At 55.5% G+C, this 54,918-nt stretch carries 69 protein-coding genes and 1 pseudogene (1 of these 70 only partly in view); 3 read left to right on the top strand and 67 right to left on the bottom strand.

The features are described from left to right. Positions 1-486: the 3' portion of an STAS domain-containing protein gene (locus QWT68_RS00345; RefSeq protein ID WP_290148980.1), read on the top strand. It extends 303 nt beyond the left edge of the window; the window shows 486 of its 789 coding nt (coding positions 304-789); its start codon lies beyond the left edge, outside the window; it ends in the stop codon at positions 484-486. 67 nt (positions 487-553) lie between these two features. On the opposite strand, the gene QWT68_RS00340 is transcribed toward QWT68_RS00345, so the two are convergent. After that, positions 554-1,486, bottom strand: a complete 933-nt coding sequence (locus tag QWT68_RS00340; protein ID WP_290148978.1) for a polysaccharide deacetylase family protein — start codon at positions 1,484-1,486, stop codon at positions 554-556. Between the two features lie 295 nt (positions 1,487-1,781). Here QWT68_RS00340 and QWT68_RS00335 point away from each other — a divergent pair, with 295 nt between their 5' ends. Beyond that, a complete protein-coding gene (locus tag QWT68_RS00335; RefSeq protein WP_290148976.1) occupies positions 1,782-2,738 on the top strand; it encodes a calcium/sodium antiporter in 957 nt (318 codons plus the stop codon). A gap of 71 nt (positions 2,739-2,809) precedes the next feature. Here QWT68_RS00335 and QWT68_RS00330 read toward each other — a convergent pair whose 3' ends face one another. The 5 genes from QWT68_RS00330 to QWT68_RS00310 form a co-directional block, all read right to left on the bottom strand. Next, entirely contained in the window at positions 2,810-3,469 is a 660-nt protein-coding gene (locus QWT68_RS00330) for a hypothetical protein (RefSeq protein ID WP_290148974.1), read from the bottom strand. Then, the gene (locus tag QWT68_RS00325; protein ID WP_290148973.1) at positions 3,466-4,983 is read right to left on the bottom strand and encodes a BCCT family transporter; all 1,518 of its coding nucleotides are present in this window, start codon (positions 4,981-4,983) and stop codon (positions 3,466-3,468) included. The genes QWT68_RS00330 and QWT68_RS00325 overlap by 4 nt, the downstream gene beginning before the upstream one ends. A gap of 363 nt (positions 4,984-5,346) precedes the next feature. Next, on the bottom strand, positions 5,347-6,372 hold the full coding sequence (locus QWT68_RS00320; RefSeq protein WP_290148972.1) for a DNA/RNA non-specific endonuclease: 1,026 nt from the start codon (positions 6,370-6,372) through the stop codon (positions 5,347-5,349). A gap of 160 nt (positions 6,373-6,532) precedes the next feature. Then, the gene (locus QWT68_RS00315; protein ID WP_290148970.1) at positions 6,533-8,803 is read right to left on the bottom strand and encodes an ATP-binding cassette domain-containing protein; all 2,271 of its coding nucleotides are present in this window, start codon (positions 8,801-8,803) and stop codon (positions 6,533-6,535) included. Positions 8,804-9,361: 558 nt separating this feature from the next. After that, the gene (locus QWT68_RS00310; RefSeq protein ID WP_290148969.1) at positions 9,362-10,222 is read right to left on the bottom strand and encodes a ParM/StbA family protein; all 861 of its coding nucleotides are present in this window, start codon (positions 10,220-10,222) and stop codon (positions 9,362-9,364) included. Positions 10,223-10,544: 322 nt separating this feature from the next. Between QWT68_RS00310 and QWT68_RS00305 the strand changes: the two genes are divergently transcribed. After that, positions 10,545-11,165: a hypothetical protein gene (locus QWT68_RS00305; protein ID WP_290148968.1), complete on the top strand. Its 621-nt coding sequence runs from the start codon at positions 10,545-10,547 to the stop codon at positions 11,163-11,165. Between the two features lie 46 nt (positions 11,166-11,211). On the opposite strand, the gene QWT68_RS00300 is transcribed toward QWT68_RS00305, so the two are convergent. From QWT68_RS00300 to QWT68_RS00005, 61 genes and pseudogenes are all read right to left on the bottom strand, one after another. Further along, the gene (locus QWT68_RS00300; RefSeq protein ID WP_290148967.1) at positions 11,212-12,132 is read right to left on the bottom strand and encodes a peptidoglycan recognition protein family protein; all 921 of its coding nucleotides are present in this window, start codon (positions 12,130-12,132) and stop codon (positions 11,212-11,214) included. Between the two features lies 1 nt (position 12,133). After that, positions 12,134-12,385, bottom strand: coding sequence for a phage holin (locus QWT68_RS00295; protein WP_290148966.1), 252 nt, complete (start codon positions 12,383-12,385; stop codon positions 12,134-12,136). A gap of 396 nt (positions 12,386-12,781) precedes the next feature. Next, entirely contained in the window at positions 12,782-13,216 is a 435-nt protein-coding gene (locus QWT68_RS00290; protein WP_290148965.1) for a hypothetical protein, read from the bottom strand. A gap of 4 nt (positions 13,217-13,220) precedes the next feature. Next, the gene (locus tag QWT68_RS00285) at positions 13,221-13,481 is read right to left on the bottom strand and encodes a hemolysin XhlA family protein (protein ID WP_290148963.1); all 261 of its coding nucleotides are present in this window, start codon (positions 13,479-13,481) and stop codon (positions 13,221-13,223) included. 63 nt (positions 13,482-13,544) lie between these two features. Further along, positions 13,545-13,697 (bottom strand): XkdX family protein, encoded by a 153-nt coding sequence (locus QWT68_RS00280; protein WP_290148961.1) that lies wholly within the window; start codon positions 13,695-13,697, stop codon positions 13,545-13,547. A 1-nt stretch (position 13,698) separates the two neighbouring features. Next, complete coding sequence (locus QWT68_RS00275; RefSeq protein WP_290148960.1) at positions 13,699-13,926, bottom strand: hypothetical protein; 228 nt, start codon at positions 13,924-13,926, stop codon at positions 13,699-13,701. A gap of 15 nt (positions 13,927-13,941) precedes the next feature. Further along, complete coding sequence (locus tag QWT68_RS00270) at positions 13,942-15,711, bottom strand: DUF6273 domain-containing protein (protein ID WP_290148958.1); 1,770 nt, start codon at positions 15,709-15,711, stop codon at positions 13,942-13,944. Next, positions 15,614-16,585, bottom strand: coding sequence for a reverse transcriptase/maturase family protein (locus QWT68_RS00265; RefSeq protein WP_290148956.1), 972 nt, complete (start codon positions 16,583-16,585; stop codon positions 15,614-15,616). Before QWT68_RS00265 ends, QWT68_RS00270 begins: the two co-directional genes overlap by 98 nt. A 286-nt stretch (positions 16,586-16,871) precedes the next feature. After that, the gene (locus tag QWT68_RS15635; protein ID WP_488803641.1) at positions 16,872-17,057 is read right to left on the bottom strand and encodes a DUF6273 domain-containing protein; all 186 of its coding nucleotides are present in this window, start codon (positions 17,055-17,057) and stop codon (positions 16,872-16,874) included. Beyond that, positions 17,029-17,442, bottom strand: coding sequence for a four helix bundle protein (locus QWT68_RS00260; protein WP_290148955.1), 414 nt, complete (start codon positions 17,440-17,442; stop codon positions 17,029-17,031). The genes QWT68_RS15635 and QWT68_RS00260 overlap by 29 nt, the downstream gene beginning before the upstream one ends. A 17-nt stretch (positions 17,443-17,459) precedes the next feature. Then, on the bottom strand, positions 17,460-18,032 hold the full coding sequence (locus QWT68_RS00255) for a hypothetical protein (RefSeq protein WP_290148954.1): 573 nt from the start codon (positions 18,030-18,032) through the stop codon (positions 17,460-17,462). After that, positions 18,032-18,352 carry a hypothetical protein gene (locus QWT68_RS00250; RefSeq protein ID WP_290148952.1) on the bottom strand — a complete coding sequence of 107 codons (321 nt, stop codon included), beginning with the start codon at positions 18,350-18,352 and terminating at the stop codon, positions 18,032-18,034. The genes QWT68_RS00255 and QWT68_RS00250 overlap by 1 nt, the downstream gene beginning before the upstream one ends. After that, entirely contained in the window at positions 18,349-19,104 is a 756-nt protein-coding gene (locus tag QWT68_RS00245) for a putative phage tail protein (RefSeq protein WP_290148950.1), read from the bottom strand. The genes QWT68_RS00250 and QWT68_RS00245 overlap by 4 nt, the downstream gene beginning before the upstream one ends. Beyond that, positions 19,097-20,173 carry a baseplate J/gp47 family protein gene (locus QWT68_RS00240; RefSeq protein WP_290148948.1) on the bottom strand — a complete coding sequence of 359 codons (1,077 nt, stop codon included), beginning with the start codon at positions 20,171-20,173 and terminating at the stop codon, positions 19,097-19,099. The genes QWT68_RS00245 and QWT68_RS00240 overlap by 8 nt, the downstream gene beginning before the upstream one ends. After that, entirely contained in the window at positions 20,166-20,579 is a 414-nt protein-coding gene (locus QWT68_RS00235) for a DUF2634 domain-containing protein (protein ID WP_290148947.1), read from the bottom strand. Before QWT68_RS00235 ends, QWT68_RS00240 begins: the two co-directional genes overlap by 8 nt. Next, positions 20,555-20,983, bottom strand: coding sequence for a DUF2577 domain-containing protein (locus QWT68_RS00230; protein ID WP_290148945.1), 429 nt, complete (start codon positions 20,981-20,983; stop codon positions 20,555-20,557). Before QWT68_RS00230 ends, QWT68_RS00235 begins: the two co-directional genes overlap by 25 nt. Further along, positions 20,983-21,900 (bottom strand): XkdQ/YqbQ family protein, encoded by a 918-nt coding sequence (locus QWT68_RS00225; protein WP_290148944.1) that lies wholly within the window; start codon positions 21,898-21,900, stop codon positions 20,983-20,985. The genes QWT68_RS00230 and QWT68_RS00225 overlap by 1 nt, the downstream gene beginning before the upstream one ends. Positions 21,901-21,953: 53 nt before the next feature. Beyond that, positions 21,954-22,649 (bottom strand): LysM peptidoglycan-binding domain-containing protein, encoded by a 696-nt coding sequence (locus tag QWT68_RS00220; RefSeq protein ID WP_290148942.1) that lies wholly within the window; start codon positions 22,647-22,649, stop codon positions 21,954-21,956. Then, positions 22,646-25,486, bottom strand: coding sequence for a tape measure protein (locus QWT68_RS00215; protein ID WP_290148941.1), 2,841 nt, complete (start codon positions 25,484-25,486; stop codon positions 22,646-22,648). The genes QWT68_RS00220 and QWT68_RS00215 overlap by 4 nt, the downstream gene beginning before the upstream one ends. Before the next feature lie 54 nt (positions 25,487-25,540). Beyond that, entirely contained in the window at positions 25,541-25,771 is a 231-nt protein-coding gene (locus tag QWT68_RS00210; protein WP_290148940.1) for a DUF2614 family zinc ribbon-containing protein, read from the bottom strand. 212 nt (positions 25,772-25,983) lie between these two features. Next, complete coding sequence (locus tag QWT68_RS00205; RefSeq protein WP_290148938.1) at positions 25,984-26,385, bottom strand: phage tail assembly chaperone; 402 nt, start codon at positions 26,383-26,385, stop codon at positions 25,984-25,986. Positions 26,386-26,411: 26 nt separating this feature from the next. Further along, entirely contained in the window at positions 26,412-26,882 is a 471-nt protein-coding gene (locus tag QWT68_RS00200; RefSeq protein ID WP_290148936.1) for a phage tail tube protein, read from the bottom strand. A gap of 16 nt (positions 26,883-26,898) precedes the next feature. Continuing rightward, positions 26,899-28,209: a phage tail sheath subtilisin-like domain-containing protein gene (locus QWT68_RS00195; protein WP_290148935.1), complete on the bottom strand. Its 1,311-nt coding sequence runs from the start codon at positions 28,207-28,209 to the stop codon at positions 26,899-26,901. Next, positions 28,209-28,403 carry a hypothetical protein gene (locus QWT68_RS00190; protein ID WP_290148934.1) on the bottom strand — a complete coding sequence of 65 codons (195 nt, stop codon included), beginning with the start codon at positions 28,401-28,403 and terminating at the stop codon, positions 28,209-28,211. The genes QWT68_RS00195 and QWT68_RS00190 overlap by 1 nt, the downstream gene beginning before the upstream one ends. After that, positions 28,396-28,812 (bottom strand): phage tail terminator family protein, encoded by a 417-nt coding sequence (locus QWT68_RS00185; protein ID WP_290148933.1) that lies wholly within the window; start codon positions 28,810-28,812, stop codon positions 28,396-28,398. The genes QWT68_RS00190 and QWT68_RS00185 overlap by 8 nt, the downstream gene beginning before the upstream one ends. After that, the gene (locus tag QWT68_RS00180) at positions 28,802-29,200 is read right to left on the bottom strand and encodes an HK97 gp10 family phage protein (protein WP_290148931.1); all 399 of its coding nucleotides are present in this window, start codon (positions 29,198-29,200) and stop codon (positions 28,802-28,804) included. The genes QWT68_RS00185 and QWT68_RS00180 overlap by 11 nt, the downstream gene beginning before the upstream one ends. Further along, the gene (locus tag QWT68_RS00175; RefSeq protein WP_290148929.1) at positions 29,200-29,556 is read right to left on the bottom strand and encodes a hypothetical protein; all 357 of its coding nucleotides are present in this window, start codon (positions 29,554-29,556) and stop codon (positions 29,200-29,202) included. The genes QWT68_RS00180 and QWT68_RS00175 overlap by 1 nt, the downstream gene beginning before the upstream one ends. A gap of 1 nt (position 29,557) precedes the next feature. Next, a complete protein-coding gene (locus QWT68_RS00170) occupies positions 29,558-29,902 on the bottom strand; it encodes a head-tail connector protein (protein WP_290148927.1) in 345 nt (114 codons plus the stop codon). A 12-nt stretch (positions 29,903-29,914) separates the two neighbouring features. Then, positions 29,915-30,070, bottom strand: a complete 156-nt coding sequence (locus QWT68_RS00165; protein ID WP_290148925.1) for a hypothetical protein — start codon at positions 30,068-30,070, stop codon at positions 29,915-29,917. A gap of 14 nt (positions 30,071-30,084) precedes the next feature. Continuing rightward, positions 30,085-31,107, bottom strand: a complete 1,023-nt coding sequence (locus QWT68_RS00160; protein ID WP_290148923.1) for a major capsid protein — start codon at positions 31,105-31,107, stop codon at positions 30,085-30,087. Between the two features lie 27 nt (positions 31,108-31,134). Beyond that, positions 31,135-31,446, bottom strand: coding sequence for a hypothetical protein (locus tag QWT68_RS00155; protein ID WP_290148922.1), 312 nt, complete (start codon positions 31,444-31,446; stop codon positions 31,135-31,137). A 15-nt stretch (positions 31,447-31,461) separates the two neighbouring features. After that, complete coding sequence (locus QWT68_RS00150) at positions 31,462-32,049, bottom strand: phage scaffolding protein (RefSeq protein ID WP_290148921.1); 588 nt, start codon at positions 32,047-32,049, stop codon at positions 31,462-31,464. A gap of 94 nt (positions 32,050-32,143) precedes the next feature. Next, positions 32,144-32,368 carry a hypothetical protein gene (locus tag QWT68_RS00145; RefSeq protein WP_290148919.1) on the bottom strand — a complete coding sequence of 75 codons (225 nt, stop codon included), beginning with the start codon at positions 32,366-32,368 and terminating at the stop codon, positions 32,144-32,146. 4 nt (positions 32,369-32,372) lie between these two features. Beyond that, entirely contained in the window at positions 32,373-33,404 is a 1,032-nt protein-coding gene (locus tag QWT68_RS00140) for a minor capsid protein (RefSeq protein WP_290148918.1), read from the bottom strand. Then, positions 33,394-34,836, bottom strand: coding sequence for a phage portal protein (locus tag QWT68_RS00135; RefSeq protein WP_290148916.1), 1,443 nt, complete (start codon positions 34,834-34,836; stop codon positions 33,394-33,396). The genes QWT68_RS00140 and QWT68_RS00135 overlap by 11 nt, the downstream gene beginning before the upstream one ends. An 11-nt stretch (positions 34,837-34,847) precedes the next feature. Next, complete coding sequence (locus tag QWT68_RS00130; protein ID WP_290150492.1) at positions 34,848-36,119, bottom strand: PBSX family phage terminase large subunit; 1,272 nt, start codon at positions 36,117-36,119, stop codon at positions 34,848-34,850. Beyond that, positions 36,103-36,537, bottom strand: a complete 435-nt coding sequence (locus tag QWT68_RS00125) for a terminase small subunit (RefSeq protein WP_290148915.1) — start codon at positions 36,535-36,537, stop codon at positions 36,103-36,105. The genes QWT68_RS00130 and QWT68_RS00125 overlap by 17 nt, the downstream gene beginning before the upstream one ends. Before the next feature lie 181 nt (positions 36,538-36,718). Next, positions 36,719-37,081: a hypothetical protein gene (locus QWT68_RS00120; RefSeq protein ID WP_290148914.1), complete on the bottom strand. Its 363-nt coding sequence runs from the start codon at positions 37,079-37,081 to the stop codon at positions 36,719-36,721. A 6-nt stretch (positions 37,082-37,087) separates the two neighbouring features. Beyond that, a pseudogene (locus QWT68_RS00115) lies at positions 37,088-38,471 on the bottom strand (SNF2-related protein). Continuing rightward, on the bottom strand, positions 38,455-38,751 hold the full coding sequence (locus tag QWT68_RS00110) for a VRR-NUC domain-containing protein (protein WP_290148913.1): 297 nt from the start codon (positions 38,749-38,751) through the stop codon (positions 38,455-38,457). The pseudogene QWT68_RS00115 and the gene QWT68_RS00110 overlap by 17 nt, the downstream one beginning before the upstream one ends. Positions 38,752-39,096: 345 nt before the next feature. After that, positions 39,097-41,592, bottom strand: a complete 2,496-nt coding sequence (locus tag QWT68_RS00105; protein ID WP_290148911.1) for a virulence-associated E family protein — start codon at positions 41,590-41,592, stop codon at positions 39,097-39,099. A gap of 22 nt (positions 41,593-41,614) precedes the next feature. Next, positions 41,615-41,932, bottom strand: coding sequence for a nucleoside triphosphate pyrophosphohydrolase family protein (locus QWT68_RS00100; RefSeq protein ID WP_290148910.1), 318 nt, complete (start codon positions 41,930-41,932; stop codon positions 41,615-41,617). Between the two features lie 13 nt (positions 41,933-41,945). Further along, positions 41,946-42,566, bottom strand: a complete 621-nt coding sequence (locus QWT68_RS00095; protein WP_290148909.1) for a hypothetical protein — start codon at positions 42,564-42,566, stop codon at positions 41,946-41,948. Then, a complete protein-coding gene (locus tag QWT68_RS00090; protein ID WP_290148907.1) occupies positions 42,511-42,948 on the bottom strand; it encodes a hypothetical protein in 438 nt (145 codons plus the stop codon). The genes QWT68_RS00095 and QWT68_RS00090 overlap by 56 nt, the downstream gene beginning before the upstream one ends. 90 nt (positions 42,949-43,038) lie before the next feature. Further along, positions 43,039-43,692, bottom strand: coding sequence for a hypothetical protein (locus tag QWT68_RS00085; protein ID WP_290148906.1), 654 nt, complete (start codon positions 43,690-43,692; stop codon positions 43,039-43,041). A gap of 15 nt (positions 43,693-43,707) precedes the next feature. Beyond that, complete coding sequence (locus tag QWT68_RS00080; protein ID WP_290148905.1) at positions 43,708-44,004, bottom strand: hypothetical protein; 297 nt, start codon at positions 44,002-44,004, stop codon at positions 43,708-43,710. Then, positions 44,004-44,717: an N-6 DNA methylase gene (locus QWT68_RS00075; protein WP_290148902.1), complete on the bottom strand. Its 714-nt coding sequence runs from the start codon at positions 44,715-44,717 to the stop codon at positions 44,004-44,006. The genes QWT68_RS00080 and QWT68_RS00075 overlap by 1 nt, the downstream gene beginning before the upstream one ends. Then, the gene (locus QWT68_RS00070; protein ID WP_290148901.1) at positions 44,714-45,124 is read right to left on the bottom strand and encodes a hypothetical protein; all 411 of its coding nucleotides are present in this window, start codon (positions 45,122-45,124) and stop codon (positions 44,714-44,716) included. The genes QWT68_RS00075 and QWT68_RS00070 overlap by 4 nt, the downstream gene beginning before the upstream one ends. A gap of 1 nt (position 45,125) precedes the next feature. Continuing rightward, positions 45,126-46,004, bottom strand: coding sequence for a hypothetical protein (locus QWT68_RS00065; protein ID WP_290148899.1), 879 nt, complete (start codon positions 46,002-46,004; stop codon positions 45,126-45,128). After that, positions 46,001-46,684: an FAD-dependent thymidylate synthase gene (gene thyX / locus QWT68_RS00060; protein WP_290148898.1), complete on the bottom strand. Its 684-nt coding sequence runs from the start codon at positions 46,682-46,684 to the stop codon at positions 46,001-46,003. Before thyX ends, QWT68_RS00065 begins: the two co-directional genes overlap by 4 nt. After that, on the bottom strand, positions 46,681-47,352 hold the full coding sequence (locus tag QWT68_RS00055; protein WP_290148897.1) for a sigma-70 family RNA polymerase sigma factor: 672 nt from the start codon (positions 47,350-47,352) through the stop codon (positions 46,681-46,683). Before QWT68_RS00055 ends, thyX begins: the two co-directional genes overlap by 4 nt. Continuing rightward, complete coding sequence (locus QWT68_RS00050; protein ID WP_290148896.1) at positions 47,337-47,591, bottom strand: hypothetical protein; 255 nt, start codon at positions 47,589-47,591, stop codon at positions 47,337-47,339. Before QWT68_RS00050 ends, QWT68_RS00055 begins: the two co-directional genes overlap by 16 nt. Before the next feature lie 4 nt (positions 47,592-47,595). Next, positions 47,596-48,507 carry a DUF6273 domain-containing protein gene (locus QWT68_RS00045; RefSeq protein WP_290148895.1) on the bottom strand — a complete coding sequence of 304 codons (912 nt, stop codon included), beginning with the start codon at positions 48,505-48,507 and terminating at the stop codon, positions 47,596-47,598. A 16-nt stretch (positions 48,508-48,523) separates the two neighbouring features. After that, positions 48,524-48,751: a hypothetical protein gene (locus QWT68_RS00040; RefSeq protein WP_290148893.1), complete on the bottom strand. Its 228-nt coding sequence runs from the start codon at positions 48,749-48,751 to the stop codon at positions 48,524-48,526. 207 nt (positions 48,752-48,958) lie between these two features. Further along, positions 48,959-50,914, bottom strand: a complete 1,956-nt coding sequence (locus QWT68_RS00035) for a DNA polymerase (RefSeq protein WP_290148891.1) — start codon at positions 50,912-50,914, stop codon at positions 48,959-48,961. Then, positions 50,893-51,426, bottom strand: a complete 534-nt coding sequence (locus tag QWT68_RS00030; RefSeq protein WP_290148889.1) for an HNH endonuclease — start codon at positions 51,424-51,426, stop codon at positions 50,893-50,895. The genes QWT68_RS00035 and QWT68_RS00030 overlap by 22 nt, the downstream gene beginning before the upstream one ends. A gap of 57 nt (positions 51,427-51,483) precedes the next feature. Further along, the gene (locus tag QWT68_RS00025; protein ID WP_290148888.1) at positions 51,484-52,059 is read right to left on the bottom strand and encodes a DUF2815 family protein; all 576 of its coding nucleotides are present in this window, start codon (positions 52,057-52,059) and stop codon (positions 51,484-51,486) included. Positions 52,060-52,124: 65 nt separating this feature from the next. Beyond that, positions 52,125-53,315, bottom strand: a complete 1,191-nt coding sequence (locus QWT68_RS00020) for a DUF2800 domain-containing protein (protein WP_290148886.1) — start codon at positions 53,313-53,315, stop codon at positions 52,125-52,127. Beyond that, the gene (locus tag QWT68_RS00015) at positions 53,312-53,746 is read right to left on the bottom strand and encodes a hypothetical protein (protein WP_290148885.1); all 435 of its coding nucleotides are present in this window, start codon (positions 53,744-53,746) and stop codon (positions 53,312-53,314) included. Before QWT68_RS00015 ends, QWT68_RS00020 begins: the two co-directional genes overlap by 4 nt. 464 nt (positions 53,747-54,210) lie before the next feature. Beyond that, positions 54,211-54,432: a hypothetical protein gene (locus QWT68_RS00010; protein ID WP_290148883.1), complete on the bottom strand. Its 222-nt coding sequence runs from the start codon at positions 54,430-54,432 to the stop codon at positions 54,211-54,213. Positions 54,433-54,514: 82 nt separating this feature from the next. Further along, positions 54,515-54,697 carry a hypothetical protein gene (locus QWT68_RS00005; protein ID WP_290148881.1) on the bottom strand — a complete coding sequence of 61 codons (183 nt, stop codon included), beginning with the start codon at positions 54,695-54,697 and terminating at the stop codon, positions 54,515-54,517. Positions 54,698-54,918 lie beyond the last annotated feature (221 nt).

Below are 54,918 nucleotides of genomic sequence, written 5' to 3'. Positions count from 1 at the left end.
AAAGTGAGCGAACAGCTGACGCGGCTGCGCACCCGCCTGACGGAGACCGACTTCCAGCTGCTCGAGGCGAAGGAATCGGCGGAAACCCTGCTGCTGGAAAACATCAAGCTGTCCTCCCCGTTCATCGAGCTGACGGATACGGTCGCTGTCGTGCCGATTTTTGGCGATCTGGATGAGGAAAAATCTTCCGCCATCGCACGCGGGCTCACCGAACGGTCTGCGAAATCGGGCGTGCAGACGATCATCCTCGACTTCACCGCGGTCGGGCGGATTGAGCAGGATGGCTTATATGGATTCGAAAAACTGATCGGCGTATTGGAACTGCTCGGCTTTTCCCTGATTGTGACCGGCCTGAACCCGCTTCACGTGAAAGTCTGGAATCAGCTGGACTTCACCGCCGATGTGCGGTTCGTGAAAACATTGAAGCGGGCCATCGCCGAGCTCACGCAAAAGAAAACACAGTCCATCCGAAAACCAGCCTTGTGAGGACTGGTTTTTTCAGTGTCCGGGTTGTGCTGGATCCATTTCCTGTTCAGCCGCCAGCGCGCTTCTTTCAATCCACCCGTTTTTCACTCATCAGCTCGCTGACTGTGCCGAGCCGCAGACCTTTCGCTTTGATTTGCATGATCATTTCATCCAACCCTTTGGCCACGGGATCTGTCGGGTGCATGAGAATCATCGTGCCATTGTCCGTTTGCGACAGGACACGCTGCACCATCTCGGACGGCTCGGGCTTTTTCCAGTCGACCGTATCGGCCGTCCAGAGGATCGTCTTCATGCCGAGCTCATCTGCCACGGCAACCGTCTTTGCATTGAAACTGCCGCTCGGCGGTCCGAACCATTTGGGCTGGATGCCGAGGGTCTGCTGGATGACCTCGTTCGTCTTCTGCAGTTCTTCCCTCGTCTCTGCGGCGGAACGTTTCTGCAGGTCAGGATGGCTGTATGCATGATTGCCGATCTCATGTCCCGCCTCGTGAATCGTTTTTGCCACTTTGGGATTCTTTGCCGTCCAGCTGCCGTCGAAAAAGAACGTCGCGCTGACTTCGTGGTTCTTCAGTGTTTGCAGGATGGCAGGGATGTATTCCTCCCCCCACGCGACATTGATGAGCAGCGATACCATGGGCTTGCCAGGATTGCCCCGATAGATCGGATGGGGATCCAGATCATCCAAGTGCAACCTCGGCTCCGTCTCCTTGAATACCAGCTTGGTTTTATCGAATCTCCCAGTTTTCTTCATCCGCTCATGGCTGGCCACCCGGTCGACCTGCCAGCCATTATAGCCGGGAACCGCTTTCCATACCCGGTCCACGACGGCATCGACAGGCTCGATATCATGCTGGGCTGCGTACGCTTGGATTTTTCGTCTCAGCTCATCTTTCGGCAGTCCGCCGTGCTGTCCCGCCGCACTTTCCGAGAACAGTAAATTGCCGATCAGTATAATGAAAATACCGATCACTCCTGCGAACACCCACCTGCTTGTCTTCATGGTCAGTCCTCCGTCCGGCGTTTTGCGTTTAGGATTACCTGTCCGAAGGGAACTATTCACATTTGCCGGAACAGCCTCGTCTTGCCCAGTCCGAAAGCACAGCATTCATCCCCTTTCAGCCGGGTATCAAAACGGGTAAGATGATATACTGATGTCAGGTATCTGAGAATGTTCCAAAGCAGATATACGGTATCCAAGATCCTGTCTGCGGTTACACGGCCCGACCGCCGGGCCTGCGGGATAGCTGACAGGATCCCTCCAAAACAACCTGTTACAGAACTGGAGCTGAGCGTACGTGACTTATGTGTTATTGCTGATCGGATTTGTCTTACTCATAAAAGGGGCGGACTTTTTCGTCGATGGGTCGTCCAACATTGCAAGGCTGCTGCGGGTTCCGCCGATCCTGATCGGGCTGACGATCGTCGCGTTCGGAACGAGTTCTCCCGAAGCGACGGTCAGTATCATCGCGGCACTGGAAGGCACGGCAGGCGTCGCGGTGGGGAATGTCGTCGGCAGCAACATCTTCAACATCACCCTCGTGGTCGGTGTGGCGGCGATTTTGTATCCGCTGAAAGTCGAGAGTGAGAACGTCAAGAAGGAGATCCCGTTCACGCTGCTCGCAAGCATTGCGCTGTTCATCGTCATGAGTGATGTGGCGCTGCAGGGCTTCGGCAGCAATATGATCACGCGGGCCGATGGGTTCATCTTCCTGCTGTTCCTGTCGATCTTCTTGTATTATGTGATCGAGCACGGTCTGAAAAGCCGGAAGGAGACGATGAACGAACCGGCAGCGGCTGTCAGCGGGTCGTGGGGGAAAAACATCCTCATCACCCTGCTCGGACTTGCCGCTATCATCTTCGGCGGGGATCTGGTCGTCGATAACGGCACCGCGATCGCCTACTCCCTCGGGATGAGTGAGACACTTGTAGGTCTGACGATCATCGCGATCGGCACGTCGCTGCCTGAACTGGTGACGTCGATCACCGCGGCGCTGAAGAAAGAGAGCGAGATTGCGCTCGGCAATATTATCGGCAGCAATATCTTCAACATCCTGTTCGTGCTCGGTGTCTCTTCGGCCATTTCGCCGCTTGCGGTGGACGGCAAAGTGCTGATCGACGTCGTGTTCATGATCGCACTGACACTCGTCCTGCTCGTCTTTGCGCGGACCGGCTACCGCATCGGAAAACGGGAAGGCTGGGTGCTCGCTGCGTTCTATGTAATCTATCTGGTGTACATCATCGTTCGGAACTGACATCACGGCAAAAAGGCTGCCGGCTGCAAGGATTCCTTGCAGCCGGCAGCCTTTTTTCAATCCAGTCCGGGTCAGTCCCGGATGTTCCTCACGTAACTCCATTTTTCCTGATCGAGCAGGTCGTTCATCTCCACTTGCACGTTTCCGCCCAGATAGACGATGTCCCCTTCGATCGCGACGATCATTGCTTCCATCTCCGTTTCGCTGTCCGCCCTGCGGCAGATGTCCCCGATGCCCGGGATGTAGACTTCCTGCAGGTCGTCGCCGGATGGTTCGTCTTCTCCATCATCGGTTTCCAGATCCGGGTCCTGAAGGTCGATGACCGTCGCACCGTCTGACAATCCGGGCACCATGACCCAATATTCGTTGAAACGGATACCGTTGGACTGGTTCGTGATGACCCCGTTCCCTTCGACGGACGAGACGGCCTCGATCGTATTCAGATGATGCTGGTCGAGCGGGTCCGGCTGCGGGTTGATGACGATGATGTAGTCCCCGACTTCAGCTTTGACCGTTTTGTCGAGCGTGTACCGTTCCCGGTTGAAGACGAAACTGTCGAGGTGCTTCGGCTTATAGAAATCGATCTCTTTCGCTGTTGCCAGCTTCTGTTTGAAATCCTCCATGCGGATCAGATGGACCGACTTCTTGAAGAACGGCTTCACCGAATAGACCTTATGCAATTTGTTCTGATAGTAGACGAATTGTCCTTTCCGGACGTTGACGAGTTTCATTTTTTCTCACGCCTTTCCATAGATGTCGTTCGCAGTCTCCGTCCTTCATTCTCCCTGATGGTTCTGTAAAAAGCAATGACCATCATGATCAATATCAAAGAGAATGGCAGTGCCGCAATGATCAGCATGTTCTGGAACCCTTGGATGCCGCCGGAGTACAGGACGATCGCCGCCATGCCCGATAACAGCAGCCCCCAGGCGATCTTGACGACGTTCGACGGATTCAGCTGTCCGCCCGTGGTGAACATGCCGAGGACGAATGTCGCGGAATCCGCGGAGGTGATGAAGAAGATCGCGATGACCACAACGGTCAGCAGCGACAGGACCGAGGTCATCGGATAATGGGTGTACATGCCGAACGTGACGGTTTCCGTCGCCAGCTCGGATAATTTCGCAATGCCGTTCATCTGCACATTCAACGCCGAGCCGCCGAACACCCCGAAAAAGATGAAGGTCACGAGTGTCGGTGCGACCAGCACGCCGATGATGAATTGCCGGATTGTGCGGCCTTTCGATACCCGGGCGATGAACATTCCGACGAATGGCGCCCAGGAGATCCACCAGGCCCAGTAGAAGAGCGTCCAGTCATTCACGAAACCGCGCTGGGTGACATTGACCGGCTTCAAGTCGAAGCTCATCTGGACAAAATGGCTGATGTAATTGCCGAATGAGGTGACGGAAATATTCATGATGTAGACTGTCGGGCCGACGACGAACAGCAGCACCAGCAAAATGCCCGCAAGCCACAGATTGATGGTGCTGAGGTGTTTGATGCCGTTGCCGAGACCCGACCAGGCGGATGCGATGAATGTGACGGTCGCGATACCGAGAATGATCATCTGGAACCAGAACGTGTTCGGGGCATCGAACAGGAATGTCAGCCCGCTGTTGATCTGCGCGGAGCCGAAGCCGAGAGTGGACGCCACACCGACAACCGTGGCGAAGACGGCAAGGGTATCGATGATCTGTCCCAGCGTGCCGCGCATCAGTTTCTGTCCGAGCAGCGGTTCAAGTGTCGCACTGACCAGCCCCGGTGCGCCGACACGGAACTTGAAATACGCGAAAATCATCGCGACGACCGCATACAGCCCCCATCCATGGAAGCCCCAGTGGAGAAACGCATATTGCAGCGAGTCGAGGACAGCCTGTTCGGAACCCGGCTCTCCGTTCGGTGACTGAATGAACGCATGCGAAATGGTTTCCGCCGTCGTAAAGAACATCAGGCCGATGCCCATTCCCGCACTGAACAGCATGGCGAACCACGCCATCAGGCTGAAGTCGGGTTCGTCATTGTCCTTACCGAGTTTGACATTGCCGTACTTCGAAAACATCATATAGATGCAGAAGCTGATGAGGGCGATGATGACCAGTGTGTAGAACCAGCCGAAATCATTGGAGATGAGTGCCGTCGCCTGGCTGGTGATGCTATTAAGATTGTCAGGGGCTACGAACCCCCAGATGACAATCGCCATACAGATGGCGACCGCGTACCAGAATACGTTTGTTATGTGCAATTGAATTCCCCTATTCTCTATCCATCAGATTTCGCACGCCTTCGCGCCTGCCCCAGGCAGTCGGGCGGTTTACAGAAGTCCTGGTTTGAAACATATGTAATAAGAACCAGTAACAGGATACCGTCATTCCGCTTAGCGAATTCCGCGCCAGTAGTATAGTGTTCCACACAGCGCCCTCCTGCAAACCTTCAGACTGCAATTTTCTGTATGTCCAGCTGTATTGGCAGAGGTTATAGGAACTGAAAAGGCCGCCTGGACTGCAGCCAGGCGGCATATATGTTTATATTCATCGTGTTTCCTCAGCAGTCGTGTCACCCGGATCCGTCACCGGTTCCCGGCTTGCGGTTTGCAGAGCAGCATCGATCATTCTCCCACCATGCCGTCGTGGTCGTTGTCCCGCATGTATTTGTATAACCAGTGGTCGCTCGTGATCGGCATACTGAAGCCGGCCGCTTTCGCTTCGGCGATGGTCACCATGCCGTTCCCGTTTGCGTCCACGCTGGAGAGATCCCCTTCTTCGGAAGAAGGGGCAGCTGGTGCCGAAGGCGTGGATGGAGCAGATGGCTGTGATTCGTTTTTCGGTGCCGTCCCGCCATTGCCCGTCAATCCGAGCGATTCGTTCACACTGTCCGGGTTTTCATTGTCAAAATCCTCGGTGACCTGGTTGCCTTTCACCGTATAGGTGTAATGGTAATGGGATGGGATCTGGGTCTCCGTATCCGGGTAGGTGATGATCGCTTCGAAGTCCGTCGCACCGCCCGCTGTACGGATCACTTTTTCCATATAGGCCTGGTCGCCATGCCGGTTGAGCACACTGTCCTGCGGGGTGATGTTATACGCATTGGAGACGCCGCCCAGGGAATCGGCGATGACATGCCCTTCATCCAGCACGGGACTTTCCACGCCAGGGACCTTGGCTTCATCGGAATAATATCTGCCGGATGATGTTACCGATTCGTTGCTGTCGTCCTGCGGGATAATCTCGTCCGCCGTGACACGCACCAGCTGCCCATGTTCGTTCGTGAATCCCCAATATTCCCGGTCCCCGTATCCGATATCGACGACCGTATTCGGTTCACGTGTCCCCGAGAGGTCTCCGCCGTCAACGTCGATCAGGTGGTATCCGGCGAACCGTTCCTCTTCCGGCTGGGCGGGCGGTTCCTCCGCTTTGGGCTCTTCTGCTGCAGGTTCTTCCTCTTCCGGTTCACCGGAAGCCGGCTCCTCCGCAGGAGCTGTAACGGGTGTTTCGTTTTGATCTGTATTTGTTACGGCGGCCGTCTGCTCTTGTGAAATCTTCTGCTCGTCCGATTGCATCGTATCTCCTGAATCGGTACAGCCGGCCAGCAAGATCATCATTGCCGATAAAATCAAATAGTTTAGTCTTTTCATTAATATAAACCCCTGTATATGGTATTTTATACGGATATCACAGGATTTACCTGAGCAACCGCATAAAAACCATAGTACGCCACATTCATCCGGGACGCAATGTAAATTTTCAATTTATGGAATGAAAAAGTGAAAGATCCCTCTCGCATCACCATCAACCTTATGCCTCCACAGCTTCCCGCAGCCATCTTGCCGTGGCTGTGTCCGCTTTCAGCATGTCGGCCGGAGTTCCTTCAAACATTACGGAGCCGCCTTGTTTGCCGCCGCCGGGACCCATCTCGATGATCCAGTCGCTCGCTGCGAGCAGGTCCAGATTGTGTTCGATGATGATGACCGTGTTCCCCCGCTCCACAAGCTTCTGAAAGACGTCGAGCAGTTTCTCCCGGTCGTCTGCGTGCAATCCGGACGAAGGTTCATCCAGCAAATAGATCTGGCCTTCCTTCTGCAGCTGGCTCGCGAGCTTGAGCCGCTGGATCTCCCCGCCGCTCAGGGAACTGGTCGTCTGGCCGAGCGTCAGGTAGCCGAGTCCGACATCTCGGAGCGTCTTCACCCGGTTCAGGATCTTCGGCTGCGTGAAATAGTCACCGGCTTCGTCGATTGTCAAAGCCAGGATTTCGATGATGTTTTTCCCTTCATACCGGTAGGACAGCGCTTCGTCCGAGTATCTAGTGCCGCCGCACGCTTCACAAGGAATCGTCACTGGATCCGCAAACGCCACTTCCGGCGTCAGCACACCCTTCCCTTTGCAGACGGGACAGGCGCCGAGTGAGTTGAAGCTGAACAGTCCCGCCGGCTGCCCCGTCGCTTTTGCGAATGTGTGGCGAATGTCATCCATAATGCCCATGTACGTCGCCATCGTGGAACGGCTGGAGGTTCCGATCCCGCCTTGCCCCACGGTGATCGATTCGGGATAACGGCTTTTGAAGGCGTCGAGTATCAAGGAACTTTTCCCCGAACCGGAGACTCCGCAGACCGAGACAAAGACGCCTTTTGGAATCCGGATGTCCACGTTCCGCAGATTGTTGGTCGACGCTCCCTGGATGGAATAGCTGCCCGTCCGCTCCCTCGGGTGTCCGTTGACCCTCAGTTTGTGCTGCAGTGCGAGTGCGGTCGGGGACTCCGTCATGCCTGCGAGAGGACCTGCGTAGATCACTTCCCCGCCATTCGCGCCGGCACCCGGCCCCATCTCGATGATTTCATCCGCCATCTGGATGACAGCCAGGTTGTGTTCGATGACGATGACGGTATTATGCTGCTGTTTGATGCGCTGCAGCATGTGGATCAGCAGCTCCCCTTCACTCGGATGGAGTCCCGCGCTCGGTTCATCGAAGATATACGTCATATTGTTCAGGCTGCTGCCAAGATGGCGGGCAATCTTCACCCGCTGGCCTTCCCCGCCAGACAGCGTAGCCATTTTCCGGGAAAGGCTCAGATAGCCCAAGCCCATGTCGATCAGCTGTGTCACGTACGGAATTGCCTGCCGAGCGATCGATTTCCCCATCGGCTCCTGGATGGCCTCGAGTTCCCGGAGGAGTTCCGGCAGCTCGAGCTGGTCGTAGTCCGCGATGTTCAGGCCGTTGATTTTACTGGCCAGCACTTCCGGATTAAGGCCGGATCCCTGACACGTCTTGCACGGAGCCTGGGTCGTCATCGCGAGGACATCCTCTTCGGTCAGCGTTTTCAGCTTGGAGATATCCCGGTTGATGTACACCCGTGTGAAGCGCGGCAGCAGGCCGTCCCAATCGGCTTTGTGCGGGCCGTCCTTCGTATGGAACGGCGCATTGACCCGTTCCCCTTCCGGCGGACCGTAGAGGAACAGTTCAAGCGTCTCCTCCGGATAGTCCTTCAGCGGCAGATCGGGGTCGAACAGTCCGCATGTCATCATCCAGTGGCCCTGCCAGCCGGTCGGCGACAATGGCTTGAACTGCACCGCACGTTCCCGCAGCGATTTATTGAAATCGACGAGCTTGTTGACGTCCGGCGCGACGACTTGGCCGAACCCTTTGCACTCCGGGCACCGTCCGAACGAGCTCTGGCTCGAGAAGTCCGTCGCGGACCCGATCGCCGGCTGGCCGATCCGCGAAAACAGCAGCCGGATCAGCGGATGGATATCCATGTACGTCCCGACCGTCGACCGGGTGCTGCTGCCGATCGGCTTCTGCTCCACGACGACGACCGGGCTCAAATTCTGCATCAGATCCGCCTGCGGCCGTTCGTACCGCGGCATCTGGTTCCGGACATAGAGCGGGTAGTTCATCGTCATCTGCCGCCGGCTTTCCGTCGCCAGTGTATCGAACACGACCGAGCTCTTGCCGGAACCGGACAGCCCGGTGAACACGACGATCTTCTCTTTCGGTATCGTCAGGTCGATGTTTTTCAGATTGTTTTCTTTGAGCCCTTTGAGGATGATTTCGTCTTTGGCATTTGCCATGGATTGATCCCGTTCCCTTCATGTTTAATCATTCGTTTCTGTATACCCTACCATATCGGTTTCATGACTTGAGCGGATGGTGCTTAATGGGGCAGACCAGACGGTAGAAATCGAGCATATTTCTGTTTCATAAATTGAAACTAAAAATCCTCCAGGCTGATTCGCCTGGAGGACTGCATATACATCTTACGACTTAAACGAATCTCATCACCCTGCTGACGACGATTTACCGCAGCTCGATCCGGGCCACGCACTCGACATGTGTTGACACTTTCCAGCAACATATTTCGACAAGCCGTTTGCATAAGCAGACGGCTTTTTCCTATAGAAACCCACTCATCGCATCTCGATCATCCTCCTGGGCAACCGGTGCCGGACGGGCCGGAGGTGCAACCGCAGCAACCATCTCCGCCGACTGGGACCCTTTAGATATATCAGCATCTATGAGCCGCTTGACATACTGACTAAAATTCCCCCGTGCTGGATCCTCTGCATAGGCAAGCAGTCGGGCATCGTACTCGCTGACCAGGCTAAAACTGACCGGCTTGATCCGCCGACTCATGCAAAACTCATCCGGGCTAGCTTGTAGAAACCGATGGCGTTTGCGAAGACAGGTTCTGCGACCGTTACATGATTACCCTCCTGCAACACAGGATGCATCAATTCGGCGGCCCCATAGTGCGTCTGGATGTGGGGGTACAGATCCGCCGCAATCCCTCCACACAACAGCACACGATCATTGCGGTGCCACTTTAGCCGGGACGTGTTTCGCGCGATCGCACGGGCAACTGCGGCCAGATCGTTTTTGTTGTTGACCGTTTCCATACCAAAGTTGAACGTATCACTGGCATTGTTGATGTACCGTTTATCGACGATACTGGCCGCATTGACCGTACCGCTGCCGACATCGATCACACGGATTGTGCCACCTGCAGGAGCCGCCCAGAACGCCCCTGCCCCCTCTGCTGCTATGCCGACATCAGTAATGGTGATAGCTGTCTCGTACCCATTGACAGTCAGGCTGTGCGTTCCTGTGAGCATTTCCGATATGGCCGTCTTCTCGGCCGGTTTATGCGAGACGATCGGCTGCCCCGTTACTACCGCAACTTCTGAAATGTCGATTCCGTACTTCTGGCCGTATCGATAGATGGCGAGCAGCACACGAATCTTTGTGTCCTCATGTGCTTTTGTGTCACCGTACATCCCTGTTCCGCCGAACTCATCTTCGTAAACAGCGATGGTGCCCGCGTACCCTCTTCGGCCGTCAATTTCAAACTCCATATCGTCCGCGCCGTGCGACTCTACGATGTCTCGCTCGAACCAGTCACAGATTGCTGTGCGATACGAGTCCATCCCATATGGCCCTGCTACCTTTGCGGTGTGGTTGCCAGCATCGATGCCGAGGATCAATTTGCTCATCTATAAAACCTCCCATGTATTACGCAGGTAATAAATCCGGCCCCTGCCGGCTGCTGTGTATTGCGTTGGTAATACATCCTACGGCAGCCGTGTATAAAATATTCCTGGACAGGGCAGATTACTCGAAAAGGAGTGATCGGCATGAGTAAGAAGGAAACGGCAGCAACTATCATCAAGAACGCCAACAAATATGGCATTCCGCTGAAGAAAAAGAAGAAACCAAAGAAGTGAGCATATCCCCTCCCCTGCTGCCGTATAGTGATATCCCTGGTACACAAGGACACTGTACAGGGAATAAAACGTGATTTGAGGAGGAAAAGTGGTGGGGGAGAGGAAGATCCGCAGCGATAAGAAGAGGGATGTCAAACCGACAGTGCCCCTCGATTTGCGTGACTGCATCTATCGCCTGTCGTTCATCACGGATACCCCGGTCAAGGATGTCATCGAAGCGGTGCTGCTGGACGGGTCCAAACGCAAACGGCCACTCAGTCACCTGTCGCAATATTTTTTGAGGGATGTCCGCGTTGGGCAGGTCGTTTACTTGGGCGATCCAGACCGAGTGCCGGTCGGTCGCCGGGGTGCATCCGGGAAGACGGTCCGCATCTCCACGCGAGTGACGCAGGATATGTACAACGATCTGGAGGGTGTCGCCTATGCGATGGGCTGCTCTGTCTCCCGCGCGGCTGCCCTGCTGATCGATGCGACGGTGCGGGATGTGGATTTCGTCAATGACTTCGTGCGGAGTTACCTGGAAGAGAATGTGGATGAGGAACGGATGCGGGACCTGCGGCGAGTGCTGAAGTACATCAATGCCGACAATCCGTATAGTGAGCGAATCTCGTATGCAGCCCTGCTCTCCTATCTCGTGGATGAGGTGCGAGTCGGTGCGGAGCGGGTGCAGGATACGGTGAGTGAGTTTGTGATACGGCAATGGAATAAATAAAAAAAAAAAGCCCTCCCGTCCGATATGGATGAGAGGGCTTTCCTGTTTACTTCTTATCAACGGCACGCACGATCATCGCGGCCACTTCCTCGCGGGTCGCCGGGCGATGCGGGTATGTGCCGTCTGTGATGCCCAGTTCCTTCGCGCGGGCTACGTCTGCAGCCAGTGACTTTGACGGTGCGGCATTTTTCTGTTCGCTCAATGGAGTCTCCTCCTTCTTTTTCGCGGCCAGGCATTCGGCCATCTTCTTCTGTCCGGTCGGTCCGTACATACCATCGATCGTCAGCCCCTCGGCCTTCTGCCAGGCCATCAGTGCCGCTTTCAACGAAGGACCGAACTGGCTGTCCTCTGCGACCTTGTAGCCGAGCGTATTCAGCGCCTTTTGCAGTTCGAGCACTCTCGCCCCACTGTCGCCGTACTCGATGTGCCAAGCGCCGCCTGTGGCCGCTGTGGATGTGCTGCCGGATAGGTACGCTGACACCTTGCTCTTAAAGTTACCCCAGCTGACTGCACGGTCGTCCGCCCGTAAGTGCCGCGGACAGTTTTTGCCGGACCAGTGATTATGCTGCACGACTTTCCCGATCGGGATATTGTGCGCCTGCATCAGCTGCGCGACCACTTGCGCGGCATTTTCAACAGCCTGTCCATAGTTACCACCCGCATTGACGCAGATTTCGATGCCGATCGAGCGTGGATTGCCGGATACCCGCGGCGCCTTTGCTCCGGCATGCCAGCAGATGGCCGAGTCGTCGAATGAGCGGATGGCCTGCTTGTCGTCCACAGTGATGTGCCAGGATGCCTGCCGGCTGTTTCCGGACGCCTGCAGCCGGGCGTGAGCGTTTGCGTCTGCTCCGCGGCTTGTGTTGTCTGTCTCGTGGACGGTGATGTACTCGCAGGTGTTGCGGCCAGGCGATGTCACCCGGCTGGCGATGGATGGTGTGACGAGATGATTTTTGATTGTGAGCATCTCACTTCAACCCCCTGCGCTTCAGTTCGTTCTCCTGCTTCTTCGCTTTATCCGTCACGATGTAGCTGTTCTTGTACACACCGTAAATCAACAAGATGAATGGTACGGCAGCAATCAGCACCCCGATAAAGGCATCGATGCTGTCCACGTTGAACCACTCAAACTGGACATTGAGAGTCCCCAAAAACAAAAGGACTGCCGACAGCAGCCCTCCGAACAATCCGATATACTGTTTCAGCTTATCAGCTGTCATTTCCTCACTCCTTTTCATAGTGCCGTGGCGCAGACCAGGCAAAACGTCCCGGTTACCCTATGGAAGAAAATAGGCGTCAACCATGTCAACCATGTCAACGCACTTTCTCACCTTCTGTATGGAAATAAGAGATTAAAGGCGCCCTATACGTATATACGGGTATACGCGCCCTTAATCTCTTATATTGATACTACTTTATAGTATATATTGTTGACATTGTTGACGGTAGGGGTTGAGCCCTACAGCCCCAAGGCTTGAAGGCGTCAACAATAGGTGTCAACAATACGAAAAAGTTTGTTGACATTGTTGACGCTGGGCAGATTAGCGTCAACAAACTTTTCACCGTCGACAAAGGTTTGTTGACATTGTTGACGGTGAACCTGTAGTCTTTTGGTCTCACTCTGCCTTGTGTCGGATCGTCGTATGCTTGACGAGCGGGATGCTCAAAATCGTAAAAATCGTCATGCAGGAGAACGTGATCGCTCCGAGACTCGGGAAGTCAATCGCATAACAGACGGTCAGTGCGATGTAGAGCGCCGCACTGCCAAGCAGCCCGACGATGCGCAGCCAGTTGATGCCGACCAGCAGGCCGACGGCTTTGAGCAGACAGGCGACAAAAAAGCACAACGCCCACACGTACTGCGGCATCAGGTACATCATGTGCGTGTACAACCGTGCCGGATAGCTGTAGATCATATCCGGATAGGCAAACAGTACGATCGATGTCAGGATGCTGAAGAGTGTCACGAACAGCTCGAACAGCGGCGGCACGTTGATGGTAATCGCTTTGACTTCCTGCACCAGTTGTTCCAGCTCTTGTTCCTTGTTCATTAGGTCACCTCGATGTGATAAGCCACTGGAAGAAAAAGAAGCCGGCGCCGATAACGCCGGACAGGATCAGATAGAAAAAAGATTGAGAGACCCACTTGCTAGTCTTCTCAATCTCTTTCAGACGCTCGAAGATCGTCTTGAGCTGCTCGATGGTTTTCACCATAAACACTTCCAGCTTATCGAGCCTCTCGTCTTGACGATCGAGCCTGTTCTCCTGGCGGGACAGCTCTTTCTCCAGACGCTCCATTTTCCAATTCTCACTCATGTTGAACCCCCTATTGCGACTGGATCTGCAAAAAGAAAAAGACGCCAGGGAAGGCGCCTTTCATTATTGAGTCTCTTCTGGAATGTTCGGGTATTCGACCCCGACAATCTCTTTATATTCTTCCTCGGTGATCTTTTTGGCGATCACCGCATCCCCGACCATCGACGCCGTCCAGTATTTCGGATAGAAACGCTTCACCGTTTTAAACCAATCCATTTTACAACACACCTTTCTGCATCAGTTGGTAGATCAGATCGGCTTGGCCGTCTGACAACTCTTCGATTTTCAAGTCTTTCATCATGTTCTCGTATACCAGCGTTGCGTTGTCGGCATCGAGCCGTTCCATCCGCTCTTTGCTGGTCTCGCCGCTGGAAGCAAAGTGCTTCTCGGGCCCACCGAACGTACCGTCCGGGAGGCGCTTGCGAGTCACTAATGGTTCTGCCATCATCGTCACCCTTTCTTACGCCTGGAAGGCGCCGGATACTTTCGCGATTGCTTTGGTCGACGTCAGCTTCAACAGGATTTTCTTTTTCGGTGCCAGCTCGACGTGATCGAACTCGTCTTCTGTCAGCCCGCTGATCAGCTCCACCGAGTTGGTGTTCGGCATCGCTTGGAAGGACTCTGCCGCGGCTTCATCCGTCATGGAGATTTCGGCTGACAAGGTTCCAGTCGTGTCTCGCTCGATCCACGTGACAAGACCAGATGCTTCACCAGTGGACGGCAGCAGTTTGTACCGAGCTACCGCTTCAGCGAGTTCTGCGCCTGCGAAGTCGCGCTGGATCCGGAACGACTTCTGCGCCGTGAAGTTGTACGTATCGAGCGCCTGGAGCGTCAGCGTGTTCGCACCGTCGATGAGGGAGCTGACCGGTAGTGTGAAGCTGAACGGTCCGGAAGCGCCGGAGTAGACCTGGACGAAGCTGCCGCCGTTGAGCTTGTAGCGCAGCGTGACGTCGTTGCCGTCCGGATCGTTGACGGAGCCGGAGACCGTAATCAGCTCGGACTCGATGACACCGGTCTTCCGTTCGAACGCATCCACTTGGATGGTCGGCGGACGATTCGCAACGATGTGGAACGTGCGGGTCAGGACGGTCGATTTTCCACCTTTGTCGTCTTCCGCCCAGACGCGCAGCGTATGTGCAACTCCTTCAGCCAGAGCGTCTGTGACAGCCGTAGCGCCGTCCAGAAGCTTGCTGTTCGAGAACTTCAGCGTCTTGCTGTACGGTACGGGCGTGCTGCCGTCTGAGACCCCAGCAGCTAGAGTGCGCTCTGTGCCGTTATCGACGGAGTATTTGACGCTGACGACGTCTCCTGCGTCCGTATCAACCGCTTGACCGGTCAGGTTGACCGTATCTCCCTCGTACAAGGTGCGGCCGTCGGGCTCGTCCAAGGTGACCGTCGGAGGTGCATTAAATGTGAGTACATAGGCCCCATCTGTATCCGGAGAATCCGATACTCGGATTTCAGATGGCAGATTCAAAGCGGGACGGACGCCACCGTACCCATAGTAGGCGAAGTAGTTGTTCAACGCGCCCGAAGAGTTGACGACACGCGAGCTGCCCGAATTCGCGGCGTACGGGGAACGGAGCCACCAGTACCATCCGGCAGACGCGTTGAACGAAGCGTTCGTATAGACCGCGTTCGACACAGCTTCAGCTGTCGGCTTGGCGACCCGGGAAGCGTCTGTCGTGAACAGTGCCAGCTTACTGCCCTCGGCGATACTGTTCTCGTTCGCCAGTCCGACTTCCGTATTCGACAGCAGGAACACCTTGTCGGTGACAGATTCACTGCCCCCGCCGTCTGTGACGGTGTTCCGCGCCACTGTCAACGCAGTCGGCAAGATACGATCCCGAAACGCTTTTGAGAAGTTCGCGAGGAACCCTTTCTCCGTATCGTACGGATCGGTCGAGACACCGGCGGTGTTCGGCGGCGCATCCGCTCCGTGCTGTGCGGCGTACCAGGACATCGTGTCCTTATTCAGCCACTGCCGCAGATTGGAATCCTTGTAGCGGTTGTTCCCGTAAGATTTTCGGTTAGCGTCCGCGTTCGTCGGCTCCTTGGCGTCAAACGCCTTAACCGAGATAATCTTCTCGGTGAGGAGTGTGACAGAGCTTGCCGGATACCCGGCGTGATTTTTATCCGCGACTTGCCAGATTAACGGTTTGCCGTGATACGTCGAGGCGGGGTCTTTCACCTTTGCCCCGACGGGCAGTGCGCTCAATAGTTGTGCCATTCAGTTCATCCCCTTCAAAAATTCGATGGAAGCGCTTGTCCATTTCTTCGATCAGGTAGTAACTGTTCGCATGTGCGACATGCGCTTTCCAGCTGCCGTATGCCTGCTCGATGTCTTCCTGTGACATGACGCCGGTTTCATACAAGACTTTGAATTTCTTCAGCTTTCGCTTGATCCGTTTGATGCTGTCATGCCGAACCTTTCGAATGACCTTTCCGGTTTCCGTCAGATACAGGTGGAAACCGAGGAAGTCTGCGCCATTCTTCAGCGGGAAGATATGCGACTTTCCGTTCAATTCCAGTTCCAGGCCGCCCAGGTAGTCGATGATGGCCCTTTTGCAGTCCTGCAGAAACTTCTTGTCCGGATGGATTAGAACGAAATCGTCCATATATCGAATATACATTTTGACGCCGAGCCGCTCTTTGATGAAGTGGTCGAAATCATTGAGGAAGAGGATAGACAGCCACTGGCTTGTCTGGTTGCCGAGTGGAAGCCCTCGATCTCCGGAGGCGGAATCGATGATGGCGTCCAATAAGTGGAGCACCCGTTCATCGTGAATATACTTCCGAAGCATCTTCTTCAAGATTTCATGCGGCACGGAATCAAAGTATTTCTCGATGTCGCACTTCAAGATCCAACCTTCTGTTCCATGTTGTCGGTAATGGCGACGGAGGAACTCGCAGGTCCGGTTGAGTCCTGCATGCGTGCCTTTGCCTTTCCGGCAAGCGTAGCTGTCATAGATAAAAGACCGCTCAAACGCTGGCTCCAGGACGTTGTCACAGAGCGAACGCTGAACGACCTTGTCCCGGAACTGGATGGACTTGATGATGCGTTCCTTTGGTTCATAGATCCGGAAGACGTTGTACCCGCCCATCCGGTAGTGGCTGGCAGCCAGATCGCGCTCCAGCTTTTTCAGTTCCGCCAGCGCATTGATCTCAAAACGGTTTGTTGCATTTTTCCAGCGCTTGCCCGCTCTCGAGTCCTTGTACGCTTGGTACAGGCTCGAGAAACTGGAGAAGCGGTCGAACTCATCACCGTTTCTAGCTTTGATATTCAGATGAAAACCTCCGCATCAGTGAATATGTGTTCGCGCCGTAGCGCCGGATACAGCCTCCTTTGAATCGTCAAAGCTATCTTGTGTTTTCGGCCCGGAAGCCTACTCAGTCGGCAAGTGGATTCAGATCGGGACGGACGCCATTGTTCCCATTGTAGGCGTTGTTGTTGTTCAACGTGCCTGAAGAGTTGACGTTACGCGAGTTGTTCGAATTCGCGGCGTTCGGGGAACGCGGCTCCGCATTGCAGGCTGTACCCGTTGGGTCAGCCCAGCTCCGAGAAGCGCCGGTAATCCGACTGCATCCACTTGGCTGTTAAACTTTGAACGTCGTGCACCAGACCGGCCCAGTGACTGGCTTGCCGGTCTTCGATTCGTTTCTGATCCAGTGACAGCTCAATCAGGAAAGCGACCTGCTTGCAAAGGGCAAGCGTCTTCCGCTGCAGGCGGCGTCGCTCCCTGAAATCGGCCGCCGTCTCCGGATACAGCTCGTTTGCTTCAATCAGCTGTTCGTACATCAGCAGAACCTTTTCCTGCAGCCGATTGGTCAGTGTAAAGCGGACCCGCTTCGAGAACCGCTGCGGGTTGTTGGTGATCTGCATGGTGTAGCGGATCAGGTCTTTCGTTTTGGCGCACACCGCCATATCCCCTGGCGTTCTATCTCTTTTGCCTCGTATCAAACAGCATCCTCCTTGGCTTAGACGACTTCCGTCATATCAATTGTGTACGTTCCCCAGCGGCCCGGCTGCAGACGCTGAGCGACCGTGTCCATCACAGCGTTCGTGCGGGCGATAAATGCTCCCTTTACATAGCTTTTCGTCAGCGCTTGGACAGTGATCGCGTTGCCGGAAATGGCCGTGATCATCGCGTCCTCGCTGTTCGTTCCGTCAAAGACCGTCACTTCTGTGAGCGGCGAGAACGCCGAAGCATCGACCACGTTGAGGACGGTTGCTCCGACAGACAGGGCTTCTTTCACCACAGTCTGTGCCGTGTCCAGAGCCATCTTCCGCGGCTCCTCACCGTCCATTGTGTCGTAAAAAATCAGCTCACTGTTCGCCCGCTCTTTCAGATCCAGCTGGACGCGGATTCGCTGCAGTTCCCGCTCCGCTTGGATGGTGCGCTCGTAAGAATTATAGATTCCGTCTTCGATATTGTTCGCTCGTTCAGCGGTAAAGACGGTTCCTTCTTCGAGGATTTCACCAGTGACCGGGTCCTCGATTTCATCAAACCATTCCGTCTTGACGTACGGATTGACCAGTTTCTGCACCATTATTCAAACACCTCCGGTTCTTTCGAGACAATCAGTTGGGTGAACGGAAACGCAAGGATGAACGAGTCCTGCCGTTTGTCGTAGTTGTATTCCTCGACCGCCCACTCTCGGCCTTGTGCATCGACCAGCGCGGCCCGTGTGATCAGCCCTTTGGCTTCCGTGCCGAGCTTGACGTACTTCCGGACCGTGTGATCGGCAAACTTTGTCTTCCAGATCGGGTACTCGGTCTCCACGCCATCGATGACCACTTTCGCGCTCTTGATCATGTTGCTGATGTAATTCAGTGTTTCCTGTACAGCGATTTCCTGCAGGCCTCTCATCGGCTCTCACTCCTTGCTACTAGTTTTCCGGTGACGGGTAAGCGAGCAGGGAAGACATACCCTGCACAAGCTGCCGACAGCCGCTGTTCGTCGGCAACCAACCCTTGCACCGTCTGTGTCTTCAGCCGGTTCGTCCGAGGGTGCTCGACACGGAACGCATAATCTGCACTATGCAAGACCGCCTGAGTGCTCTCCCGCAGCACCCCGGGGATGGCTGCCGTCCGGAAACGGTTCGTCCGTTTGTGCTTCACTCGGAACGCATAAGCCGCAGAGTGCAGGACCATCACTTCACGGATCATCAATACAGCGACCGTCAGGTCAATGTTCAACGGGACAATCCGTTCCAGCAGCTTCTCGACCTCGCGGTAAAAGGAAGCACTTTCCACGTAGACCAGCACTTCCATTTCAAACAGCAGCGAGTCCAGTTCAATCTCGGTCAAGCGACCGCCGAGCAGACTGTCTAGCAGCTCCCGGAGATACTCGACCACATAGGGGACGTTCTCCTGCATCCGGGCGAGCAGCCGACGTTTCCGAAAGGGCAGAGTCTCTACCGTCAAGTCTGGCACAATACCGAAAGGCTTCTCTCGTCGAGCGATGGCTGGTTCGGATGACGAAGTGATGAACTGATCATTTTCGACCTGCTCAAACGCACGATCCGCAGCATCGTATTCCGTCGAGACTGAACCGGACAGCTTCCGGAACTCCCGAATCTTGCGATAGTCTGCAGGCAGATGATCCAACAATCTACTCATTCAAGACCACCTCCCCGAGCACCGGAATATTATCTTCCAGCACTACGTTCTGAGGCAGCCCATTCAAGCTGGACTGCAGGATATCCTGGATGCCATCAATCTGCAACAGCCGGGCTTCAATCTGGATGAGTCGGACAATCAGCGGATCGTCTTTCCTCGCCCATTCTTTCCGGAGCTCGGCCAAGTACGATTCGATCGTCTCCTTGACGAGCGGCTCCACCTGGCCGAGAGTCGAACCGGACAGCTGCAGGGTTGCCGAGAAGTTGACCGGCTCCCCGATGACGCCGGTGATCAGCACCTCATGGCCGATCGGAGCCGTACCGTACCCGTCGCCGGTGTACGGGGTCGGATCGATAGCCGTCTGTACGGCTTCCACAAGCTCCGCTGTCGGCTCTTTGTACTCGGAGCTGATGATAGTCGCACCGACCGTTCCTCCGCCTGCAGGCGCCCGGTAGAGACGCACACCGCCGACACCTGGCTGTTCGAGGATGCGATGCTTGTAGTCGGCCCGGTTGCCGCCGAACGCTTTCTCTCGCAGGTGTTCTTCGTAGCGGGCATAGAGCGATTCATCTGATTCCTCGTTTTGGCCGGGGATGAGTACACGGCCAAGTGTTGCGCCCCCCAGTCCGTCTACCTGGTCGACAGGAACCAGTTCACCGTAGTCTTGGTTCCCCGCTTCTCCGGTTACGTCTGCCCGCAGACTGTAGTGACCTGGTGGAGACAGGCGCTCAACAACCGTGTAGATGATTCCACTCAGGCTGTACCGACTGCCGACAGGGACACTGAAGGGCTCATCCTTCGCAGTGAACGTTCCCTCCCGCAAGGCCGCTGTAGCCAGTCGACGGAAGACGCCGTGCTCCGCGACGCGTCGTGTCAGGTCATCCCCATCTGCCGAGTCGGCGAACGTACGCTGGAGCAGGAGATCCATCGCCGCATACAGCTCGGCATGCTCCATCGCTGTCGGGGCAAGTGCGTCATAGATAACGGAACCTTCACGCTTGTCAATATCGTCCGGCACACGGTCCAGCATGCGCTCAAGCAGGACGTCAAACGTCAAGTGTTCAAACATACGGCACCGCCTCTCTCAGCACGTCCACGTCGCCGTAGATCGTGATGGCCGTGAGCGAGACAAATGCCTCGTCTTTTTCAAAGTCCAGCCGGAAGTTCCGCAACTCCGTGATGCGCTCATCCTGCAGCAACGCTTCCTTGATACGCCGAGGCAGTTCGCCCTGTACAAACAGCCGCTCATGCCCGATCATGTTTTCGAACCCGTAATCATCGGAATAAATCAGATGCGCAAACCGTTTGGTGCGGAGCACTTTGTAGATGGCCTGTTCCATGGCGTCCCGGCGATCGATTTTGCCGGTCACCCGGCCGCGCTCCCAGTCCAGCTTATAGGTGAGCGTCGGCAGGTCAGCTTCCGACTGGACGTCCAGTTCGTCTGTGACAATTACTTCTCCTTGGGGTAGGACCATACGTTCTCTCCCTCCCGGTATCGATCGATTACATAAAAACGGTGCCCTCCTTGAATTCGGAGCAGCACCACTCGATCATCTATTTTCAAGCCGTCTTCAAAAATCATCTTGGCGTATTTCATTTCATAATTTGAGAACCCTTGATTGGACGAAGTCGTTTTGTCGGCATCGCCGATTTCGGCTTTCGTCCAGGTCTTTGGGTTTTCGTACTGGATGCTGACAACCCGTTCATGGCGCGTCAGATGCTTCGCCACGTCCAGGAACTCTTCCGTCAGTTTCAGCTTTTCGTGGATGCGGATCTCGAGCGGGTCGGCTTTCTCAACGGTACCGTACAGCACTTGCGCCGGGTTGCCGGCTGCCACCGCTTTCGTTGACGTCTGTTTAATCGTTTCGAGCAAGCCCATCAGAACACACTCACTTTCAGGTCCATCGTATGGACACCCTCTTTCCATTCATGCTCGACCTCGTCAATGAGGAAGTACCGGTTGATGCCGTACTTATCGATGCGGAAGTACATGAAGCGCCCGGCTCGCACTCGCCAGTTGCCGATCGCAGACAGCTTGAGTGACTTCTTCTCCCGGTTGTGAAGCTGCAGCAGATTCTCGGCCAGCTGTTTGACTGCTGCGTCTTTCATGCTGTCGTCGACTTTCCGGAACTTCTGGAGCATGCCCCACTTGGCGATGGTGCTCGAGTCTTTAGCGATGAAGACTTCACGCTTTGACTTCTTTTCGTTGTCACGGACGAGCTTGATCTGGTTGTAGGTGTCGTCATCGATGGAGGCTTCATACTCGTAATCGTAGAGGAGACTGTCCTCGCCGATGTAAAAGTCTTCTGGTCGGATCCGCATGTTGTCGGCAAGCATCAAGTCCACCTTGCCGAAGTTGTCGAACAGTACGTAAATCTTGTTCGTCGCCGTCAGCGTATTATCCAGATACTGCGTGATCACATCCAGCGCTTTCTTATCGTCCTCGACGATAGCCGGAAGGACGACACGCGTACCCGCAATACTGCCGACCACGCAGTTGTACTTTTTCAGGATCTCCGTGATGGCCTGGGAAGCGGGCATTTTCTTTTTCACGAACGTGTCGTTGTACATCAGATACTTCAGCTGATCGTAGGCTTTGACGGTAACGGTGTCTTCCCGCCCGCCTTTCACATTGAAGACGAAGCCGTAGAAAATTTTCTGGTCGCCGTCCTTGATCCGGACGACCGCCCCGTTGTTGATCGGATACTTCAGCGGATCCGGGTTGACGACTTCCGCTTCCGTCTCTCCGGCTTTGCCGAGCCGGTCCGTTTTCCAAGTGACGGAGCGGACAGGCATGTCCCAGACCTTCCCGTCACGGTTGTCTATCAGGAGTTCGATGTCCGCTCACCTCACTTTTTCTTGGTCCATTCCGGCGGGATTTTCAATTTCAACCCGATCGGCAGACGCCGGTACTGGCTCGGCTTGATGTTGTTCAGCTTGGCGAGCGCAGGATAGTTGTTGCCTTTCCCCGTGTACTTCTGCGCCACTTTCCACAAGCTGTCGCCCTTCACCAACACGTATGTCTGGGGCACGACCTTCTGCGTCTGCCGCGCAGGTTTCTTCGATGAAGTTGCTTTTGCAGGCTTCTTCGCTGCGGTCGGCGTTTTCGGCTTCTCGATCTTGAGCTGTTTCGGCCCAAAGTCAACGTACCGTTTCAGTTCAATCGAGAAGTCGACGTCTGCCGTCCCGTAGCTTTCCGAATACTCAAAGTCCTCGATCGTAACTTTCTCGTTGATCGAAAAAGAACCGTTTACGTAAATGTAACGTATCGGCTCTCGGGCATCCAACCAGCTATTCAGTTTATCGATATAGTACTGCGGCGGAAGGAAGTCCGTCTCGCTGTAGTGCGTCGGTTCGGCAGGGAAGTACGACTCGAACTCGAACTCTTGCAAGTCCGGCGCTTTCGGGACATTGACCGAGCCGAGACGGGCAATCTTGAACGTCTCTCCGTCCCCTGACCGGGTCACCCTGACTTCCTCCGGATTGATCGGCAGGCGGAACCCTTCCTTGTCGTTCTTTGCACTCAGATAGATTCCATAGCTCACTGGTCAAACACCCCTTCCACGCTTCGAGCCGCTTCTTCTCGAAGGTGCTTGTCGATCTTGTCGATGATGACATTGACATCGGCGTCTTTTTCAATGACGGTGTCTTTGAAATTGACGGACGGGTTGAGCGTGATGAAGTTCTTGACGGCTTTCCGCTCGGCCAAGTCCTTCAGCATCTTCAGGTCCTCGTCTGCAATGTTGATGTCATCTTCAATCTTGCCGACCTTGTCCAGCTTTCCTCCGGTCGGGTTCTTGCCTTTTTTCCCGCCGCCCGGAGCTTTCTTGCCACCCCCAGGTGCTTTCTTGCCTGCGCCTGGCTTCTTGCCTTTACCGCCGCCGCTGCCCGGCGCCTTGCCCCCTCCTCCAGGAGCGCTTGCACCTCCATTTGTCGGATCGTAAGCTCCTGCCGGTACGTCGCCAGGATTCAGCATGCCGGCTCCGAAATCTTTTCCATTTGGAATCAGTCCGGACACTTTATCGATCACGCCCGTCAGTTTACCACTGACGTTTTTGATAGCATTAGAGCCCATTGCCATACCATTCGCCATCGCACCAATCGGGCTGCCGTACCCTTGCTTCCCGAACGATACGGAAGGCGGAGCTGTTGGCATCGTTCCGCTGAAGACACCGGCGCTATACTTCCCAGGGCTGAATGCCGCTTTCCGGGTTGGCGCCGGCAGAGCCGCACCGACTGCGCCAAGCGCTTTGCCGACCCCGTTGCTGACCTTGAAGTCGACCGTACCGATTGCACCGATGTTGACGCCCGGCACTTTGTTCGCCATCGAGATGAGCGCATTCAGCCCGCTGACGGCCGTATTGATGAGTGCCGTGACAGCACCGAGAGCCGCGTTTACCACACCGACCACACCACTGGACAAGCCGCTCATAATGCTGAGCCCAGCTTGTGCCATCGTATGGAACGCCATCTGCACGGCGTACAGACCGTCATTCCACGTGTTCACGACTGCCGCAGCTGCCGACAGCGCGAAATTGACGATGGCAGATAGTATGACGTTCACCATGGTACCGAGCATAAACCACGCCATCTGGATCATGTAGACTCCTTGCATCCAGGCATTCGCCAGCATTTCCACAACGGAAATGCCGAAGTTCAGAACGGCGATCATGATATTGACGAACACTTGACCGAAGAAGAAGAACCAGCCTACGATCCAGCCGACCACGGCCGCTGTCTGTTCGCCCCACGCGTATAGCGCGTAGATGACAAGCGCGATGTGCGCGACGATCAGCAGGAGCACCAAGACGATCGGATTCGCGAGATATGCAGCATTGACGACCCACTGAGCGGCCGCCCATGCCAGTGTAGCCACACGGATCAAACCGAGGATAGAATACTTGAACAGCAGGATGGCTGCGATCGTACCAAGCACAGCAGACATCGTGAACAGAATCGGTGCAATCCACGACCAGTTGTCCATGAAGATTTCTGCGACCCACAGACCGGTTTCTCCGATCCATGCGAGCGTTTCCGCGACAAAGGTCAGCCCTGCAGCCAAGCTGTCGAAGATGCCGTCGAAACGGCCCTCTGCAAAGGCCTCATTGATTTTGTTCAGTAGCGGGATAAATGCGCTGACTGCCGGCCCTATGTACTGCGGCAGTTTCTTGAATAGGTTGATGATGTTCTGAACAGAGTCCGCGAGCGGCTCCATCAGATCTTTCGTCAGAGCAGCTCCAGCATTCCGCCGAGCGGAGTTGAGGGAGTCCATGAGACCAGCCCAGGACTTCTTCTGCCCTTCCATCATGCCGCCGAATTTCTTATCGATCCCCTCGACCAAGGCACCAATCGCGGTGCCGGCGTCAACGGTACCCTTACTGATTTCCTTCCGCATCTCGTCTGCCGACTTCCCTGCTGCATTGCCGAGGATCTCAAAGGCGTTGATGCCGTACTGGCTCAGACGGTTGACTTCGGTTGCGGTGATACGACCTTGCGCCTGAATCTGTCCGAAGATGTCCGCCATGTTCATCATCTCGGCGTTCCCGCCGCCGATGGCTGCCACAGCATCACCAATTGCCTGCATGACCGGGAACGTATTCTCGGCACTCATGCCGAATGCAATCAGGTTCCTGGAGGAAGCTAGAAGGTCCGGATAAGCGAACGGTGTCTTGAGCGCGAATGCGTACATGTTGTCCATGTACTGCTGCGCCTTCTCAGCGTCTCCGAGGAATGTCGTGAACGCGACAGACGCGCTTTCTCGGAAGGCGTGAAACTCGATACCCCGGGAGAAGAGATCCTTCGCCGCATCTTTCGCCATGCTGAACAGCTGGTACGCTCCGATGGCGCCGAGGATTCCGGTGGCAAGACTCTTGACATTTGGAATGCCGCTCTCGACAGACCGGTTGAAGTTCTCCTGCTGTCGACTGGCGTGGTCTGCGCTGTCGCCGTGCTGCTTCATGACCGTCTTGAGACGTTCCAGCATGTTGGACGGACGCAGCATGTTCAGCGCGGTCGCAAACTTCTGCTGGGCCGTAGTCGCTTGGGCCATCTCACGCTGCATGCCTTGATACAGCGATCGCATTCGTTCCAACACGGTCGGCGGCTTCATGCGTTGCAGGGCGTCGTTCATTTTCTCCTGCTGTTGTGCGGCTTTGCTTGTGGCGTCATTGGTCTGCTTCATCTGTGCCTGCATCCGAGCAAGACCGGATGCCGCATTGTCGATGCTGCGACGGGCGTTTGCCATCGTCTTCTGGTCCAGTTGCTGGGTCGCGCTGTCCATCTGTTCCATGACTTTGAGAGTGCTGTCCATCGCTTTCAAGATCTTCTGCAGCGGACCGGACATGCGGTCCTCGAGCGACATACTGGATCGTGCTTCTGCCATGTATCCTCACCTGCCTTTCTGTGCAAAATAAAAAGCACCCGAGCTGTCGGATGCTTACGCGCGGAGACGGTAGTCGCCGTCCATGTGCTTATATAGTTTCGCTTTGCAGCGAGTGCACTTACCGGTGTTCGAGATGAGCTTCAGCTGTGTGCCGCACTGCGGGCACGCCACTGGCTTGGTCACGGCCATCTTGATGATCGCGAACGGCAGCATGATCGCCACCAGTAAAAAGAAAAGTCCGAGCAGGATAAAGACGAGAATCATGTGAATTCCTCCTTTGCTCAAGTATACACCCGAAGACCGGAAGAAGTTTCACTTTTTCTTCGCTTTTTTCTGCTGCCGCTTTTCTTCCTTGATTCTCACCTGGATACTGGCATAGACGAACGCCTTCTCTTTGCGTTCCATATTGAAAAGTTCAGAGGGTCGAATCTGCAGTTCGTGCAAGGCGTAATGCGCGAGCACCGCTTCCGAACTGATGTCATCCGGCCCTCCGTCAATTAGTTTTTTGCTTCTTCGATGTCATCGTCCAGCGACTCGTTCAATCCGGAGATCTCCGTGACCTTCTCGAGAATCTGTGCCGACTCCCCGAAGAGGAACATCTCTGCATACAGTTCTTCTGCGCCGCGGACGCCGTAGCTTTCCTGCAGGGCTGCATCGTTCAGATCAGGATAGATGATGGACGCCGAGCAGACGCCGCGGTTGTAGCGGACCACGTCAAAGGAGCGCTCCTGCTTGCCTTTGCGGCCAGTCTTGTTGACGAAGCACCGCTCGTTGATCTTGTCCGCTTCCCCCGCAGTAAGCGGCCGGAGGACGATCTCCTCCGGGAAACGGTCAAGTTTCATTTTCACTTCTTCGGCCGCTTTGACGCTGCCCTTCATAAACGCATTAAATTTACTCATCTACAAACTTCCTCCTTTTGGGTCTATCAGTCTTCAATGATGTTGAATGTGTCGAGGAAATCGAAGTCATCGAACGTGAAGTCGATTTCATCCGTCAGCAAGTCTTCCGAGTCGCCGTCCAGAGCGGCAATCAGCGCACCATCCGGAACGATGTTCTTAATCAGCGACGTCTGCTTGCCTGCGCGGGACGTGATGTCCGCGTTGACGATGGTGACGTCCATGACCGGCGACTTGCCTGTCTTGACGTACTGCAGGGCGAGCTGCCGGTTCTCCGGACGGTGGTAGTGGACCTCCATCGACCCCGTACCTTCTGCACCAACAATCTTGCTGCCCTTCATCCGCTTGCCGACGGACTTGACGTCCGCTTTCGTGTAGTCGACCTTCGCTTCAAACTTGATGAGTTCCGCGTATTCCAGCACGCGTCCATCAATCGTCACAAACACGGTGCCCTCTTTTGCGGAGATGGCATCTTCATTACGCATCAAACGTGGGGACATTCAATCCACCTCCTAGTTATTTGCAATCTACCGTCATGTAGAGTTTTTCCATGGCGTCGTTAAACTTCAGGCCCATGCGAGCGAGGACCGCGTCCTTCGTCGCCCCCTGTTGGAAGTCGAGTTCCGCCGGGTCATACGGCTCGATGGCTCCGCGTGTCACCATCGGATCGAGGATCACTTTCATGACCTGGCCTTTGAACAGGTTGCGGCCGTCTTCGTTGTTGTCCACTTTTCCAATAAAAAAGCGCGACCAGATGTGCTGCACATTGTTCGAGACAATGTCCATCTGTCGCACAATTTTTCCTTTGCGGAAATCTTGATTCTTTTGGGGGGTGAACGACCGGAACGTGTTGATATCCGATTCGACCACAATGCGGTCTACCCCGTCCGCGCCTGCGTCATAGATAAAGATGACGTGACCCTTCTGGATGGCCTGTACCTTTTCGTCAAACGTCAATTCCTCGACGTCTGTCGCACCCGGGTACTCGGCATAGGTCAGCGAGTTGGTAATGGCGTTCGCATACGCACCGGCGTACCAGTAGACCGCATCCTTCGCGGGGATGAACGTACCGCCGACATACACGCCGTTCTTCACGGAGACTACGCCTTCGAAGTCTGCGGCATTGTAGACGTTCGTGATCAGCGTCACGTTTTTGCCTTCCTGCTCTCGCCACTGTTTGACCTTGAGGCTCATCAGGAGCTTGACCGTATCGTCGTCTGTCCCGAGAGCGATGGTCTTGAAGCGCTGCGTGTCGAGACCGGCTGCAAACGCCGTATACGACTCGTTGGTCGCTTGTGCAGTCGTTCCACCTGCCAGGGTCAGCGTTGCATCCGCAAGCGGCAGAGCGCCCGTGAACGTGACGTAATCGTTCGCGACCAGCGCATCGGCGCTTGCGACTTCCTGCTTGTCCTTCTCGACGCCGTCAAAGTAGGTTTTGACCGTATCGGTGCCGTCCAAAGCCTTGGTGAATTTCACGACGATCTTATTCCCGGCTGCGCCGCCGTGAGCAGCGGTTGCCGTGAACGTGCCGCTGGTCGCTGTGGCCTTCTCGCCTGCTCCGCTCAGGTTGTAGACGAGGACGTCACCGGTCGCCTTGAAAGCTTCCTGGATCGGGAGCAGTCCCGAGAGCGGTACGCCGAACGTCTTCACGAAGTCCGTGTTCGGCGAGACGCGGATGAACTTTCCGGTTTCCCCCCAGTCCGCTGTGAGCGGGATGACTTCCGTGCCGCGGGAGTCCAGGCCGGTCGCGACCAGGTCGTTTGATTCGAAATTGACATAAGCGCCGTTCAGCACTTTGTTTTGCGTTTCCCAGTTACCACCTGCCATTACTGACCGACTCCTTTCTTCTTCCATGCGTTGACAAGGTCAGCGGCCTCGTCTTTCGCATAGGTCTGGCCGTCTTGCAAGACGACTTCGTACAGGATCCGCTCATTCGGATCGGCTGCCGCATCTAAAAAAGCAGCCTTGCTGAACTTGGAAGTTCGCGGCTGCTCGACTGTTTCTGCTTTTTCTTTACTCACTTGTCACACCTCCAAAGGTTAAGTGATTCATTTTCGTTTCCGTGACGATTTCCCGCACCAGCTTTTTGACGGTGAACGTGATGACGAGAGCGCCATCCTGCTTGACCGCCTCCAGCTTGTGGACGTGGAACAGGTTGCCGATATAGCGGAAGTCCATCTTGAACGTCTGGCTGACCTCGTCCGCTTCCGTGTAGAACTCGTTCGGATCCGACGGGAAGAAGGTGACGTTCACCAGGTACTCCCACTCGGCCAGGCGATGGAGCTTCCTCGTTTGGCTGTCATGAATGATAAGCACAATAAAAGCAGGGGTCTTCAGCCCCTGCTTCACCGGTTCATCGTAGATATGGACGCCTGGACCGTAGGCAGCTCTCAGCTGCTGGATCAACAGGGCTTTTATGTCATTGACCAAAGATTCGTCTCATCTCCCTCTCGATCTCGCGTTCCCACATTCTCGGAGCGATCGACTCCAGTTCACCCATCGTCAGCTTCAGCATGAAGCGGCCTTCCACCCATCCGACCGTCCGCCCCGCAACGACAATCCGGTGGCCGCTCTCAACGAACGAGGCGTATTCCACCTGGTTGAAGATGACGATGACGTAGACATCGCCTTTCTTCACCACTTGAAACTGCCAGTTGTTCCGCAAGTCCCCGGTATCAACCGGCGTCATCAGCTTCACTTTCCGGATGGCAAGCAGCGCGACTCGGCGGGCGATCTTGTCATGCACACGACCGGATGCGATCCGGAACTCTTTCACCTTGTCCCGCAACTCCGCGACTTGTCCGAATTCAAAGCCCATCAGGCTGTACCTTTCCGGGTCAGTGCGACTTCCTGGTGAGAGACGTACACGAACGGCTCATTCGCGCTGGTGTACTCTCGGCCGTCCACCGTGATCACGTCACCGGGGAGAATCAGAAAGTCGGCGGAGCAGATCATCTTGACGTCGTAATCGATCTTGTTCACGACGCCTTGATTGGTATTGCTGAGAGACGGCGCAGACAGCCGACACGGCACGGCAGGGTGGATGCCCTCCCATCGCTGACCGGTAGCCCCGGACGGCTTTACATACTCCGTATGACGCTTCACAGCGGCTGTACGGTCATACATAAACTCAACGGCAGGTATGGCCTTCCGCATGATGTCTTGGACGTTCATCCTACCACCTCATCCGTCGAAATTTGTTCAGCTGGGGGGCGTAGTCATACAGCATCCGTTCCATCGCCCGCTCCCGGCTGTCCACCTTGACGCTGCCGAACTGGACGGTGACGTCTCCCTCTTTGACGGAGGAGACGGCCGTCTGTCCTTCCGGATCAGCGCGGCGCTTGTCCGCGTTGTACAGGTCGACGACCATGTTCGCATGCACGAACTTGAGACCGTCCGGTACAGTCGTCTGATTGGTGTAGTTCTTGATGTGCTCCCCGACTTCTGCGATCTGCAGGGCCAGGACCGTTTCATCCAGCGGCCCGGGGAGCTTGGCTTTCACGATGTCGAATACGTCCACTGCGGCCCCTCCTTACTTCTTCGCCGGAGCTTTCTTCTCCGTCTTCTTCTCGACGACCGTCACCAGGCGTTCGTTGATGTGCTCGTCTTTCATCTCAAACTCCGCACCCGGCGGATACGTTTCGTTCTCGTACCGCACCGGGATGTCGTTCACTTTGACGTTTGCCAAGGGGTTTCACTCCTTTACAAGATAGGCTGTGCCTGGAACACTTCATCGGCAGCTGGGAAGGATGGCATCGCAGTTGCGACAGCTTTTGTCCAAGTGCTGACCGGATCGAGGTTCTCCTCGTAGACCATCGCGAGGACTTTCCCGATCTGCTGTTCCTGGACAGCTGGATCACGTACCAAGCGATTCTCTTCTGGTGTTGGGCCGTAGAGCGTCTCACCCAGCTGACCGTCGCCGAACATGACGAACGAGTTCTTCGGCAGGTAGCGGTGCTTCGTGTAGGTACCGTTCTTCTCCTGCTTGCGGTACTGCGCGTCGTAGACGGCAATCGTCGGCAGGTCATGCTGCTGCATGAACGCGTTCAGGTCGTTCCGTGTAGCGACGCGCATGGAGTCGCGCCCGAACAGAGCTCCGACGATCTTCGGATGGCGTAGCAGAGCGGAGAGGACCGCTGTTGATGTCAAGGCACGTGTCGGACGAGCAGACAGGCTATCTGCCCAGCGCATCAGGTCTTCGATCGGATCCGCTGTCTCGGCCGTCCAGAGGCCTGTACCGGACAGGGCTTCTTTGTTTGCCGCAGGGACGCCGTAGTCGACGACCATGTCGAGACCGTTCTCGTCCAGTGTGACCTTACCGGTCGAGAGGACTTCCATCCGCATCGCTTCAATACGAGCGCGGACACCTGCCGTCAAGACGTCGATGTCATTGTAGACCTGCGACATGAGGTACTGCTGTTCGGCAGCGTTACGCGGCTGTTCGATGGCGATGATGTCCTTCTCTTTGAGCTGCATCTTCCGCTTGACGAGTGCCAGCTCGATCGCCATTTTGCTGGCTTCACGGCTGCCGATCTCCGCCTCAGTATCGAACGCATGGACAGATGCCACGACTGGTAGTGCGTTGCCGCCTTTGATCATGTCGAATTCAAGGGACTGCTTTTTCACTTCCGGGAACAACGTCTCCCCGAGCAATGCCGGGTACTGACGGTTCTGCTGATAGTTCAGGACTTCTTTGGTGCTGAACAGTTCAAGGATACTTGCCATAGTTGTTTCGCTCCATTCTTTGATAGATTATCGGAATTTGATGCCTTTGAGTTCGGGCTTGGCGAGGGCGTCGATCGCAACCGGTAGGCGCTCTTCGATGACCCATGCCTCGTACAGGACAGCTCCCGGCTGAGGGCCGTTGGTGACGTCCACATCGGTGTAGACGAGACCTTTCGCTGTTGCATCATTCTTCGGCCATACGGTGCCAGCCTTCACGATCTTGCGGCCGTTCTCGTCGGCTGCCACTCCGGTGTCACTGATCTGTTCAGTGAAACTTGTTACATCTGCGCTGGCAAGGAAGTTGATGTCTTCACGCTTGCCGTAGTCTTTTACGTACATGTAAATGCTCCTTTCTTAGCTCCATGGGTTATTTTCTGGCTTGTGCTGCTCGTTCATCTGCTGGGCAAAGCTAGCTCCGACACTTGCCGCAGGCTTTCCGGCGGGATTGCCCTCTGCCGGCTTGGTGCCTCTCGGGGCAGGTGGATCAGCAGGTGCTTCTTTCGGCAAAAACAAAAAGGACTTCGCTTCCTGCAGCGTCTTCAGCTGCTCGTCGAGTCCTTTGGTGACCTTGCCGTCTTGATCCAGTTCGATGGTCTTGCCGTCGATCAGGCCGGCGACGAGATCCGCGTCATGCACTTTCCCTGCCAGCGCCAGTTTGACCGCGCTGTTCAGCTGAGTCGCTTTCAGCTTCTCTTCGTATTCTGCCTTTGCCTTTTTGTTCGACTCTTCCAGTTCTGTGATCTTCGCTTGCAGCCCTTCCGCATCGACCTTCTTCAGCTCTTTCAGCTGCTTGTCACGGTCGGCGATGGTGGCGTTCAGGCTTTTCACTTCCTCGATTTTGTCGTCCAAACGGCTCTTCGGGATCATTTGGCCATAGCCTGCGATCACCTGGTCGGCTTGCTCATCGGTCAGGCCGAGGGCTTTTAACTGCTCTTTATTCATGCTGCTTCCTCCTATTCGCTTTTTACGTGCAACGGCACGGTAGGGTGTTTGCCTTGTTCTTTAACGACTTCAAGAGAGCGAAAAAGTCGAGGGGTTACTCCCGCATCAGATCGATCAGATGCGTCTTCACAACTTCTGTGATGCCCACCATTTCAGCGGTATTCGGTCCCGCATACCCAAACTGGACACTGCGATTCTGGTCGATGCTGACCACGACTACACAGGACATGTTGTCCGCGTCTTTACGGAAGGAGTCGAGCACTTGATGAACGGAGGTGCCGTACTCTTTCCGCTGCTTGGCTTCCTGGAAACTCGCCACTGAATCACTCCTCCTCTGTTTTCACCGTCATGTCGAACCATTCCTCGTAAGTCATCTTGTCGATCAGGCCGTCGGCGGATTGCCGCTTCTCGTCCTGCATGTACTCCGATTCATCGAAGTAGGGGATCGTCGTCGAACGGCAGCGCACGTGAAACGGCGGAGCGGTCTCCCCAGCTTTGTAGTCCTTCTCGGCATAAATCTTGCCGTCCTGCTTGCGGCAGATGGAAGACGTGCGATGGTCGAGTGTCGCCAGGATCTCATAGCGGTCGATACCAGCTTCCCCGTACGCCGCATGAGCCGCCGAGTTGTGGAAGAAGTTCGCTTCCGTCCGCACCAGCGCTTCTGCACGGGAGTAGCTGCTGTCCGTGACCTTCATGATGGCACGTGCTGTTTTATCCAGCGAACGGCCGGATGCGAAGGTGCGCTCCAGCTCTTTCCGGATAGCCTGCTGCGTCTGCTTCTGGTGACCCCAGACGCGCTTGCTGAACTCCTTGCCACTCCAGTTGTAGGCGAGTGCCTCTTTCACGGTCTCGTTGGTCAATGCCGTCACAGCACCAAGAGTAGCACCTGCCTGGCTGAAGTCATACAGCGTCTTATAGAACGAGTTGGTGTAGACGTCTGCCAACCCGGTATATGTGTACTGCTGCAGGCCGTTCGCACCGCCGTACAGATCGGCCATCGTCAGCTCCAGGTTCAAGTTCAGCGCTTCCAGACGGCTGATGCGCGCCCGGTAGCTGACGGCATGCAGCAGGCGTTCATAGTCCGGATTGCCGGCCAGTGACATCTCCCGGAAGCGTTTCAGGTTAATGCGCTTGAACTCCTTCAGCTCCGTGCTGGTCAGGTACTTCCGCGCTTCCGTCAAGCTGATCTGATTCTCCACAGCATAACGGCTATAGAAGACCTCGATCTGCTGCAGAATGTCCTGCTGCGCTTCCCGGATGCGCTCGTCCATCTTGGCGAGGTATTTGCTGGCCGCAAGCTGCGCTTCCAGCTCCCGTTGTTCCGAGCGGGTCTGCCAGTATTGCTTACTCGCCATCGTCACTCACATCTTCCGCTTGCTTTCTCGAAAACTCGTCAGCGTACTCGGCATACGCACGCTCTTCCTCAGCCTTCTGCTGCTTCAGACGCTCTTCCACGGCGTCGGTGTACCATGGGTGATTCTCCCGGATCGTCTTATCATCCAGGATGCCGACCGACTTTTCACAGGACTCGATGGCTTCCGGCTCTGAGATGATGATGTCCCGGTTGAAAACGACATTGACCGATTCCTCGGTGAAGTCCTGCCCCTCTGTCATCAGGTAGTAGTGCGTGATGAACCAGAGCATGTGTTCAATCGATGACTGGAACTCCGCTTCAAGGATATTGCAGTCCATGTCGAGATCGGAATACCGGAAGCGGAGCGCGACACCGGACGCATCCCGAAGATTGACGTCCCGGGTATCGACCCCGCGGCCGAACTCGTATATGGAGTTCCGGTTGCGGTCCAGTTCTTTCTCCACGGCTTCCGTGCGGATATCGGCCTGCAGCTTGTCGACATCGCCGTTCTCATCTGTCTTGACGGCCCGGTACTTCTGCAGGTCGGAGAGGAACTCAGCGAGATCCTGCCCACCGTAATTGACCAGCTTGTAGATAAAGTTAGGTGTATCCGCCAGCAGATCGGCATTGGTAGACGCCTGCAGGTTGTAGTTGTCGATCAGCTCTTTGATGGAGTCAATGAGCGGCTGTTCCTCTTCGTTGTACTTGAAGTGGATGAGGGGAATCTTCTCCCAGTTGTGCCCGGTATCGCCGATATAGAAGTGCGGCGCTTCGATGCCTGCCTCGACGTCCGGAATCAGCTTGCCCGCTTCGAGCAGGAAGAACTGGATACCGTTCTCATGATAGAACTCCACCTTGGTGCGGATCTTCTCCTGCCTGCCGTCGTAGTACGTCTCCTCATACACACGGCAGAACGACAGTACTTCCATGTGTTCGTTGTCCGCCCAGTTCGGGATGATCTGTTCCGACGGGAACTTGGTAAAGGACAGCCGTCCCGTCTCGCTGATGTAGGGATACAGGTACGCGATGCCTTTGTTGATCGCTTCCTTGCCGACGTTCTTGATTTTCTTCAGCAGCCCGCGGTCAAACCTGTCTGTCAGCACATCGTGAAACTCTTCATTCTCCGTCCCGAACGATGGCTCTTTCGACAGCAGATAGCCGATCTTTTGATTGACCAGCTTCTTCACGAAGTCGTGCGTCAGCTTCTGGTTACTCTTCCAGTCAATCGGCTGAACCTTATCTTCCAGGATATCCGGCTGATTCAGATAATAGCGCTCTCCGGTCAGCATGTTCTTCCGGGTATCGCTGTTCAGCCATTTCTGTATCTCTTGCAGCATGACCTCATCATCGGTGATCACGCCATCTACCATATCTGTAATCACGTCCACCATCCTCTCATGCCAGCGGGGACGGTACAGGTCCTCCAGCAGCATATGTAGTCACCTCACTTCAGCACGGATACGGATGGGCGCTTCATATCGCGCTCAAACGCATACCGTGTCGCGTCAATCGTATGGTTATTCTTATCTTCCAGACGAGGGAGCGGATTGCCGTCCCGATCCGTCTGATAGTCGATGTTCTCAAACTCTTTCGCAATGTTCGGCGTCCGCTGTGGATCGATGCAGATGAAGTCCAGGTCATCCAGCCACTGTTCGCCGTACTCGACAGAATCGGGACCTTTCTTCGCAGCATGGATCCGGCGGATGCCGTGTTCCTTCTTCAGCTCATCGATGGACTTCGGCTCCGCACTCTCCGCTGTCAGCTCGGTCGACTGATAGCCTTTGCCGATGATCCACTTAGCCAGGTTGCGGTTGCTCACCTTGTGGTCGTACAGCTCATCGACTGCATAGATGCCGTTCCGCTTTTTGTCATAGTGCCAGCGGACGAAGGCCAGCGGATCCGGGCCATACCCGAAGTCGACGCCTTGACGGATGTTGTCAAACCGGTCAACCATCTCATCGGTTATGCTGCCGGCTTCCACCTGCAGGTTGTCGAACGGCACCACGCCGGATCCGACGGCTTCCCCGCCGTACTCCCAGTCATATCGTTTCGGGTTACGCTCCCGGGCCGCTTCCGCCTCCTCGATGAACTGCTTCGAGATGAACGGGTTGTCCAGGTAGGTGCTGTGATGCACAAACGTATTCGCCGGCTGGAAGGACGTCTCGTATTTCTTGTTCACCCAAGACTGTTTCCGCTTTGGCGGGTTGTAGCTGAAGAAAAACTTATAGAAAAGACCATCAGCCAGTTCTCCCCGTAGCAGGGAGTTGGTGATGGTCGTCACTTCGTCTTCAGTTTTAAATTCAGCCAGCTCCTCGATCCACGCAAAGGCGAACGGGTAGTTGGCTGATTTGAGGGACTTGATCCGTTCCGGTTCTTGCGCCCCTCGGAACACCATATAATTGCCGCGGGGCAGGTAAGTAATCCGCATCGGCGACTTGTTGACCTTGAACAGATGACTGACGCCCTGTTCGCTGATAGCCCACTTGATCTGCTCGAAGATGGACAGCTCGATCGTGTTGTCGACCTTCCGGATGCCGATGGCGTTTGCCGGATAGCGCATCAGCAGCTGCACGAAGATGTGCGCCACATCAGAAGACTTTCCAGAGCCCCGGCCACCTTTGCAAACGATGTTCAGGATGTCAGGTGAAATCGCGGCACGCCAGACCGGATGAAAGGCTTTCGGCAGGAACTCGGACAGCTTACGCTTCATCCGCATCACCAATATCATCGACAAAGGTGACCGCACCTGCTACATCGACCTGCTGCTTCTCTGTCCACATGGCATATCGCTTGCCGAGCAGCTCAGCCGCTTTGATTCGGTTGGAAGCGTCCACGTCCATATCTGTGATGGTCTGTGCACCTTTTCCGGTCCCGATCAGGACTTCTTCCGTGACCTGTCCGCGGGCGATTGCCGTCAGCAGCTCCAGGATCTCCGTTTGATCGGCGATCCGTTCAGACGCCAGCTCGGCCATTCGCTTATCGACATAATCCCGAATTCTAGCATTATCTAGCAGCTTATATACATGCGTAGTTGCATAGGTTTTACTGTAACCTGCTTTTCTGGCAGACTCTGACGCGTTACCTGTCTCAATATAATAATCCGCAAACTTTTGTTGCTTTACCGTTAATTTCACATCGTATCACCGCTTTCACGCTAGTCGCTTTGTCAGACATATGTAAAAACCCTCCCTGCGGCTCAAGCAGGAAGGGAGAAGGAGGAATGTGCGCCTGTTTGGGTAGAGGTAGAGTACAGATGCGCACCTATACCTTAACACTTCCCGCTAAAAAAGTAGGTATACAAAAAGTATACTCTTTTCAAATACGCGCAGAGACCTTCTTGATCCAGGCCAGGGAGTACCCCATTTCCTCCGCGATGACCTCCAGCCGTTTGTTTTCGACGAAGCGTTTGTACGCCACTCGGTACTCGATCGACTGGAACTCCCCCAGCTTGTGCTCGATATGCTTCCGGTGCTCCTCGCGCTGATCCAGCTCCTCCGACAGCTCCTCAATCCGTTCGGCCAGCCTGTCCAGTTTCTGTGCAGCGATATCCATCCGCACCCGGCTACCGAGACGCCCTTCAAAGTCCCACTCCATCCGTTCAGCTTCCGCTTGCTTGATCAGGATTTCCAACAGTTCGATTTCATGCAGTAAATCCTTGTAGTGTTTATATGGCAGCACCCACAGTCACCCTTTCGCTTGTTCGATTCTCGCTTTGACAGCTTCCAGCAAGGCGTCTTGCCCCTGCTCTTTGTCCTGCAGCACTCGCAGTACCTGTTCGTCCGCACTATCGGCGGCCAGGATGTGATGCACGATGACACTCTCGGTCTGCCCTTGCCGATCCAGTCTGGCATTCGCCTGCTGATATAGCTCTAGGCTCCAGGTCAATCCGAACCACACGATCAGGTGTCCGCCGTCCTGCAGGTTGAGCCCGTGCCCTGCACTCGCCGGGTGGCAGCACAGCAGCGGGATCGCTCCCGCGTTCCAACGACTGATGCTGTCCGCCTGATCCAGCTCCTCGGCTTGTGGGAACCGGGCTTTGATCCGATCCCGGTCATGCTTGTAAGAGTAGAACAGCAGGATCGGCTGTCCCTGACTTTCCTCGATGATGTCGTCCAGGGCGTCCAGCTTCCGGTCATGGACGCGGACGGTGTTGCCCTCATCGTCATACACTTCGCCGTTTGCCAGTTGCAGCAATTTCCCCATGACGGCTGCCGCATTGTTCGCGATGACGTCCTGCCCATCAAACTCCAGGAGCTTGTCACGCTCAAGGCGGGTATACAGCTCGCGCTCTTTCGGCGACAGCTGGACGCGGACAATGTTGTCGACCCGTTCCGGCAGCTGCAGGTAATCTTTCGCTTTCATGCTGAGGCAGATATCCCCGATCCGTTCATGGATGGCGTCCTCCGCTCCCGCTTTCAGGTCCCACGTGTAGACGATGTGTTTGGATGGATCCCGGCGGCCGGGGTTGAAGTACCGGTCACGATAGCTGGTGATGGTCTTGCCGAGACGCTCCCCGCGGTCCAGCAGGTACAGCTGCGGCCATAGATCGATCAGACTGTTCGGCGCTGGTGTCCCGGTCAGGCCGACGATGCGCTCGATGAACGGCCTTACCTTCCGCAACTGCTTGAACCGTTTCGCACTCGGGCTCTTGAAGCTAGACAGCTCATCGATCACGACCATATCAAACGGCCAGTTCTTTCCAAGATACTGGACGAGCCAGTCGACGTTCTCGCGGTTGATGACGTACAGATCGGCTGAAGCTTCCAGGGCAGCTATGCGTGTCTTTTTGCCGCCCAGCACTTTCGAGATCCGCAAGTACTGGGTATGGTCCCACTTCTCGGTCTCCCGGCTCCACGTATCCTCGGCCACTCGTTTCGGCGCGATGATCAGCACCTTATGTATGGCGAAGTGGTTGTGCAGCAGTTCGGTGACGGCTGTCAAGGTTGTGACTGTTTTCCCCAAGCTACAAGCCCATGTCTAAAAACAAACCAGCGGCAGGGCTGTCAATGATCTTCTGTATGGCGTGCTCTTGGTAAGCATGCGGAATGTATTTAGTCATAGGCTGCATCACCTCCCCGGATCGTGTGTCGAACTCGTGCCACACTCTCCACAGAATCGACGACGGCGACGCGGAAGCCCAACTGTTCCAGCTGCTCTTTCCGTTTCAGCTGCAGCGGCCGGAGTTTCTGCCCGGGACGTTTCAGTTCGGCGAAAAAGAAAACACCGTCCGGCAGCAGGACGATCCGGTCCGGAACGCCGGCCATGTTCGGGCTCGTAAATTTCAACGCAAGACCGCCCTCGGCTTTCACCATTTCCACGAACTTTCTTTCCAGTTCTTTTTCCAGCAAGTCACTCACTCCTTCTTCACCAAAAATACAACGTCAACAATGTCAACGATTTTTAGCGGTTTCTCATCTCTCAACCGGAAATAAGAGAATAAGGGGGTATTCCTCGCGCGCATGTGCGCATATTCTCTTATTTTCTTACTTTCATACTACTTTAGAGAATATATTGTTGACATTGTTGACGGTAGGGGCTGGGCCCTACAGCCACAAGGGCTGAAGGCGTCAACAATAGGTGTCAACAATACGAAAAAGTTTGTTGACATGGTTGACGCTCGACGTTTTTCCGGCCAGCAGCGTCAACAATGTCAACAAAGTCTGTTGACGGTAAAACGGACTTTGTTGACGCTCTTATTCCAGAAATTCCAAACCATTTACTTCCTCTAATTCCATTTCAGCTGCCCGGATATAGGCTCGTTGCGTCCCGATTTCCGGCCCGAATCGAAGGGTTCTGGACTTGCTGTCGTGCTCCGTCCATCCCGGCATCCGACGTAAAATCGAGTTGATTTCCCGCCGATCCATCATCGGGAACTTGTTCGCAGAACCATTAAACAGCTCGATCCAGATCTCCAGTGCGCAGACGCGAGACCTCGGCACCAGCAGTTCATCCTCCGGATTCTCACCGAACTCGTCTGCGAAAAATCGTTTGCGGTCGCCCATCTCCATGCTGTCGAAGTTACCCGGAACCGGCCTCTCCAAATGCTCTTGTATCGGTCCAAACAGCGGTGATTCCTCGCTGTGGCCCTTCTGAATCTCCCACATTTCCTCTTCTAATGCCTGTGGCAGATACAACGCTTCTCCTGCGCGATACCGCTCCACCGCTTCCGCCCACAGCTGCCCGATCTCCACTTTCGTCAGGCTGTGCCAGTCTTGCGCTACCTTCCGCTTGCCGACAGGCATGACCCAGAACCGGCGGTTGCCGGTGGCATCCCGCAAGAATTCCACGTCATTTGTCGTGCCGATAAAGATGCACTGGCGCGGGAAGTCGGTCACATGGCGCCCGTAGGCCACCCGGAACCGGTCGACCCGTTTCGTGAGGAAATGTTTGATCGATTCCACGTCCGCTTTCCGCGTCGCGGATAGTTCCCCCATCTCCACGATCCAGGCACCCTGCAGCTGTTCGTAGGCTTCTTTCCCGGTGACTGATGTCAAGCTATCGCTGAACCAATCGCCGCCGAGACGGCCCCACAGGCTACTCTTTCCGATGCCTTGCGGCCCGACCAGGGTCAGCATGTAGTCCATCTTGCAGCCGGGGTTGAAGACACGGGCGACTGCGGCTGTCAGCGTCTTCCGGGTGACGACCCGGTTCAGCTCTGTGTCTTCGGCGCCCAGCGTGTTGATCAGCAGGGTATCGAGCCGTTCGACACCGTCCCAGGTCAGTCCCTCCAAGTACTGCCGCACGGGGTGGAACGCATGCGAGTGGAACACTTGCGCCAGGGCATCCTGCGTCTTCAAGACACTGGACAGGTCGTATACCTGCTCCAGGTAGTTCCGCAAGCCCGACTCGTCGTAATCGTTGAAGAAGTCGTTCGCCCCTGTCGTCTTGCGCCAAGGGAGATCACCGAGGATCAGTGTCCGCTGCGCGAACTCGTCAAGGGCGAACTTGCCGCGCAGATGCGGGTCGTGCTCGAGGATCAGCATCAGGTTGGTCCGGCTCTCGACAAACCCGCCGTCCTTCTTAATGGACAGACGCTGGATCCAGTTCTCATCATCCTCCGGTGCGGCAGTTCCTTCTATAGAAGACTCGTCTGCGAAGTCGGCTTCTGCGTCCGCGAGCCGCTCCCGGACGAGGGTCTTTTTCACTTCCGAATCCTCTTGGGCGAACTTCGACATGGCGAGGGTCGACGGCATCCGACTGATCGGGGTCCCTTCCTTCGCGTCCTCGTCGAGGGCGCCGTACAGGTGGATCCGCACCAGGTCGAAGGCGTTGACCAGCAGGCCGCTGGTTGGGTCTGTGCCATGGTGGCTGTAGGCGAACAGGCCGTCATCGTAGAGGACGAGTCCGCCGGCGGTGCTCCCTTCGTTGTAGGTGTAGCGGCCTTCGGAGTGCGGGCTGTACTGGTCCTGCAGGTAGTTGTCGATGGCGTCTTCGATGGTGTACGTGCGGCAGAACGCGCCAACCATGCCGGGCTTGTCCGTCGGATCCCCCTGCCGGTCGGCCATCTTCCGCTGCACCTTCTGCTGCCGGCTCGACGTCGGCCACTCGAGCGGGTCACGCCAGTCGACGTAGCGGGCGAGAACCTCGTCTGGGTCGAGCCAGGCGGAGTCCTGCACCTCGAAAAGGTACTCAGCGTCCGTCGCCGTTGACGGCCAGTACATAAGCCGGTGCGGCTGGTAGGTGGTGTCGTCGAACATGTCGATGCCGAGGTCTGCGGCGATCCGCTTCGAGACGGCGACGTACTCCTCCGGCGTGACGGAGCGGGACAGCGGGATCAGCAGACGCATCTTCTGCCTGTCCGGCTGGTGCGAGTGGGTGGAGTAGACCGCGCAGGCGTTGTCGAACAACATCTCGACCGTGCCCCAGAAGTCGCCTTTGACGAAGTCGGCATCCAGCGTGACAAGTTGACGCCAGCCGACCGCATCGGCCTTCCGGCGTCCGCCTTTGAGCGTTCCGCCGACGAAGCCGCCGACGTCCTTGATTTGCCCCTGTTCAGCTTTCGACAGGTTGCGATACTCCGCGTACGTCTCCGGCGTCCGGGTCGTCTGTGACAGCTTCCGCACCAGGTCGCTCCACTGCATGTCCGTGTTGCGCCAGGACGTCGAGTGCCGGCTGCTGGCCGTCGACAGCACCAGTGCGCCGTCGTGTTGGATATTCAGTTGTGGATTCCGGTCAATATTCTGCACCATACAGGTACCTCGCTTTCGACTGCTATTCCGTCCGTCCGATACTGCGTGTCTCACTGAAGCCGTCCGGGTACCGGTGCTGCAGCTTCTCGATGTTTCCTTCGGCGACCTCTTCCAAGGTAATTCCGAAGATGCGGGAGATCTGCGCCAGATACCACAGCACGTCTCCCAGCTCTTTCTTCAGCTCCTCCGACGAGGTGGTGTGCCCGTGAAAGAAACGCTTTTTGATCAGGTCGGCCACTTCTCCGGCTTCTCCGGCAATCCCGAGGGCGTAGTTCAGCTGCTCCAGGTCGTGTTCTTGCGCCGTTCGGGCGCTTTGTCGTTGATACTCATTCAGCTCCATAGCAGTTCCTCCTTCAGTCGTACACCCGGATGCCGAGAAGCACGGCTTCCAGGTTGCCGGCAGAGAGCCGGATCATCATTCGGTTCCGGTACTCCAGATTCACAGTTTCATAGTCTTCCGCAAACAGTTTGGCCGCGGCCAGCAGGCGGTCTCCCGCGACATGCTGCACGGGCCAGTCCTCCCAAGGTCTCTCCGCAAGAACGGTGTATCCGCTGATTTCTTCGGTCTTATGCGACAGCCGGAGAGCACCATCCACCCGCTGCAGATCGACACGGTAGAGCGCTTCTTTTGCAGCCTTTGCCCCCTGCACTGCTTTCCGCAGCGACGTGTGCAAATCCGCGGCCTGCTGCAGCTCTTTCGTGCTCACGGTGACCGCGCCCTCCATCTCCTGGTCGAAGAGCCGATTCAGTCGTTCCGGCAGTTTCGCTTCCACGTCCATCGGTTTGCCGTTCAGGTCTTCGACATAGCTGAAGCCGATTTCGGGCAGTCCACTGAGCCGGACAGCGAGGATGCCGTCTGACAGATAAGCGCGGCCTTCTCCGTTAAAGTTGATGCCTTGCGCGAACGAGGATAAATGATCAGGATTCACGATGGACTTGGCGTGTTTCCGTAAGAACGATTCCCAGTCTTTCAAGCAGATCCTCTCCTTCCGGCAATTTTACCGAGTCGAAGTGTTCCGACCAGTCGACGAGGGCGATCTTGCCGGTCGAGTGCGCCAGCACTAGCAAGCGCGGCACCTCAGGTCCTTCTTCGAAGTACGCGGTCAGCTCACCGGTCTTCGGCAGCTTCTTGCGGTACTGGTCAATCAGCGCACCATTGACCACGTGGCCGTTTTTGAAACGGACGGGCTTCACACTGACTCGGTACTTATCCACCCGGACCTGCTCCTGATAGATCAGGTCTTGGAGACGGGCGGCCTCCTTCTCATCTTTGTCTTTCCGTGCGGCCTTCTGTTTCTGTTTCAGGTCATCCAGCAACTCTTTTGTCTGTTGTTTCTTTTGAGCGATGGTCATCATCTGCGGTTCCTCCTTCAAGTAGGGTATCGATCTGGCGAATCAGGCGGTCGACGTCGGCAGCGGTCACGGGCTGCTGTTCCGTGAGCTGTTTCATGGCGTGTCCTCGATCAATTGAAGATCGAGAGTCACTTCAGCAGGAAAACCATCCAAAAATCCTTCTCGGATTTCGCTCTCCATGTGCTCTTTCAAACGGTCGACGATCGCTGCGTCCGAGAAGGCAGCTCTGATCAATTCTGCTTCTGCTTCCGTGGTCTCTTGACGGATTGTGATAATGGCCTGAGTTCTCATTCCGATTCTCCTTTTCAGGGCTTGTCGGGCACGTTCACTTGCTTCGGCAATGTGAATGATCCCCAAATTGCATTCCGCTATATCGTACAACGCTTCCCGCAGACGGACGTTTTCCCTTTGTTCATTTTCGAATAATATTTTTATAGCGATTATCTGATTCTCCAACTTTTGCGCTCGCTCGGCGTTCAGGTGCTTCCGATCATGTTGGTACTGGGCGTTCTGTCGCTCCTGTTTTAGTAAGTCCTCCAGGTCCTTTACCTGGTCCCGCAGACGGGCGTTTTTCCTATCCAATCCGACAGCTTTGTCATACATTGCGTTGTGTAATTCGTTTTCATCAGACAGGGCCTTGTCCAACTCCTGCGCTCGCTCGGTTTGCTGGATGAGCCAGTCGATATCTTCGGCACTCGCGAATTGCCTACATCGCTCCAACCGCTCCGCATTCGTTTCAGCTGTCATAAGAACCCTCCTCTGTCATAAGAACCCTCCTCTGTCATAAGAACCCTCCTCTGTCACAGGAGGCAGTCCCAGCAGCTCTCGCAGTTTGGCAGAATCACCGGCCAGCAGTTCGAGCAGTTCATCGTCCTGCAGTTTTGTTTCGATCAAAGTGTCTGTGCCAAGTCTAGCAGTCGTATCCATTGCCTCGCGGGCCTGTACATCTCGGCAGGCGACCAAATGAACCTTCCCTCGGTATACAGCTAATGTAGTGAACTGAATTTCTTTGTTGTCTACCTTTCGCGGATCTACCCCGCGCCGTCTCAAATTTCCCATTATTCCCCACTCCTTTTCTGCAGCGCCTGCATGGCGCCGGTTACGTGTGCCGGCCATTCGCCAGGTGTATCAATTTCTTCATATATCGCGCCATCTGCCCAGACGATGTCCAGGTGATCGGCAGTCGCCTGATTGACCGGCATGCGGTATAGGTTCGAAAACTGCAGGTGATCGTCGGCATCGTTCTGGACAAAATAGACAGCTTTCGTTTCTTTCGTGAGCACATCGCCGTGCACAATCACCGCATTCATTCCGCGCAGCATCGTGTTGAACAGCAGGAACGGCACTGCTCGGTCGCTCAATTCGTCCAGCCGGTACAGGTACATCGACGGACGGTAGCTGAACGGTGTGTGCTGACAGCGGTCTTCGTCCCACTTGCGGATCACGATGCCCCCGGAGCCGGCAGACGGCTCGTAGTAGTTTCCATCTTCACCGTCTGGATTGACGATTCGAGCCAGCAGCGTGCTGACGCTGTTTGGGGTAAAGTCCTGCCCGTACTTTTTCCGCTGGGCGTGTTCTTCCTGGAAATATTGGTGGAACCAGTCCACATCGACTTGGTACCGATGCAGTTCGAGCGTTTCGCGGAACAGGTTTTCCCGACGCTGTTTATCTTTGAGGATACGCCAGAGGGCATCCGGGGCTTTATAGCTGTCATTGATGCCGAGCAGCTGGTTCCATTCGTCGATGGACAGGTAGATCGGCGCGTCAGTCATTCCTGCTTATTCCGTTTCTGCATCAGTGATTCCGCATATGCCGCGGCATCAATCAATTCTTCTTGCAGGTGAAGCAGCCACTGGTCGTCCCGATACTGCTCCGGTCGCACGGTATGCCCGTATTTCTTCAGACCTTTTTCCGTCTGCTTGGCGAGCTTGCGGTGCACTTCCGCGAGAACGGGGTTTTCGTAAGTCTTTTCGAACGCCTCAATACGGAGATCCCGGCGCTCCAGCTGGCTTTCAAAGCGCTCCATCTGCCACTCGCTCCGTGTTTCGTGCTGAAGAGCCTCATGCTGCAGTTCACTCACTTTTGCCTGCAGGTTTCCAATCTTCGTCATATACAGGGCAGACGTAACAATCAGGGTTACGCTGAGGGCAACCATCAGACCCATCATCATCATGGTCATCTCACTGCACCTCGCTTTGCTGTTCGACGTGCGCGACGCAGCGCTTCATCAACCAGTGGTTGATCTGCTCCGTCTCTTCTAGGCTGTTCTGCCGCTGCAGGAGCCGGTCATAGGCAGTCTGCTGGTTGCGGTAGTCGACCTCCAATTGCAGATAGTCAGCTTCCGTCGCTTTCAAGGCTTCGATGCGGTGATGCGCGGCCTGAAGTTCCTGCGTCAGCTCCACAATCGCCTGGTCAGCTTTCTCGCTGTCAGTGTTCCGATCGGACAGCTCCTTCTCGAGACTAGCAATCCGCTGCCGCAGGTCAGCGACGAGATCTGCATCAGGAGCCTCTGGCTTGGTTCGATACAGCTTATTGTTCTCGGCAGCCAGCTCTGCGTTCTTCTCGTTGACTCGGGCGATCTTGCCGTTCAGACTTTCATTCAGCGTCGCCAGACGGGCGATCTCCTTATCTTTGGTTTCGCACATCTTTTCATAGTTGATCGTTACTTCACTGACCGGTGTCAGCACGTCTTTCTCACGGAGGGACGGATTCTCAATCTCTGGAACTTCCTCAACGTCAGGCGACGGTGCCGGAGTGTCAAACTTCTCCTTGAGACGGGAGAGACTGTCTTTCAGGTCATTGTCTGCCGGCAGCTTCTTCTCTTCTGCAGGTGCAGCAGATGGACCGTCCAACAGGCCGACAGCCTTTTTCCAGTTGTTCAGCTTCGTCGCGTACAGGCCGAACTGCTCGATGATCTTGCCGTCCGTTACCTTATTCGCTTTCAGATTTTCATATTTTTCCTTCGTCAGACCTGCGGCTTCGACAGACGCAATCAGGGCTTTTCGTTTCTTCCGCTGTTCGTAGACGTCTTTCATCATTGTTTTCTGTTCAGTCGTCATCGCTGATCCCTCCACGCTTGATAGACTTCCGGAAACTCCCGGGTGACATACTGTTCCACAGCTTCGGCGTACAGCTGGATCTCTTTCTGCGCGTCATGCTCCAGACGCTGATCCAGGAAGTGCAGCACCGCTTGCAGGCTGGCTGTCCAATACCACCGGACATACATGCCATACGCAGGCAAGAAGAGCCGGGCTTGCTCCGGGGCGACGCCGTCCTCCAGCGCCATGCGGTAAAGCTCCATCGAGCTGTCGATATGGCGCAGTAGATTGTCGGTCAAGCTGATGCCGAGGATCGTATCGACCGGTCCGGCGCTGCCCTGCTTACTGTTTGCCGGTTTACCGCGCCACTCATGGGAGCCGGGGATGTAGAAGTGTTCATCTTCGCTGAGGTAGCGTCTTGATGACTCATTCCAGCTGTCCATCGTATGGTCGCTGCCGACCACGTACTTCCACCACTGCCGAGCGACCATTAGCGGGGCGTATATCTCAAACGTCATCATGGCGTGTCGGAGCGGGCTGGTATGCCCTTCCCGTATTAAGAATCGGATCAACCCTTTGTCCTTCTCTGTCAGTTCCTCTGATTTCTTGTCGTAGGACACGCGTGCACTATTCACGATCGTCAAATCGCTGCCCATCTTGTTTTCCAGACGGACGTACCCTCTATCCAATACCTGTATCATTCCATCGCCTCCTGATTTCGTTTCACTTTGCGCCGGATGCCTTGCACCAACTGGCCGACGCGGGATTTCGTAATGCCGTATTCCGCGGCGATATCCTCATATATCTGACCGGCCATCAGCCGTTGTACGATGAGTTTTTCACGGTCGTTGAGCCCTTCCGTGTAGCTGTCCATCAGCAGCATGCTGTAATCATCCAGTACGCCCGCTCTACCGTGACCGTCCAGCTCGCCTTCGTCGTCCACCGTCTTATCCAGACTGGCTGTGCTCTGCCGATGGTCGAAGTACAGACGGGCGTTACGGACAGCAACCGGGGTAATTCGGAGACGCTCCGCGATGTCTTCGTCGGGCAATGCCCATAAGTTGTCGCGTTCGATGCGCCAGGCGTTGCGGACAACCTGGACAGGTACGTGGATCACCCGTTCCAGGTCAAACGTCCGCTGCATATACCCGCAGATGTAATCCGTCGCATAAGTGATGAATTTGATACCTTGCTCGTGGTCGAACCTTTCAAACGCACGAAGCAGTCCGAGATACCCGACCTGCACCAGGTCTTCCCGGAAGTGCAGGTCCCGTTTGGCGTAACGGATGGCGTGTTTGTACACCAGCCGCTTATACTGTTCGACGAGAGTTTCCGGCGTGTGCCACTCCCCGTCTATGAGCTTCTGCATGTTTCTTTCAACCTCCCGGACATCACCGCGCAGTAAGTGGTGCTGCCGGTCGACTCTCGCTGGCGATGGTATTCACCGAACCCGTCTTTGTACCCGCAATTAGTCATCTGACTGCGTTCGGTTTCGATGTTGTAGAACTTGAGCGGGCGGAAGCCGCGGCGGATATGTTCGTGCACCCGCCGATGCAGCTGTTTCCGATCACTGTCCGTCAGCGTGAATGTGTGAGTCGGCTTTGCCATGAATTCACACCCACACCAGATCATAGACGCCGTGTTCATCTGGTTCCGCAGTTACCCGGAGAGCGGATTTCAGATTCAAAGCGGGGCGGACACCATAGTTCCCGATGAAGGCGTAGATGCCGCTCAACGTGCCACCCGAGTAGACGCTACGCGAGCCGTACGAACTCGCGGCGTTCGGGGTGCGGAGCCACCACCAGTCCGGTTCATCCGTCTCCCCTTCATCGTCCAACTCGACACACGTTTCGGTCGGGTAGGCTTTCCGGGAATCATTGTCGGTGAACAGCTGCATCGGTTTCCCTTCCTGCAACCCGACTTCTTCGGCGGAAAGGAGGAATACGTCTCCAGATTCGATCTGTAGTCTTTGGGAAACACTCGTCAGGAAGCCCGCTTCGTCTGCATATGGGCGTCTGCTGACGTTCTCTTCTGTCGGCGGCGCGTCATGGGCGTGTTGCGGCGAGAACCAGTTCGGCCCGACGCTGTTGAGCCACTGCAGCAGATTGCTGTCGTTGTAGTCATTGTTGCCGTAGCGCGATCGGTACTCATCCGGATTGTCCGGCTCTGCTGCGTCAAACGCTTTGAAGGCTAGGATATTCTTTGCCAGTAACGTGGTTTCTCCTTGGCGGTAGTAACCATGATCGGCGGTCTGCCAGAGGATGACTTCGCCGCGGTAGCTGGAGTGTCGATCCCGAACAATGGCGCCGACCGGTAGGTTCCCGAGAGCTTGTGTTTGCGTCAGCGGGTCCGGCTGCTGCCGGCGGATCACTTCCGCAAGTGCCTCGGTCATCAGCTGCAGCAGGTCTTCGGTCGACTGTTCTTCAAGTGACGGGGGTGGCGCAGAGACGGCAGCCGCGGCTTGTGCCGTGGCGACCATCGCTTCCTGGAGTTTCTGTAGGGCGTTCTGTATCGATTCAGTCATGTGTAGTTCCTCCTTTTTATTCGAAAATGGGGCGGGTCTTGACGATCTCCATCGCCTGTTCTTCGGAAAACCCTTCCTGCATGAGGGCGTCCTTTTTGGCTTTGAGCATCTTTGCGTGTAAGGCGAATACCTGAATCTGTTCGGGTATGATGCTAGTGATGTACTGGATTGCGTTTTGCACTTCGGCTTTGTCCTGCTGGAGCTTATCGGCTTTGGTGTCGACCAAACTGATGGGTGGTTTCAATAAGGATCCCTCCTTTGACTTGCTGGTAACTTTCATGCCGTTTCAGGGAGTGCGCAGTTTCTTCGGGATGTGTATCAACACTCGCAATCCTGAAGCAACTCTCCGCATTCGTCGCACCATATTTCATCGCAATCACAGTCTGTTGTTCCACATATATCGCACACAAATAGCATGATATTCACTCCTTCGCATCTTCTGTCGACTACGTCAGTCCTTCTCCTTCATATAGAACTCGGTCTCGAACCCGTCAGCGTTGAGTGGCAGGCCAGGCGCCCAGGAGATGGGCTGTGCCATGATCTCCTCTACCTCGGCCAGGCTTCCAAAGCCGTACGGTGTGTCGGTGACCAGTTCATCGTGGACGTGCATGACAATCTCATAGCCGGCCGCTTCCACGTTCATCATGGAGACGGCCAGGCAGTCCCGAGCCGTGGCCTGGACGATGTTCTCGACCAGTTTCCCGCCGAACGTCTCAACCTTCCCCCACTTGCGGTTGAAGTCGAGACCGTCAAAGACGAGAGCCGGCTGCCCGAATCTGCCTTCTTCAATCCGCGGTCGCACATAAGCGAGACGGCGACCGGACGGAAGGACGATGTACAAGATGCCTTTCCGGTAATCGAACGTGAGCTTGTGCGTGGAGACCGCTGTGCGGCCTTCCACCGCTTCGATGGCTGCTGAGTTACAGGCGTGCCAGAACCGAACGATGTTCGGGTTGGCGCCGCGCCAGGCATCTACTAGTCCTTGCAGCTCTCCTTCTTCCAAACCCATGTCGAGGGCACCCATCGCTTTCAGAGCACCGGTTCCTCCGGCATAGCCGAGGGCCAGTTCCGCGACTTTCCCGCGCTGCCGGAGATCGCTGCCTTTCCCGATGTTCTCGATCGGTACGTTGAACATGGCCGACGCAGACGCTTCATAGATTTTGCCGTGCGTCTCGAAGACGTTCAGGCGCCACTGCTCCCCGGCAAACCAGGCAATGACTCGCGCTTCAATCGCCGAGAAGTCGGAAACGATGAGCCGGTTACCAGGTGACGCGACGAGCGCTGTACGGACCAGTTGAGACAGGATGTCGTTTGGACTCTCATCGAACAGCAGCGGGATGGCGTCGAACTGGCCGGACTTGACCACCCGGCTCGCGTTCTCAATGTCTTTCATGTAGTTCTTCGTCAGGTTCTGCACCTGGACGATCCGACCTGCCCAGCGACCGGTGCGGCCGGCTCCGTAGAACTGCAGCAACCCTTTGATGCGGCCGTCTGAACAGACGGAACGCTGCATGGCCTTGTACTTCGAGACGGACGCTTTCGACAGCTGCCGACGGTTGGTCAGAACCTGCTTGACGTCTCCGTCCGGAAGTGTCGCCAGCAGGTCGTCCACGGTGTCTGCTTGCAGGTTCGGCAGCGGATGCCCTTGCTCTTCCAACCAGCCACTGAGCTGAGCGGTGCTGTTCGGGTTCTGCAGTCCTGTAATTTGTTTCGACTGCTGCTTCAAGGCAGACGCGACCTTTTCATTGCAGGCAATCGCCTGTTCCATCAGCTGCAGATCCACTCGGACGCCGCGGTCGTTGATACGCTGATCGAGCGACCAGAGAGCCTGTTCTTCCGGGCTCACGTCCAGCGCCGGGTCGATCTTCTTGCGGATCTCCATCTCCACTTCCACGTCGCGGCGGTTGTACTCGATGTACTGCTGCCACTTCTCCGGGTCGTGCTCCGGCAGGTTCCGAGTACGGCCGCCGTTGACTTGCGTCGGCTTGCACGGAACGGAGAAGTACTTGATGAGCGCCTTACCGGCCGAGTCCTTCTGCACGTCCAGCTTGAGCGCTTGTGCAACGCCGTCCAGGAAGCCGGGAAGGCCGAGCCGAGAGGCATCCACCGCCGTACACTTCCACTGTTCCGGCGGCTGGCTGATGCCGTAGTGCCGGGCGATACAGGTCCGCTCGAAGTTTGCGTTGTAGGCGATCTTCTGGACAGCGGGATCGGTCAGCGCTGATAGGATCTCTGTCGGCAGCTGTTCGCCCTGTGCCAGGTCGACGACCTCCACGGGTCCACCGTCGACCGAATAGGCGAAGAGCAGGATCTCGAACGCCGGAGAGTCGGTATATGCATACACGCCGCACTTGATCAGGTCGACGTCGGAGTAGGTCTCAATATCTATTGAGAGGGTTTTAACCAACCGTAAAAGACCCCTTTCTTTATGTTGTAAATAGTCACGATGGATACTTCGAATGAAGCTGCTATGCTTTTCACTGCCTCTTCTGAAGCAAGCCTTCTTCTAATCTCTTGAACGTCTTCTGTACTGAGCTTCCTCCACCGTTTCCCTTGCCGGTAGACATCGAGAATATTTTCTGTTCGAGTTCCGTATTCGAGATTAGCGAGCCTGTTATCTTGTGGGTCTCCGTTCAAATGTCTAACTTCCATCCCTTCAGGACAGGGACCCTCGAATGCTAATAAAACTAATTGATGGACTGGCCTTCCGTGTGTCCGACGACCTAAAGGCAGAGATAGGTGCCCACACTTGGTGAAAACACCAGGAGTTAAGATTTTCCCTCGAGCAAGTCGTTTAAATTCCGTCCCATTTTTGGTCTCTCCTCGCACATACCTATCGAGACTTCTTACTCGTCCGAGATTACTTACTTGGTATTTGCCTTCATGCCCGGGGATGTCTTTCCACTCTTCCAGGGTCAACGTTATCAAGCTCCTCCTTTTGTGTATAAAAAAGAGGGCTGTCCAGCCCTCCTGCTATTAACCTAGGAAATCGTCATCTTCATCTTCGAACTCATCCGCGAAATCATCCTCCGCGGCTGCCTTACCAGCGAACGCTTCTCCGTCACGAGTCTTCATCAGGTTGTTCAGTCCCGCCGATACGCCGCGGTTGCCCTGTGCGTCATAGGCGAAGAAGTTCACGATCGCTTTGCCGTAGCAGCCAGAGTAGAAGTCGCTCTCGTCCGTGATCTCCACGAACTTGACGCCGCTGCCGGGTGCCGCTTTTTTGATGATGCCCGGCTTCGTCTTGCTGGAGCAGTTGAGGAACATGTGCCCCTTGTATGCCGGATCGTCTGGGCGCTCTTCGTCCCCATCCCGGAACGTCGTTTTCGGGTTCGCCGGGAACTTCTTGCCGTACTTCTCGACACCAGCCTGTTGAGCCGCCGCAATGCCTTGCTCGATCGCCTGAATGGTCTCTGTGTCCGTCTTCGGGATCAGGAGAGAAACGCTGTACTTCTCTTCTGTCGATCCAGGTGCTGCTTTCGGCTCGAACACCTGTGCATAAGACATGCGTACTTCGTTCGTTGTCACTTTCGTTCCGTTAATTTTCGCCATTTATAATTCCTCCAGTAGTTGGTTTATTGTAATTCGACCTACTTTTCCCTACCTTTTTCACAGTTTCATAGGTCGTCGCCGAAGTCTGCGGCAGCTGACGCGGCAGAACTGAGCTCCGGCCGTTTATCGTCCTCCGGGACGAGCGTCGGCTTGCCGGGCGGTTTCTCGATCAGGTCGCCCAGCAGGTCGCTGAACACGGTCTTACCGATCGACTTCTCGAGCTTGGTGATGGTCAACAGCTTCTTCTCGAGGAACGCGTCTTCTGAGACCCCGTTCTCGAGCAGCGTCTGTTCCACCGCATCCGTGTCGCTGTACTTCCGATTGCTCCGACCTTCGACCAGCTTGAAGCCGGGGAACTTGACGCCGTGTTTCTCGGCTTGCTCCAGTGCGTAGTCGGAGATATCCTTCGCCCACTTCTGCAGCTGATCGGCGACGGGCAGGATCTGAGCCACCTCCTCATGGGAGAGCGTGGCCGGTTCGGCAAAGTCGTGTTCTGCGAGTTTCAGGTTCTCTTCCGCACGGGCTCGGCAGACCGGGGCAATCTTGCACCAACGGCAATGGTCGCCGGGCACGAACTCGCCCTCGCCGTCCCAGGCCATCTGCGCTTTCGGCCGAACTTCCTCTTCGCCCCACCAAAGCAGTTCGTCGGCGGTCAGCGTCTCACTGGAGATACTGTCAAGCCGGGGCTGGACAATCGTCATCCGCACCGTGTCGATGTCATACAGTACGCTATAGCGGTCGTACGCACCCAGACCATACAGCCGCATCTGCGAGTTGTTTTCGGCACTGACCGGCACACCCTTGCCATACTTCAGGTCGACGACCTCCAGCTGACCGTCAGCGATGATAAGAACGTCTCCGGTGCCGAAGCCCTCCGGCACCCACTCGCTGAAATCGAGTCGCTGCTCGATCATGACCAGGGCGTCCGGCGTTGCGGCTCGTGCTTCATTCACCCGTTCCATCACGACATCGACATACGACTTCACATAGTCCTCCATGGCTTGCGAGTAGTGTTCGTTCTTCGCTTTGAACTTGTTGACACGGATGGAAAGCGCCCGCTTGCTGATCTCCCCGATTTCGTACTGCAGGAACAGCTCGGAGAGTTCATGCGCGGCCGTGCCCTCTTCCGCAAAGATGGACGTGCTGTCCGGTAAGTCTTTTTCCGCTGCAGCAGACGGCGTACACGCCATCCAGCGGGAGGATCCGGACGCACTCAGCTTGGCGTGTGCCCGCTCGGCATGATTGATCGCCGTCATGCGGATAACCCGATCGCATCCAGCAGCGTGCCGTAGTCTGCCGGATTGACGTCCGTCAGCTTCTTCACGCCGAGTGATTGGAGCGCGTCTTTCACTTTCACCTGATTCGCTTTATCGGCAGACGCGAACGCGGCCAGTTTCGTGCGGACGGTTTCCAGCGTCATGCCTGGCGCTTCAGCAGTAGCAGTTGCTTCCTTCTTTGGTTCTTCCTTCACCGGCTCCGGTGTTTCTAGTTTTGTCTCGGGAACAGGGTCAGGCTTCGGCTCTTCCTTCTTTGTAACGGCTGCCGGCTTCTTCGCGGCAGCCGGTGCCTTCTTTGTCGTTTCAGCTGCAGGCAGCGAGGTCGGGAGCGGATTGACTTCCAAGGCATTTGCCAGATTGTTGATCGCTTGCGCCAGCTCCGGCGCATCAATAGTGAGCGTGAAATTCATTTCTGTTTCCTCCTCATTTGTGGTATACTGCGGGAAAGATGTTTTACCTGAGCGCCCACTTTGCCGAGTGGGTGTTTTTAAGTTTCTGCCGCATATTGGGCAAAAGTTGATAGGTTTCTTCATGATGAATCCGTTATTCCGCCAAACCAAACCGTCTCCATCGATGTCTTTTGAGTAGACGCCTAGAAAATATTTTTTCTTGTTGTTTTTTTCTCGGTAGATTTTCAGTGCATTCCGCTTTATTTTTGGGATGGGGTGCCCTCTAAGAGGAAATGTCTGCACATAAAGCGGACGTCGACGTCCCCAAGCATCCTTTTCGGAATCGCAATACTCGCACACTGTTTAACAACCCTCCTTTCAAAGTAGTCCTCGTTTGACGAAGTGCTCCCGGAATGCCTGTATAAACTTCGTCCGCCGGTAATCTTTCTGCCGTTTCTGGAGCCAGCGCTTGCGGCGTTTCTTGTTCACACCGGCACCTCCTCATCGAGGACCTTCACCCAGACATGTCCGGCGTCGATCAGATGATCCAGTAAGCAGTCGTTGTCGCAGAATACATCCTCGTCGTGCAGCAGGACTTCCTCTTTCTCATACAGCTCTCCACCGCAACTGCCGCAGTGGGTCACCAGCCGTGCTTCTGCTTCTGGATAGCCCGTGCGGAGAGTTCGTTCCACGCTTTCATGTTCCACGGTCTCACCTCCAAAGGTATGGTACAGTCGGACTCAATGTCTTTCTCGCCGCAGACGGGGCAGCGCAAATCATGCAGTTGCTCTAAGCGGAGCGTCGCTTCTGTCCAGAACTGATGTCCAAGCGGACAACGGTGCCCGACTGCGGTCTGCATCGCGCTTCCTTCCTCTCTTCAAACTTGATGAACCACCAGCCCCAGTGGCCGATCATATAGATCCAGGGGAGCATCTTCAGCAGAACAATTAGCTTCTCCGGTCCTGTCAGCATAGCTGCAGCTCAATGTCTCGCAGTAGGGCATGTGGCCGTTCTGCGGGTTTCTCCCTATACGCCGAGCAAATATCCTGCTGGAGGATCTGCAGCCGCTCTTGCTTGCTGATGAACGGACTTCGGCTTGTCATGATCTCTGAGTACCGACGGTCAAAGAATTGTTGGACGATATCCGTAAAAGCTGTTTCAACTCCGAGTGTCGGCAGCGGTTGATGCCCCTT

Source organism: Sporosarcina trichiuri (assembly GCF_030406775.1).
Taxonomy (GTDB): domain Bacteria; phylum Bacillota; class Bacilli; order Bacillales_A; family Planococcaceae; genus Sporosarcina; species Sporosarcina trichiuri.
This window is presented reverse-complemented; position numbering and strand designations above follow the sequence as displayed.

Bases quoted from the DNA above. Each gene is read 5' to 3' on its own strand.
- QWT68_RS00255 (WP_290148954.1), bottom strand. From the start codon at position 18,032: ATGGTGCAGAAACTGGTCAATCCGTACGTCAAGACGGAATGGTTTGAT.
- QWT68_RS00340 (WP_290148978.1), bottom strand. From the start codon at position 1,486: ATGAAGACAAGCAGGTGGGTGTTCGCAGGAGTGATCGGTATTTTCATT.
- QWT68_RS00085 (WP_290148906.1), bottom strand. From the start codon at position 43,692: ATGACAGCTGAAACGAATGCGGAGCGGTTGGAGCGATGTAGGCAATTC.
- QWT68_RS00310 (WP_290148969.1), bottom strand. From the start codon at position 10,222: ATGAGCAAATTGATCCTCGGCATCGATGCTGGCAACCACACCGCAAAG.
- QWT68_RS00090 (WP_290148907.1), bottom strand. From the start codon at position 42,948: ATGATGACCATCGCTCAAAAGAAACAACAGACAAAAGAGTTGCTGGAT.
- QWT68_RS00135 (WP_290148916.1), bottom strand. From the start codon at position 34,836: ATGCTGCTGGAGGACCTGTACCGTCCCCGCTGGCATGAGAGGATGGTG.
- QWT68_RS00155 (WP_290148922.1), bottom strand. From the start codon at position 31,446: ATGTACGTAAAAGACTACGGCAAGCGTGAAGACATCAACTTCCTTGCC.
- QWT68_RS00265 (WP_290148956.1), bottom strand. From the start codon at position 16,585: ATGGGCGGGTACAACGTCTTCCGGATCTATGAACCAAAGGAACGCATC.
- QWT68_RS00290 (WP_290148965.1), bottom strand. From the start codon at position 13,216: ATGAACAAGGAACAAGAGCTGGAACAACTGGTGCAGGAAGTCAAAGCG.
- QWT68_RS00140 (WP_290148918.1), bottom strand. From the start codon at position 33,404: ATGGCGAGTAAGCAATACTGGCAGACCCGCTCGGAACAACGGGAGCTG.
- QWT68_RS00055 (WP_290148897.1), bottom strand. From the start codon at position 47,352: ATGCAGAAGCTCATAGACGGGGAGTGGCACACGCCGGAAACTCTCGTC.
- QWT68_RS00050 (WP_290148896.1), bottom strand. From the start codon at position 47,591: ATGGCAAAGCCGACTCACACATTCACGCTGACGGACAGTGATCGGAAA.
- QWT68_RS00175 (WP_290148929.1), bottom strand. From the start codon at position 29,556: ATGAACGTCCAAGACATCATGCGGAAGGCCATACCTGCCGTTGAGTTT.
- QWT68_RS00080 (WP_290148905.1), bottom strand. From the start codon at position 44,004: ATGGGAAATTTGAGACGGCGCGGGGTAGATCCGCGAAAGGTAGACAAC.
- QWT68_RS00100 (WP_290148910.1), bottom strand. From the start codon at position 41,932: ATGGAGCTGAATGAGTATCAACGACAAAGCGCCCGAACGGCGCAAGAA.
- QWT68_RS00300 (WP_290148967.1), bottom strand. From the start codon at position 12,132: ATGCTCACAATCAAAAATCATCTCGTCACACCATCCATCGCCAGCCGG.
- QWT68_RS00160 (WP_290148923.1), bottom strand. From the start codon at position 31,107: ATGGCAAGTATCCTTGAACTGTTCAGCACCAAAGAAGTCCTGAACTAT.
- QWT68_RS00250 (WP_290148952.1), bottom strand. From the start codon at position 18,352: ATGAGAGGCCTGCAGGAAATCGCTGTACAGGAAACACTGAATTACATC.
- QWT68_RS00070 (WP_290148901.1), bottom strand. From the start codon at position 45,124: ATGACCATGATGATGATGGGTCTGATGGTTGCCCTCAGCGTAACCCTG.
- QWT68_RS00130 (WP_290150492.1), bottom strand. From the start codon at position 36,119: ATGCGGATGAAGCGTAAGCTGTCCGAGTTCCTGCCGAAAGCCTTTCAT.
- QWT68_RS00245 (WP_290148950.1), bottom strand. From the start codon at position 19,104: ATGAGTAGATTGTTGGATCATCTGCCTGCAGACTATCGCAAGATTCGG.
- QWT68_RS00200 (WP_290148936.1), bottom strand. From the start codon at position 26,882: ATGTCCCCACGTTTGATGCGTAATGAAGATGCCATCTCCGCAAAAGAG.
- QWT68_RS00240 (WP_290148948.1), bottom strand. From the start codon at position 20,173: ATGTTTGAACACTTGACGTTTGACGTCCTGCTTGAGCGCATGCTGGAC.
- QWT68_RS00230 (WP_290148945.1), bottom strand. From the start codon at position 20,983: ATGGGCTTGCTCGAAACGATTAAACAGACGTCAACGAAAGCGGTGGCA.
- QWT68_RS00195 (WP_290148935.1), bottom strand. From the start codon at position 28,209: ATGGCAGGTGGTAACTGGGAAACGCAAAACAAAGTGCTGAACGGCGCT.
- QWT68_RS00270 (WP_290148958.1), bottom strand. From the start codon at position 15,711: ATGGCACAACTATTGAGCGCACTGCCCGTCGGGGCAAAGGTGAAAGAC.
- QWT68_RS00280 (WP_290148961.1), bottom strand. From the start codon at position 13,697: ATGGATTGGTTTAAAACGGTGAAGCGTTTCTATCCGAAATACTGGACG.
- QWT68_RS00225 (WP_290148944.1), bottom strand. From the start codon at position 21,900: ATGCCTGTCCGCTCCGTCACTTGGAAAACGGACCGGCTCGGCAAAGCC.
- QWT68_RS00315 (WP_290148970.1), bottom strand. From the start codon at position 8,803: ATGGCAAATGCCAAAGACGAAATCATCCTCAAAGGGCTCAAAGAAAAC.
- QWT68_RS00015 (WP_290148885.1), bottom strand. From the start codon at position 53,746: ATGAATTTCACGCTCACTATTGATGCGCCGGAGCTGGCGCAAGCGATC.
- QWT68_RS00320 (WP_290148972.1), bottom strand. From the start codon at position 6,372: ATGAAAAGACTAAACTATTTGATTTTATCGGCAATGATGATCTTGCTG.
- QWT68_RS00205 (WP_290148938.1), bottom strand. From the start codon at position 26,385: ATGAGTAAATTTAATGCGTTTATGAAGGGCAGCGTCAAAGCGGCCGAA.
- QWT68_RS00295 (WP_290148966.1), bottom strand. From the start codon at position 12,385: ATGACAGCTGATAAGCTGAAACAGTATATCGGATTGTTCGGAGGGCTG.
- QWT68_RS00005 (WP_290148881.1), bottom strand. From the start codon at position 54,697: ATGCTGACAGGACCGGAGAAGCTAATTGTTCTGCTGAAGATGCTCCCC.
- QWT68_RS00215 (WP_290148941.1), bottom strand. From the start codon at position 25,486: ATGGCAGAAGCACGATCCAGTATGTCGCTCGAGGACCGCATGTCCGGT.
- QWT68_RS00065 (WP_290148899.1), bottom strand. From the start codon at position 46,004: ATGACGACTGAACAGAAAACAATGATGAAAGACGTCTACGAACAGCGG.
- thyX (WP_290148898.1), bottom strand. From the start codon at position 46,684: ATGATACAGGTATTGGATAGAGGGTACGTCCGTCTGGAAAACAAGATG.
- QWT68_RS00235 (WP_290148947.1), bottom strand. From the start codon at position 20,579: ATGGTCCTACCCCAAGGAGAAGTAATTGTCACAGACGAACTGGACGTC.
- QWT68_RS00075 (WP_290148902.1), bottom strand. From the start codon at position 44,717: ATGACTGACGCGCCGATCTACCTGTCCATCGACGAATGGAACCAGCTG.
- QWT68_RS00105 (WP_290148911.1), bottom strand. From the start codon at position 41,592: ATGGTGCAGAATATTGACCGGAATCCACAACTGAATATCCAACACGAC.
- QWT68_RS00025 (WP_290148888.1), bottom strand. From the start codon at position 52,059: ATGGCGAAAATTAACGGAACGAAAGTGACAACGAACGAAGTACGCATG.
- QWT68_RS00020 (WP_290148886.1), bottom strand. From the start codon at position 53,315: ATGACGGCGATCAATCATGCCGAGCGGGCACACGCCAAGCTGAGTGCG.
- QWT68_RS00330 (WP_290148974.1), bottom strand. From the start codon at position 3,469: ATGAAACTCGTCAACGTCCGGAAAGGACAATTCGTCTACTATCAGAAC.
- QWT68_RS00275 (WP_290148960.1), bottom strand. From the start codon at position 13,926: ATGGCAGAACCATTAGTGACTCGCAAGCGCCTCCCGGACGGTACGTTC.
- QWT68_RS00180 (WP_290148931.1), bottom strand. From the start codon at position 29,200: ATGGGCTTTGAATTCGGACAAGTCGCGGAGTTGCGGGACAAGGTGAAA.
- QWT68_RS00285 (WP_290148963.1), bottom strand. From the start codon at position 13,481: ATGAGTGAGAATTGGAAAATGGAGCGTCTGGAGAAAGAGCTGTCCCGC.
- QWT68_RS00045 (WP_290148895.1), bottom strand. From the start codon at position 48,507: ATGACTGAATCGATACAGAACGCCCTACAGAAACTCCAGGAAGCGATG.
- QWT68_RS00150 (WP_290148921.1), bottom strand. From the start codon at position 32,049: ATGAATAAAGAGCAGTTAAAAGCCCTCGGCCTGACCGATGAGCAAGCC.